This is a genomic window from Atlantibacter hermannii (assembly GCF_009907385.1).
Classification (GTDB): Bacteria; Pseudomonadota; Gammaproteobacteria; order Enterobacterales; family Enterobacteriaceae; genus Atlantibacter; species Atlantibacter hermannii_A.
On sequence record NZ_JAAATR010000084.1, the window covers coordinates 1 to 57,671 of the forward strand.

Genomic DNA, 57,671 nt, shown 5'->3' on the forward strand with positions numbered 1-57,671 from the left:
ACCGCCACCTTATGGCGCTCGCCGAGGTCAAAGCCGGCCGGGCACACCAGGTTACCGACGTTTTCGATAAACAGAATGCCCCGCTCGTCCGGGGGCAGACGCTGCACGGCGTCGGCAATCATCTGCGCATCCAGATGGCAGCCCCTGCCGGTATTCACCTGGACTGCCGGGGTGCCGGTGGCGCGGATGCGCTCGGCATCGTTCGCCGTCTGCTGGTCGCCCTCGATAACGGCGCAGGGCACCGTGCCGTGCAGGCGCGTCAGGGTTTCGGTCAGCAGGGTGGTTTTACCGGAGCCGGGGCTGGACACCAGATTTAATACCAGCTGCGCGCGGGCGGCGAAGCGGGCGCGGTTGCGGGCGGCCAGCCGGTTGTTTTTATCCAGCACGTCGGTTTCGATTTCCACCATCCGCCGCTGGCTCATGCCCGGGGCGTGGGTGCCGGCCTCACCGTGGCCGTAATCCAGGTCGCCCTGCGCGCTTTCGGCGGGGCGGAAGCCCGGCGCACGGATGGCGCGGATGTGCAGCGCCGGACGGGCCGCAGGGGCAAAGGGCGCGCGGCGAAAGGCGGCGTGCGGGTTGCGCTCATCACCTTCGATATACAGGTTGCCGTCGGCGCAACCGCAAGTGGTACACATAATTCACTCCTGAGCGATTTCCATTCGTTTTATCTGCAGACCTTCGTCAGCAACGATGTTTAATTTATCGCAGCCGCAGTGCGGGCACTGGCGTACGCGGGATGAAAGCAACGTAACGTACTGCTCACACGTCGGGCACCAGCACTCCGCATCTTGCTGCTCAATATGCAGTTCGCAGCCTTCTGCCAGCGTGTCCCGGCAGACCAGATCAAAGCAAAACTCCAGCGCGCCCTGTTCTACGCATGAGAACGCGCCGATTTTTAGCCAGACTGCCGTCACTTTCCGGGCGTGATGCCGGGCGGCGTGCTGTTCGATTAATTCCAGGGCCCGCTGGCAAAGCGTGAGTTCATGCATGGCGTCTCCTGTCGACAAAAAGCATTCACCATGCGACTTAAGCAAATCCCATGCCAACGATTGATTTAAAAAGTGGTGTCATGTCACACGCCTTGTCTAAATTGCCAAAATGACATGTCAACTTCACAGAGCCCACAGGAGGAAATGACATAAAAATCAAATAAATCAACATGTTGTAAAACTGGCACGCTCTGTGCTTTAGCCGGAAGTCTTATCAACCAGAGTGACTTACCATGACTATTTCAGAGCTCAGCGTAAAAGCGGAATTTATCGCCGACCACCACCGTCGCTTACAGTCCCAGTGGCACACCTATTGTAATACCCTGGTCCAGGCCATCACCTTGTCTAAGTACAAACTTCATCACGCGATTAGCTGCGAACCGGAAGAAGGGCTGCGCTTTTATTTGTTCGATCACTTCATTATTCGCGTTGTTCAGGCGCCTGACTTTAACTGCCACACCATCCATTACCGTCTGGAAACCCGCGACGGAAAAGAGAGTGCGCTTATCGCCTCGGCTGAACTCGACCATAAGGGAATGCTGGATGGTCAGATCGCTAACCAGGATCGCCCGGCCGTGCTGGAACACTACCTGTCAAAAATCGGCAAGGTCTACGACTGCCTGTACGAGGCGATTGAAAAGGATCGGCCGCTGGAAATTGCTGACATCGCCCCTGACTGCGCAGGTCTGGCGCTGGCCTGAATAGCGGTGTCAAAAATGTCAAAAGTGACAATTTCGACACCATTTCGTCAAAAATGACAATCACCCGAGGAAGCCTGGTGAATCGTTTTGTAATCGCTGATGCCAAAGTCTGCATTGGCTGCCGCACCTGTGAAGCCGCCTGCTCAGAGATACACCGTCAGCACGGTCTGCAATCCATGCCGCGTCTGAAAGTGATGCGCAGCGCTAAAGAATCCGCTCCGCAACTGTGCCACCACTGTGAAGATGCGCCCTGCGCTCAGGTGTGCCCGGTAAATGCCATTGTGCGCGATGACGGCGCGGTTCAGTTGAATGAGAGCCTGTGCGTCAGTTGCAAGCTATGCGGCATCGTCTGCCCCTTCGGCGCCATTGAATTTTCCGGTAGCCGCCCGCTGGATATCCCTGCTAACGCCAACAGCCCGAAAGCCCCCGCCGCGCCCCCCGCCTCCCCGCGGGTCAGTTCGTTTCTGGACTGGGTGCCGGGAGTACGGGCTGTCGCAGTGAAATGCGATTTATGCAGCTTTGATGAGCAGGGGCCGGCCTGCGTGCGTACCTGCCCGACCCACGCCCTTCGCGTGGTCAATAACCAGGATATCGCCCAGGCCAGCAAACGCAAACGCGCGCTGACCATCAATCTTGACTACGGCGATCTGTCGCTGTTTAGCGCGGGTGGCGAGGGAGAACAATGAATTACTCTGATCTGATTAACGGCGCGCTGTGGGCATTCAGCGGCAGCGCCCTGATCGCGGCGCTGCTGGCTTTTCACAAACCGCTTAGCGCTGTGATCGCCGGTCTGGGCGGCGCGCTGGGCAGCGCGCTGGCAACGCTCGCCGGCGCGCTGGCGTTAACCCACGGCGATGCCGCGCTGCGGTTCACCGTTGCGGCACTCCATTTTCAGGCGCAGCTTTCCGCGCTAAACGCCGTATGGCTTCTCACCCTTGGCCTGCCCGGCCTGTTTATTAGCCTGTTCGCCATTCCACTTCATCGCCAGCGCCCGCTTAAGGCCGACGGATGGATAATGAACCTGCTGCTGGCGGCGGCGCTGATGGCGGTGGTGAGCGCCAACCTCGGCATACTGGTATTGATGACGGAGATTCTGGCGCTGTGCGCGATGTTCCTGACCGGCTGCGCCCAGTCCGGCAAACTGTGGTTTGCGCTGGGCCGCCTCGGGACGCTGCTGTTGGCCGTCGCTTGCGCGCTGCTCTGGGAGCAGTACGGCACGCTGGATCTCACCCTGATGTCGCAAATGATGGCTGGCCAACCGCTGAGCCTCCCGATCTGGGTAGCCGGTGTTATCGGGTTCGGTCTACTGGCAGGCATTATTCCGCTGCACGGCTGGGTGCCTTCAGCGCATGCACAGGCCAGCGGCCCGGCGGCGGCGCTGTTTTCCGCCGTGGTGCTGAAAGTCGGCGTTTACGGCCTGCTCACTTTCTCACTGCTGAATGTGTTGCCGCTGTGGTGCGGCGTGATGGTGGCGCTGCTGGGCGCGATCACCGCTTTCGTCGGCGGGCTGTACGCGCTGATGGAGCACAACATCAATCGTCTGCTGGCTTACCATTCGCTGGAAAATATCGGGATTATCCTGCTCGGTCTCGGCGTCGGGCTGATGGGCATCAGTCTCCAGGCGCCGCTGCTGGTCGCGCTCGGCCTGACGGGTGGGCTGTACCACCTGTTCAATCACAGCCTGTTCAAAACCACGCTGTTTCTGGGCGCCGGGGCGGTGTGGTTCAGTACCGGGCAGCACGATATTGAGAAACTCGGCGGCCTCGGTAAGCGTATGCCGCTGATTTCCGTGGCGATGCTGGTTGGCCTGATGGCGATGGCCGCGCTGCCGCCGCTCAATGGCTTTGCCGGCGAGTGGGTGATTTATCAGTCTTTCTTCCATCTTGGCAATCAGCCGCAGTTTATCGCCCGCCTGCTGGGCCCGCTGCTGGCGGCAGGCCTGGCCATTACCGGCGCGCTGGCGGTGATGTGTATGGCTAAAGTCTACGGCGTCACTTTTCTCGGCGCGCCGCGCACCCCGGCCGCACAACATGCCTGCGCTGTTCCGTTGCTGATGACGTTGAGCGTCGCCGTTCTGGCCTTGTGCTGCGTGGCGGGCGGTGTTGGCGCGCCGTGGCTGCTGCCGCTGCTGGGTCATGCCGTGCCGCTGCCGTTGGCGACGCCGGGCACGGAAGTCTCTCAACCGATGATCACCTTGCTGCTGATCGCGACGCTGCTGCTGCCGCTGGCGATGATGGCGCTGTTCAGGGGCGATCGGCTGCAAAACCGTACCCGCGGTTCGGCCTGGGTATGTGGCTACCAGCATGAACCGGAGATGGTGATCACCGCCCACGGTTTCGCCCATCCGCTAAAAGCGGCGTTCGCGCCGGTGCTGGCGCTGCGCAAGCGTCTGAACCCGGTTGCGCTTTTCCCCGGCTGGCACGGTGAACGAACCGGTCGGCTATGCCGTCGGATGGCGTTTATCGAACTGGCCGTTCTGCTGGTTGTCGTGATTTCTCAGGGAGCCTGATATGACCCATCTGCTTTTGCCCGTCATCCAGATGCTGGCGCTGTTTGCCGTTGCGCCGCTGTTGTCTGGCATTACCCGGGCCGCCCGCGCCCGGCTGCATAACCGCCGCGGCCCCGGAATACTTCAGGAATACCGGGATCTGGTCAAATTACTTGGTCGCCAGAGCGTTGCCCCCGCCGCTTCCGGTTGGGTATTCCGCCTGATGCCGCTGGTGATGGTGGGCGTGATGCTGACCATCGCCTGCGCGCTGCCGGTGGTGACGCTGTACTCGCCGCTGCCTGATCTGGGCGATCTGATCACGCTGATCTACCTGTTCGCCATTGCCCGTTTCTTTTTCGCTATTGCCGGGCTGGACACCGGTAGCCCGTTTACCGGCATCGGCGCCAGCCGCGAGGCGATGCTCGGCGTGCTGGTTGAGCCGATTCTGCTGCTCGGCCTGTGGGTGGCGGCACAGGTGGCAGGCGCAACCCATATCAGCAGTATTACCCTGACGATCTATCACTGGCCCGTGCGCGCTACCCTGCCGCTCGGGCTGGCGCTGCTGGCCTGCGCGTTCGCTACGTTCATTGAAATGGGCAAGCTGCCGTTCGATCTGGCCGAAGCGGAACAGGAGTTGCAGGAAGGGCCGCTCAGCGAATACAGCGGCAGCGGTTTTGCCCTGCTGAAGTGGGGCATCAGCCTGAAACAGCTGGTGGTGCTGCAAATGTTTCTCGGCGTGTTTATCCCCTGGGGCCAGATGAGCGCGTTCTCCTGGTCGGGGCTGATCCTCGCCGTGCTGATAGCGGTGATAAAGCTGGCGGCGGCGGTGCTGCTGATCGCCCTGGCGGAGAACAGCATGGCGCGTCTGCGTTTTGTTGAGACGTCCCGTGTTACCTGGGCCGGTTTCGGCTTTGCCTTTTTAGCCTTCGTCTCCTTGCTGGCGGCGTGATAAGAGAATTTATGATGTCTGAAGAAAAAGTGGGTCAACACTATCTTGCTGCGCTGCACCAGGCGTTTCCTGGGGTGGTGCTTGATGAGGCCTGGCAAACCCGCGACCAGATCACCCTGACCGTCAAACTGAATTATTTGCCGGAAGTCGTGGAGTACCTGTATTACCAACAGGGCGGCTGGCTGTCGGTGCTGTTCGGCAACGATGAGCGCAAACTGTGCGGCCATTTCGCGGTGTATTACGTACTGTCGATGGAACAAGGCACCAAATGCTGGATCACGGTGCGGGTGGAAGTCGACCCTGACCGGCCGGAATTCCCGTCCGTCACGCCGCGCGTGCCTGCCGCCGTGTGGGGCGAGCGCGAAGTACGCGATATGTACGGTTTGATTGCGGTGGGGTTGCCCGATGAGCGCCGTCTGGTGCTGCCGGATGACTGGCCTGACGATCTCTATCCGCTGCGTAAAGACAGCATGGACTACCGCCAGCGTCCGGCACCGACCACCGACAGCGAAACCTATGAATTCATCAACGAGCTGGGTAACAAGAAAAACAATGTGGTGCCCATTGGCCCACTGCACGTTACCTCGGACGAGCCGGGCCACTTCCGTCTGTTTGTCGATGGCGAAAATATTATCGACGCCGATTACCGCCTGTTTTACGTCCATCGCGGTATGGAAAAGCTGGCGGAAACCCGCATGGGTTATAACGAAGTCACTTTCCTGTCCGATCGGGTCTGCGGGATCTGCGGCTTCGCCCACAGTACCGCCTACACCACTTCGGTAGAGAATGCGATGGGCATCGTGGTGCCGGAACGCGCCCAAATGATCCGCGCGATCCTGCTCGAAGTGGAGCGCCTGCACAGCCATCTGCTTAATCTTGGCCTTGCCTGCCACTTCGTCGGTTTCGACTCCGGCTTTATGCAGTTTTTCAAAGTGCGCGAAGCCTCTATGAAAATGGCCGAGATCCTCACCGGCGCGCGTAAAACCTACGGCCTGAATCTGATCGGCGGCATTCGTCGCGACTTGCTGAAAGACGACATGATCCAGACCCGCCAGCTCGCGCAGCAAATGCGCCGCGACGTGCAGGATCTGGTCGATATCCTGCTGAGTACCCCCAATATTGAACAGCGCACTGTCGGCATTGGCCGTCTCGACCCGCAGATCGCGCGCGACTTCAGCAACGTGGGCCCGATGGTGCGCGCCAGCGGCCACGCCCGCGATACCCGCGCCGACCATCCGTTTGTCGGCTATGGCCTGTTGCCGATGGAAGTCCACACCCTGAACGGCTGTGACGTGCTGTCGCGCCTGAAAGTGCGTATCAACGAAGTCTTCACCGCGCTGAATATGATCGATTTTGGCCTTGATAACCTGCCGGGCGGCCCGCTGGCGGTGGAAGGGTTTACCTATATTCCGCACCGCTTTGCGCTGGGCTTTTCGGAAGCGCCGCGCGGCGACGATATCCACTGGAGCATGACCGGCGATAACCAGAAACTCTACCGCTGGCGCTGCCGGGCGGCGACCTACGCCAACTGGCCGACGCTGCGCTATATGCTGCGCGGGAATACCGTTTCGGATGCGCCGCTGATCATCGGCAGCCTCGACCCTTGCTACTCCTGCACCGACCGTATGACGGTGGTGGATGTCCGTAAGAAGAAAAGCCAGGTAGTGCCGTACAAAGAGCTTGAGCGCTACAGCATCGAGCGCGTCAATTCACCGCTGAAATAGTCCGGGGAGAGTATGTTTACTTTTATCAAAAAAGCCCTCAAAGGCGGCGTGGCGACGTCAACCTGGCCGCTACAGCCGTATGACGTGGATAAAAATTACCGCGGCAAGCCGCAGCATAATCCGCAGCAGTGTATTGGCTGTGCCGCCTGCGTTAACGCCTGCCCGTCAAACGCCTTAACGGTCGGGATCGATCAGGTTAAGCAGCAACTGGCCTGGCAGTTCGATCTCGGACGCTGCATTTTCTGCGGGCGCTGTGAGGAAGTCTGCCCCACGGCGGCGATCGCGCTGACGCGTGAGTATGAGCTGGCGGTGTGGCGAAAAGCGGATTTTTTGCAGCAGGCGCGGTTCGATTACTGCCACTGCCGGGTATGCGGCTCGCCTTACGCGGTGCAAAAAGAGATTGATTACGCTATCGCCCTGTTAGCCCATCACGGCGATAGCCGTGCTGAGCAACGCCGGGAGAGTCTCGAAACCTGCCCGGACTGCAAACGCCAGCAAGGCCTGGCCCCGTCTGAACGTATCGACTTTACCCGTGAGATGAAGGAGGCGGTGTAATGAGCCAGCTTTTAGGTCCGCGCGACGCTCAGGGCATACCGGTGCCGATGACGGTGGATGAATCCATTGCCGCCATGAAAACCGCGCTGCTAAAGAAAATCAAACGCTCGGCCTATGTTTATCGGGTCGACTGCGGCGGCTGCAACGGTTGTGAAATCGAAATTTTCGCCACCCTGTCGCCGCTGTTTGATGCCGAACGCTTCGGCATCAAAGTGGTGCCGTCACCCCGCCATGCCGACATTTTACTGTTTACCGGCGCGGTGACCCGCGCCATGCGCTCCCCTGCCCTGCGCGCCTGGGAATCGTCACCGGATCCGAAGATCTGCATCTCCTACGGCGCCTGCGGCAATACCGGCGGGATTTTCCACGATCTTTACTGCGTCTGGGGCGGTACCGATAAAATTGTCCCGGTTGACGTGTATATCCCCGGTTGCCCGCCGACCCCCGCCTCGACGCTGTATGGCTTCGCGCTGGCGCTGGGACTGCTGGAACAAAAAATCCATGCGCGCGAACCGGGCGAACTGGATGCCGCGCCCGCGGAAATCCTTCATCCGCAAATGGTGCAACCGTTGCGGGTGCGTGTGGAGCGGACCGCGCGCCGCCTGGCGGGCTATCGCTATGGGCGTCAGATCGCCGATGACTATATGCGCCATCTGGTGCAGGGCGACGACCACGTGCGGCGCTGGCTGGAGCAGGAAAACGATCCGCGCCTAAACGAAATCGTCACCAGCCTGCACAGCGTCGTGGAACAGGAGCGGGTGTGATGAACGAGTCGGTGGTGTTCAGCGTATTAAGCCGTAAATTTATTGACCACAGCGAGGCGACTCCCCCGAAAGCGCAACAGGTGATCTATTACAGCCTGGCGATTGGCCATCATCTTGGCGTGATTGACTGCCTGTCGGCGGCGCTGACCTGCAACCTGGCTGACTATCGCGCCTGGATAGCCACCCTCGCCGACGGTAGCGAGGCGCGGCGCAAAATGGAAGGCGTGCCGCGCTATGGCGAGATTGTCATCGACCACAGCCATGTGACGATGCTGGCGCGCGCGTTTGATAGCGCGCTTGCCGTGCAGACCGATGAGCAACAGGCGTGGAGCCAGGCCATGCTTGGCTGGCTGGCGGCCATTCAGCAAGAAAGCGCGGTCTATATCATGGTGAGGAGGCAATATGACTGACGTATTACTGTGCGTGGGCAATAGCATGATGGGTGATGACGGCGCCGGTCCGCTGCTGGCTGAACGCTGTCATTCGGCGCCCCAGGGGGCATGGCAGGTCATTGACGGCGGCAGCGCGCCGGAAAACGATATTGTGGCGATCCGCGAACTGCGTCCCGATCGGCTGTTGATCGTCGATGCCACCGATATGGGGCTGCAGCCCGGCGAGATCCGCATTATCGACCCGGATGATATCGCCGGGATGTTTATGATGACCACCCATAATATGCCGCTCAACTACCTGGTGGAACAGCTGAGGCCCGACGTGGGTGAGGTGATCTTCGTCGGCATACAACCGGATATTGTGGGGTTTTATTATCCCATGACCGGGGCGGTGAAACAGGCGGTTGAGACGGTTTATCAGCGTCTTGGCGACTGGCGCGATAACGGCGGTTTCGCGGCGCTGTAGCGCGGGGTTCCCGCGTTACTATCTTCCTGCCGGGGCGTCACTGACAGTGTCACAAATGGCAATGACAGTGACGCCTCATCAAGAAATCTTATAAAACCCAATATTTTCAATAAATTGAAACCTGGCACGGTTAATGCTTAGGGTGAGCGTTACTTATTAACCGGAGAAATTGATGAACCGCTTCATCATTGCTGATGCCAGCAAATGTATTGGGTGCCGCACATGCGAAGTCGCCTGCGTGGTTTCTCACCAGCAGGACCAGGACTGCTCAGCCCTGACGGCGAAAACCTTTCTGCCCCGGGTACATGTTATCAAAGGGGTGAATGTCTCTACCGCGACGATGTGCCGCCAGTGTGAAGACGCGCCCTGCGCTAACGTCTGCCCGAACGGCGCGATCCGCCGCGACCAGGGGTTTGTTCACGTTCAGCAGGAACGCTGCATCGGCTGTAAAACCTGCGTGGTTGCCTGCCCGTACGGTGCAATGGAAGTGGTGGTTCGCCCGGTGGTGCGTAATAGCGGCGCGGGCTTAAACGTGATGGCGGAAAAAGCCGAAGCCAATAAGTGCGACCTGTGCCATCACCGCGCAGAAGGCCCCGCCTGTATTGAGGCGTGCCCGACCAACGCCATTGTCTGTGTCGATCGCGCCCGCCTGACGCAACTGAGCGCGGAAAAACGCCGCCGCGCGGCGCTGGATAGCATCCCGGCGCTGACCTTTTAACCCGCACTTCTCTGGCGCTTTCAACCTTAACAGGTCTGTTAATGCTGATTCCGCGCCTGCATCGGCCGATGTTCGCTACCAAAAGGGGGAAAACTGACGCCGGAGAGAGAGCAAAGCCGCTTACGGCCCGCGCGCCATGATGACCACGATTGAGGATCAACACTGGCGCAGTATGCACCACTGACCGATATCATGATGAAAGCCCGGCAGCGCGAGGCAGTTGAGGGATAAGAAGGAGAACAGAGCCGGAGTGGGCGTTAAGACGCTCTGGCTTTTATCATTGTCGCTTTAGCCGTACTTCATAAAGCAAAAGGGGTCGTCTTTCGACGACCCCTTCACTAATATGGCGGAAGCGCAGAGATTCGAACTCTGGGACCCTTTCGAGTCGCCGGTTTTCAAGACCGGTGCCTTCAACCGCTCGGCCACACTTCCAATGAGGCGAACTATAAACATCCCCTTTCCTCCTGTAAAGCCCGGAACCGTTCGTTTGCCGCAAAAACAAGCAAATTGCGATTAATCGCCTGAAATATCGACGTTATGTACACAAAGACAGCAAAAAAAGCGCTCAGGCTCGGACACATTCCTTAATCTTAATTAGCCGCCTGGTGATTGTTTTCGCTTGATAAATCAGCGTAAAGATGGGTAAAAGCACTTTCCCGCTTCCTTATGGCGCACTATTCTCTGACGCTAACCACCTGTAATGAGAGAACAACTCATGGATCGCATAGTTTATTCCTCACGCGATATGAATTCGCTGCTTAGCACGCATAAAGTGCTGCGTAATACCTATTTCCTGTTGAGCCTGACGCTGGCGTTTTCGGCGATGACCGCCACCGCCAGTACCGTACTGGGCCTGCCGTCTCCGGGGATTATCCTGACGCTGGTGGGGATGTACGGCCTGATGTTCCTGACCTATAAAACCGCCAACTCGCCGGCAGGGATTGTCTCTGCGTTCGCGTTCACCGGTTTCCTGGGTTATATCCTTGGCCCGATCCTGAATGCTTATCTGTCTGCCGGGATGGGCGACGTGATCGGCATGGCGCTGGGCGGCACCGCGTTAGTGTTCTTCTGCTGCTCCGCCTACGTGCTGACCACTCGTAAAGACATGTCCTTTATGGGCGGTATGCTGATGGCGGGTATCGTGGTGGTGCTGATTGGCATGGTGGCGAACATCTTCCTGCAACTGCCTGCCCTGCACCTGGCAATCAGTGCCGTGTTTATTCTGATCTCCTCTGGCGCAATCCTGTATGAGACCAGCAATATCATTCACGGCGGCGAAACAAACTATATCCGCGCGACAGTAAGCCTGTACGTCTCGCTGTATAACATCTTCGTCAGCCTGCTGAGCATCCTGGGCTTCGCCAGCCGCGATTAATCAGCCTCATGTTTACCCGGCCCCGCCACTGTGCGGGGCTTTGTTTTTTTCAGCCCCCAATATTTGCTACACTGCGACCCCGTTTCACGGTGGTAAGAGCATTATGTTGACCTTTAACGATAAACAATTTGAAACCGATAACGACGGTTATCTGAAAGACGCCAGCGCCTGGAGCGAAGGCCTCGCAGAGGTGATTGCTGAACAGGAAGGCATCGCGCTGACGCCTGAACACTGGGAAGTGGTGCGCTTCGTGCGTGCGTTTTATCTGGAATTTAATACCTCGCCCGCCATCCGAATGTTAGTCAAGGCGATGGCGAAGGCGTATGGCGAAGAGAAAGGCAACAGCCGCTATCTGTTCCGACTGTTTCCGAAAGGCCCGGCGAAGCAGGCCACTAAAATCGCGGGTCTGCCTAAGCCGGTAAAATGCCTTTAATGGCGAATGCCGAAGTTGGTCCATTCGCGCTCGGGTCGGTGCGGCTCATGAAGCACTTTTTCCACCCGGGCGCTACGCGGCCCGCCCGCTTTTAGCCAGGCCAGCAGCTGTTCCACCCGCTCATTTTCGCCGCAGGCGACCACTTCCACGCTGCCATCGTCTAAATTTCGGGCATACCCGGTAAGCCCCAGTCGGTTAGCTTCATGCTGGGTGCTGTAACGAAACCCTACGCCCTGAACCATGCCGTGCACCCAGGCGATTACGCATACATTTGACATTACCGTGCTCCTTTATGCCGGGCGCGTTGCATTTCGCCGCTGAACTCGGGAAAATGGCGCCCATTTTCTCTGACATCAGCATAGCAAATTATGAGCGTACGTTTAGTGTTAGCCAAAGGGCGCGAGAAATCGTTATTGCGCCGCCATCCGTGGGTATTTTCCGGCGCCGTTGCGCGTCTGGAAGGAAAAGCCAGTCTGGGTGAAACCATTGATATCGTCGACCACCAGGGCAAGTGGCTGGCGCGCGGCGCGTATTCTCCCGCTTCGCAGATCCGCGCCCGCGTCTGGACTTTTGATCGCGATGAATCCATCGATATCGACTTTTTCACTCAACGTCTGCAACAGGCGCAGCAGTGGCGCAACTGGCTGGCAGCGCGCGACGGGCTCGACAGTTATCGCTTAATTGCCGGTGAGTCAGATGGATTGCCGGGCGTCACTATCGATCGCTTCGGTGATTTCCTGGTGCTGCAACTGCTGTCGGCTGGCGCGGAGTATCAACGCCCCGCCCTGCTTAGCGCGCTGCACGCGCTCTATCCTGAATGCGCTATTTACGATCGTTCCGATGTCGCCGTGCGTAAGAAAGAGGGCATGGAACTGACGCAGGGTCCGGTGAGCGGCGAATTGCCCCCTGATCTGCTGGCGATTGAAGAGCACGGCATGAAGCTGCTGGTGGATATCAAAGGCGGCCACAAGACCGGTTACTACCTCGATCAGCGCGACAGCCGCTTCGCGACTCGCGGTTATGTGAAGGATAAGCGCGTGCTGAACTGCTTCTCCTACACCGGCGGGTTCGCGGTTTCCGCGCTGATAGGCGGATGCCAGCAGGTGATCAGCGTCGATACGTCGCAGGACGCGCTGGACGTAGCAAAACAAAACGTAGAGCTGAACGGTCTGGATCTCAGCAAGGCGGAATTTGTCCGTGATGACGTGTTCAAGCTGCTGCGTAAATATCGCGATCAGGGTGAGAAATTCGATGTCATCGTGATGGACCCGCCGAAGTTTGTGGAAAATAAAAATCAGCTGATGGGGGCCTGCCGCGGCTATAAAGATATCAATATGCTGGCGATCCAGCTGCTCAACCCGGGCGGCGTACTGCTGACTTTCTCCTGCTCCGGGCTGATGGCCAGCGATTTATTTCAGAAAATCATTGCCGATGCCGCTGTAGATGCCGGGCGTGATGTACAATTTATAGAGCAGTTCCGTCAGGCAGCCGATCACCCGGTGATAGCGAGCTACCCGGAAGGGCTTTATTTGAAAGGATTTGCCTGCCGCATCATGTAACTTGAATAATGGGAAACCGCCCGCATATCTGATGCAGAGCTAAGTTTCCCCGGGAGGTGACGATGATTGCCAGCAAATTTGGTATTGGCCAACAGGTCCGCCACTCATTGCTGGGTTATCTGGGCGTAGTGGTCGATATCGATCCTGAATACGCGCTGGATGAACCTGACGCAGACGAGCTGGCGGTAAATGCAGAATTGCGCGCCGCCCCCTGGTATCACGTGGTTATGGAAGATGACGACGGCCATCCGGTTCATACCTATCTGGCCGAGGCCCAGTTGAGCGGCGAGCTTCAGGACGAACATCCGGAGCAGCCCTCTATGGACGAACTGGCGCAGACTATCCGTAAACAGCTTCAGGCACCGCGCTTAAACAACTAAAAATAAACCCGGCATTGCCGGGTTTATCGCTTATTTGGCCAGCCCCAGCCGGGGAATTTCAATCGCGGGGCACCGATCCATGACGACTTTCATTCCCGCATCCCGCGCCAGCACCGCCGCCTGCTCATTGATCACACCAAGCTGTAACCACAGCGTTTTCGCGCCAATCGCAATGGCTTCCTGCGCCACACCCCATGCGGCTTCAGAGTTGCGGAACACGTCCACCATATCGATGGGTTCCGGGATTTCGCTCAGCGATCCGTAGCCTTTCTGGCCCAGCAGCGTTTTCCCCGCCACTTTCGGCGAAACGGGGATCACGTGATAACCCTGGTTCAACAGATAAGCCATCACGCGATAGCTTGGCCGTTCGGGCTTGTCACTGGCACCCACCAGCGCGATGGTGCGCGTTGTCTTCAGGATGCCAGCAATGTCAGATTCATTCATAGTCGCTCCTCCAGCAGTGGTTTTTCAGTGTATGCCAAACCTTCATGTCTCACCATCATTCCCATACGGATGCATGAGAGCCAAACAGATTAATCTGGATATATGTTAATGAATATTATTCGTGCAAAATTTTGATACATTCTCAGGCTGAGATGCGGGGATGATGGAGACCTTAATGAAAGGCTTATTCGCCACAGCAATGCTGCTGGCGCTGATACCGGTAACGGCAGCGGCCACCACGCTACATCTTTCCGGAGATATCGATTTACTGGTTCTTGATGGTAAAAAGGTCTCCGGCTCGTTTCTGCGCGGCGCGGATAGCATTGAATTAGATAACGGTCCCCATCAACTGGTGTTTCGGGTGGAAAAAAATCTGATCACCGCCAGCCGGGACAGATGGCTGTACATCTCTCCGCCGTTGATCATGACCTTTGACACCCGCAATATCACCCAGGTGAATATCTCCCTACCGCGTATTGAAACTGAAAAAGAGAGCGAACAGTTTAATGCCGCGCCGCGCGTACAGTTGCTGGACGGCAGCGCCGCGCCAATACCGGCCAGGCTCGATGTGCTGGCGGTGGCTAACAACCCGAAAGGGATTGATTATGAATGGGAAACCGAGCGTTATAATAAGGCTAATAACAAGGCTTCCGCACCCGAATTTGTCACCCTGATCGCCGATGACAGCGCCCTGCTTTCCGGGCCCTCGGAACTGGACAGGCCGGTGGCCCATTCGCAAACCCTGACCGAGCAACGGCTTAAGCACTGGTATTTACAGGCCGACAATGACACCCGTACCCGCTTTCTGGAATGGGTGAAGCAGCAACCCTCTTCCTGACCCGCATCAACCCCGGTTTTTTTAATCGCTTCGCTTGCGGCATCAATCACTTCCGGTAAGCTGTATCCAAATTTCTTTCCTGGATACTGATATGGAACTGACTACCCGTACTCTTGGCGCACAAAAACATATCGCGCTGGTCGCCCACGATCACTGCAAAGAGATGCTGTTGAAATGGACTGAGCGCCATCAAACGCTGCTGTCGCAACACGTACTTTACGCCACCGGTACCACCGGCAACCTGATTCAACGCGCCAGCGGGCTGGAAGTGAAAGCCATGCTGAGCGGCCCGATGGGCGGCGACCAGCAGGTAGGCGCGTTGATATCGGAAGGCAAAATCGATGTGCTGATCTTCCTGTGGGACCCGCTTAACGCCGTGCCTCACGATCCCGATGTCAAAGCGCTACTGCGCCTGGCCACCGTCTGGAACATTCCTGTTGCCACCAATATTTCTACTGCCGACTTCATTATCCAGTCGCCGCACTTTAACGATAACATTGATATTCTAATTCCAGACTACCAACGTTATCTGGCCGACCGGCTGAAGTAATTACGGCTTTTTCGCCACCGGCACACCGAGCGCTTCCAGGATCGGCACAAAACGGGAAGGGTTCGGTTTGTTATACAGCAACCATATCCGATGCCGGGCGCGCGTTAGCGCCACATAGAGCAAGCGCCGCTCCTCGGCATCCGGGAAATCTTCCGGCTGCGGCAACAATCCCTGCTCAATCACCGATTCTCGCGCCGGTGCCGGAAACCCTTCTTTGCCATCCTGTAATCCAACAATAATGACATAGTCCGCCTGCTGGCCTTTGCTGGCATGAATGGTCATAAAATCGATGTTCAGCTTTGGCCAGCGGGTCCCGGATTTTTCCAGCGCCGCCGGACGCAGATGATGATAGCGAGCCAGCACCAGAATGCGCTCATCGGGACGGGCGTATCCGCTGAGTTTATCCAGCAGCGCCTCAAGCTGGTCTTCAGGCAGCAACGTGACCGCTTTTTTGTCCCCTGCTGTCAGACTGTTCAGCGGCTTAGCCAGCTGATGCGGGTTCTGCTGCACAAACGCGTTGGCGATGTGACCAATACGATCGTTAAAGCGATAGGTCGTATCCAGCGCGCATTGATCTCCTTCGCCGAAGTGATGGGTAAAAGACGTGGTCAGCAGCAGCTCCGCGCCGCTAAAGCGATAAATCGCCTGCCAGTCATCCCCTACGGCATACAGGGCGGTATGGGAATTTTGCCGCCGCAGCGCCGCCAGCAGCGCCGCGCGTTGGGGAGAGATATCCTGAAACTCATCCACCAGAATATGCTTCCACGGGCTGATAAAACGACCGTTTTCCAGCACATTGACCGCCTGGTGAATCAGCCCGGAGAAATCCACCGCGCCTTCCGCTTTCAGGGCGCTCTTCCAGGCTTTAACCAGCGGGGCCATCAGCCTGACGCGTTTCTGAAACAGATCGCGCATCTCTTCCGGCACGCTGGCGATCATGTCTGCCTGGGAGCCACCATGGGTACGGATAATCCCCAGCCATCTTTCCAGCCGGGGAGCAAGACGGCGCGCGAGTTTGTCATCCTGCCAGTAGTTGCCCTCGTCAATTTCCCAGTCGAGCTCTTCGGTCAGCCATTGCCGCCAGCCCTTCGCCTGGGCCTTTTTCTCCTGGCACTGCTCACGCCATGCGGTAATCAACAGCTTATGGCGTGCCCCGGTATCGCTTTCCAGTTTGCTGATTTGCGGCGCTTTCTTACTGCCCTGTTGAATAATATGCAATGCCAGCGAATGGAAGGTGCGCGCGCTGATTTGATCGGTATGCAGCCGTTCCTGTATCCGCTGATCCATTTCCTGCGCCGCTTTGCGTCCAAACGCCAGCAGCAAAATTTGATCGGCGGACGCTTCTCCGCGCGCCATTAACCACCCCGCGCGCGCCACCAGCACCGAGGTTTTACCGCTGCCTGCTCCGGCAAGCACCAGCACCGACTCTTCGCCATTAACCACCGCCCGCGCCTGGCTTGGGTTGAGCGGAGACGATTCAATCTGCTGAAAGAATTCGGCGTACTGGCTCAGCATCTGCTCCGTGAATTTTTGGTTGGCCTGCTGGCGGCGTTTTTCAACGTTGCTCAGCCAGCTATTGCACTCAAGGTAAGCGTCACGGCAGTTATCAAACTCCGTTAAGCGCGACAACGGCAGCGGCAAAGCGCTAAACGCCGCGCGGATAGCCTGCTGGATGCCATCAATATCCTGGTGCTTTAACCATTTATTGCGTTGGGTCAGCGCCGCAATGCGCTGGCATTGCTCGTGGAGTACCGATGCGGCGATCTCGCTCATCTCCTGGCTCCAGCGCGTCCAGAGCCCTGTAAGATGCTGATAAAAACGCTGAGTTTCGCCCCATTCCGTGCCGTGCAGACGCACCACCTGATTATTCGGCACCACAAATTCCAGCTCGCCCCATACCATGCCGCGTTTGCAGCTCATCGCCAGCAGTTGGTTAAAGGGGATGATATATTCGTGATTATCGCCCGACACTTTTACGCCAGCGGTCAGGATCTCCACGCGATCGTAAGGATGTTGCGCGAGCCTTTTTCCAATTGAAGTTGCTTTCAGTTCCATCACGTAACCAGGGTTAATCGTCATCGGTTAAGTTTAACCGCCCTGTATATGCCGCTCCAGAGTAAAAACGCGTTACAATTGCTGAGGTTAATGTTTTAGCTCAGCAATCACAGGAAGAGATTCAATGCGCACGGTTCTTAATATTCTTAATTTTGTTCTCGGCGGCTTCGCCACCACCCTTTCCTGGCTGTTGGCAACGGTGCTAAGCATCGTTTTTATAATTACCCTGCCGTTAACGCGCTCCTGCTGGGAAATCACTAAACTTTCGCTAGTGCCTTACGGTAATGAAGCTGTTCATGTCGACGAGCTGGAGCCGCAAAGCAAGAGCGCGATACTCAATACCGGCGGCACGCTATTGAATATGGTGTGGCTGGTGCTGTTTGGCTGGTGGTTGTGCCTGATGCATATCGCGGCCGGGATTATGCAGTGCGTCTCAATTATCGGCATCCCGGTGGGCATCGCGAATTTTAAAATTGCCGCCATTGCGCTTTGGCCGGTCGGACGCCGGGTCGTTTCAGTGGAAGTGGCGCAAGCGGCACGTGAAGCCAACGCCCGTCGCCGTTTTCAGTAATGGGAAAACGCAACAGTATGTTTAGCCCCCTGCTCAGGCGATATGCCTGGAACAGCACCTGGCTGTATAACGTGCGCATTTTTATCGCCTTGTGCGGCAGTGCGGCGCTGCCCTGGTGGCTTGGCGAAGTCAAACTGACTATTCCGCTGACGTTAGGCGTGGTTGCCGCCGCGCTGACCGATCTGGACGATCGGCTGGCGGGGCGGCTGCGTAATCTGATCATCACCCTGATCTGCTTTTTTATTGCCTCCGCCTCGGTGGAACTGCTGTTTCCATGGCCGTGGCTGTTTGCCGTTGGGCTGATGATTTCTACCTGCGGTTTTATCCTGCTCGGCGGCCTGGGGCAGCGTTACGCCACTATCGCGTTTGGCGCATTATTGATAGCCGTGTATACCATGCTGGGCGTCTCGCTGTACGAACACTGGTATCAACAGCCGTTGCTACTGCTGGCGGGCGCGGTGTGGTACAACCTGCTGACGCTGATCGGCTATCTGATTTTCCCCGTCAGGGCCTTACAGGACAGCCTGGCGCGCAGCTATGAGCAGCTCGCCTGGTACCTCGAAATGAAATCACGGCTGTTCGATCCCGACATTGAAGAGGAGCGACAGGCACCGATGATGGAACTGGCGCTGGCCAACAGTCAGCTCATCTCCACGCTGAATCAGACCAAAGCGCTGTTGCTGACCCGCCTGCGCGGCGATCGCGGGCAGCGCGGCACCCGCCGGACACTGCACTATTACTTTGTCGCCCAGGATATTCATGAGCGAGCCAGTTCCGCCCATATTCAGTACCATGAACTGCGCCAAAAGCTGCGCTATAGCGATGTGATGTTCCGCTTCCAGCGGCTGCTGTCTATGCAGGGGCAGGCCTGTCAGGCGCTGGCGCGCTCCATTTTGTTACGAATCCCCTACCAGCACGACCCGCGTTTTGAACGCGCGTTCGTTCATCTCGACGCCGCGATTTCGCGTATTCGCCCGGATGCGATGTCGGATGCGGAAAAGAAAGCCATCGGATTTCTCATCAACAATCTGCGTGATGTCGATGCTCAGTTAGCCAGTATTGAATCTGAGCAGGCCCTGGCTGAACCGCGTAGCGATGAGAACCAGCTTGCCGACGACAGTCTGCATGGCGTCAACGATATCTGGCTGCGGCTGAGCCGCCATTTAACGCCTGAATCAGCACTGTTTCGCCATGCGGTGAGAATGTCGGTAGTGCTGTGTATCGGCTATGCGTTTATCCAGATTACTGGCCTACAGCACGGCTACTGGATCCTGCTGACCAGCCTGTTTGTCTGCCAGCCCAATTATAATGCTACGCGCCACCGCCTGGCGTTGAGGGTGATCGGCACCTTAATCGGCGTGGCTATCGGTATCCCGGTGCTGTGGTTCGTGCCCTCGCTTGAAGGTCAATTGATCCTAATCGTTATCACTGGCGTACTGTTCTTTATGTTCCGCACCGTGCAGTACGCACATGCCACGATGTTTATTACCCTGCTGGTGCTGCTGTGCTTCAATCTGTTAGGCGAAGGCTTCGAAGTGGCGCTGCCGCGCGTGATTGATACCTTAATAGGCTGCGCGATTGCCTGGGCAGCGGTGAGTTTTATCTGGCCTGACTGGCGTTTTCGTCGGCTCGATTTGGTGCTTGAGCGGGCGCTGAATGCTAACTGCCGTTATCTCGACGCGATTCTTGAGCAATACCATCAGGGCCGCGACAACCGTCTCGCCTACCGAATCGCCCGGCGTGACGCCCATAATCGCGATGCGGAACTGGCGTCAGTGGTGTCGAATATGTCGACGGAGCCCCATGTCAGCGATGACATACGTGAAACCGCCTTTCGGTTGCTGTGCCTGAACCATTCATTAACAGGCTATATTTCCGCCCTTGGCGCACACCGCGAAAAAGTCGTGAATAGCGACATCCTCGCTATCCTGGATGACGCCGTTTGCTATGTCGACGATGCGTTGCACCATCTTCCTGCGGACGAAAGTAAAGTTCAGATGGCATTATCCGGACTGACACAACGAATCCGGGAAATCGAGCCTCGCCAGATGAGTAAAGAAGCACTGGTTCTACAGCAAATAGGGTTAATTGCGGGGCTGCTTCCGGAACTGAGTAAATTGCAGAATCAGGTGTCATCCCTCACTCAGTGAGCAGGACTGTTGCATAAACCATTCATACAGCTCCCGGCGAGTGTCCGCCGGGAGCGCCGCCTCATGCAACCCTACAATGGCGCCTTCAAGCGCATATAAAGTTTTAACCCCACAATTTTTTTTAATGGTGCGCAACTTCAGCCAACACGCTTTCGAACCATACGCTTTAAGAGTGGGCACATCGCCAATCCCTGCTTCCCAGAGCCATATCTCATATTGCAAAGAGAGATTCGGTAAATCTTTAACACGCAATGCTTGCTGGCGGTGGGCAATATCCTCATTGGCACTGGTAATAGAATCTGCCGCTAACCGCACCAGTAAATTCGGGTTATCCCACAGTTCGTTATCAACCTGATAATAATTCAGGTAAACCGCTCTACCCCGGCGTGTGAACTTCAGCTTCGATAATTTACGTTCAGTAAAATAGACGGCACTTTGTTCATTTGCACGTAAAAAAAACTCCCCCTCAACAAGCATGCCAAATGCGGCTTTATCAATGGTCAGACTGTATCCGCCGAACAGAGAACGACAACGCACTTCGCCCAGGGTTTTTAATAAATCCTCAACACGCGCAAGCGTTTCAATAGTCGTTGGTTTCATTATAACTCCTTTATTATCAATAGATAACAGGAATGTATCCGTTATTAATTCCTGTAAAAGGAACATATTCAACTTGGCGAATCTCGGCAATAGTAATTTTCAGCGCAGGAGGATTTTGATGAGAGAATTGCGAGGCACTTTCAGAAAATAAGGTTGATCTTTGCGCTGCTCGCAGTTACTGTATAAACATACAGTACACACTGGAGTTGAACTCATCATGAACATCACTGCTCATTCAAATCACTCAGTTACACCCTTGCATATGGCAAAACCGCATCCGGAATACTCTGCGGCCCCGGAGATGAAAGGTATGGTCAGTGAAATTGTTTATCAGGAAGATCAGCCCTGGATGACACAGTGTGTTTTATTACCATTACTCCAGCAGCTTGGTCAGCAATCGCGTTGGCTGTTATGGCTTTCGCCAAATCAACGCCTCAGCCGTTCATGGCTTCAGGCGTCTGGCCTACCGCTGACCAAAGTGATGCAGGCTAACCCAACCAATTCTTATACTACCGTTGATGCGATGCTGCGTGCATTGCGTACCGGAAACTACAGCGTGGTGATCGGTTGGTTATCGTATGAGATGAGTGACGAAGAACACCAGGCGCTTTCAGAAGCCGCGGAAATGGGTAATGCCCTTTGCTTCATTATGCGGCCTTCACGTGGCGCTATTAACGGTACGAGACCACGTTCTGCGCTAAAAATTCACTCTGGTTTGTATCATTAAGTAAATTTAAGACAAATCCTGGACTTATTTTTAAATATTTACAGGCCGTTGTTCATACGCGAAATTTAGGCGGAATACGCGGCTTCCGCCACCACTGCCCCATCATCGCTGTCTAGAATTGCAGCAAAAATGTTAACAAATATGTACGCAAGTCGTTTTTTTTCATATGCCTGACGGACTTCACACTTGTAAGTTTTCAACTACGTTGTAGACTTTACATCGCCAGGGTTGCTCATTAATAAACCGTACAGACGGTAGAGTTACAAGTTGAGCTATAACCCCGGTGAAGGATTTAACCGTGAGCACTTTTTAGAGGCGCTCATGGCCTTTTGGATGATAACGAGGCGCAAAAAATGAAAAAGACAGCTATCGCGATTGCAGTGGCACTGGCTGGCTTCGCTACCGTAGCGCAAGCCGCACCGAAAGATAACACCTGGTATGCAGGTGGTAAGCTGGGCTGGTCCCAGTACCACGATACCGGTTTCTACGGTAATGGTTATGACGACCGCATCGGTAACGGCCCGACTCATGCAGATCAACTCGGCGCTGGTGCTTTCGGTGGTTACCAGGTTAACCCGTACGTTGGTTTTGAAATGGGTTACGACTGGTTAGGTCGTATGCCGTACAAAGGCGACACCGACAACGGCGCTTTCAAAGCTCAGGGCGTTCAGCTGACCGCTAAACTGGGTTACCCGGTAACTGACGATCTGGATATCTATACCCGTCTGGGTGGTATGGTATGGCGTGCTGACTCTAAAGCCGCATACAACAACGGTGCTGGTGGTCGTCTGAAAGATCACGACACTGGTGTTTCTCCAGTATTCGCTGGTGGTGTTGAATGGGCTGTTACCCGCGACATCGCTACCCGTCTGGAATACCAGTGGGTTAACAACATCGGTGACGCAGGTACTGTAGGTACTCGTCCTGATAACGGCATGCTGAGCGTTGGTGTTTCTTACCGTTTCGGCCAGTATGACGCTCCGGCACCGGTTGTAGCGCCGGCTCCGGCTCCGGCTCCGGAAGTACAGACCAAGCACTTCACTCTGAAGTCTGACGTTCTGTTCAACTTCAACAAAGCCACGCTGAAACCGGAAGGCCAGCAGGCTCTGGATCAGATGTATACCCAGCTGAGCAACCTGGATCCGAAAGACGGTTCCGTCGTGGTTCTGGGCTTCACTGACCGTATCGGTTCTGACGCTTACAACCAGGGCCTGTCTGAGAAACGTGCTCAGTCCGTTGTTGACTACCTGATCTCTAAAGGTATCCCGTCTGACAAGATCTCTGCACGTGGCATGGGCGAATCTAACCCGGTTACTGGTAGCACTTGTGACAACGTTAAACCGCGCGCTGCTCTGATCGACTGCCTGGCACCGGATCGTCGCGTAGAAATCGAAGTTAAAGGTATCAAAGACGTTGTAACTCAGCCGCAGGCGTAAGTTACCGTTATGAAAAAACCCCGCAATGCGGGGTTTTTTTATCTTCTGTTTTCAACGCATCGCAGGCGTTGTGATAAAAAACACGCTAGTCGCCTTTACCCAGCAATGCTTCGATATCCTGTTTCAGTGTAGACATCTGGCTGGCGTACTTTTCCTTACGCTCAGCATCTTCAATAAGTTGCACAATGGTTTCGGAAAGCGTAATGCCCCTACGCTGCGCAAGCCCGGCTAACCGCTGCCATACCATATATTCCAGATCGATAGACTTTTTGCGGGTGTGCTGATGCTCCGCATTGAAGTGACGCTTGCGACGAGCCCGGATCGTCTGCTTCATGCGGTTAATTAATTCAGGATTAATGTGCGCGTCTATCCAGTCGGCAACCTGGACGGGTTCATTTTCCATGTTGAGTAAGAGGTCAACTGCCTCTTTGGCCGCACTGGCTTCAATATAACGCGTGATCAGCTCGCCTTCGCGATGCTTCTTCACCAGATATTTCCATTTCCAGCCGCTTTCGAGATTTTCCAATTGTTGGTATTTCATTGTGATCTCAGGGTGACCGTATAACTCACTTCAGAATAACAGTTTTTTGCCATTTAGCTGAATTGAAATCGTAGCCTGTGATTCTCGAATCTATTCTCCCGGTCAATTGCTTGATTACGAGTGTGTCCTGTTTGCCATTACGCTATAATCGCGCCTTTAACCTCTACCTTAAAAAAGCGACTTTGACCATTAACAAACTTTCATGGCGTGCTCTGGTCACCGACACCGATCGGTACCTTGAACTGTTTACGCAGCCACAAACGGACCCCGATTCGCCGCTCGACATTCAAGCCATCCAGCCCCGTTTATGCTTTGGCCTTGAACAGTTGATTCACCCTTATTCCTCTTCGGCGTTTATGCTCATCAGAGCGCCGGAAGAAAAAGATTATCTCGATACCGTCGCTGGCTATTTACAGGCAAATAGCCCTGCAGCTGACCAACTGTTTGGCGGCCGTTACTCCATTGAAAACCAGAGCGTTACGCTGCATCCCGCCGTTAGCGCTGAGGATCCTTTTACCAGCGCAGGTGAGATTGTTTCAGCCGATTGGGTCGAAACGGAACAGCTGTTCGGGTGCGTACGCCAACTGGGCGAGAAAGTCAGCTTACAGGCAGGCCTTATTCACCAGGCTAACGGCGGTGTGCTGATCCTCTCTCTTCGTGCTCTGCTTTCCCAGCCGCTGCTGTGGCTGCGTTTAAAACATATGGTTGAACGCAACCGCTTCGACTGGTTCTCACAGGACGAAACGCGTCCATTACCGGTTTCGGTGCCCTCTTTACCGCTGCAGTTGAAAGTCATATTGGTCGGCGATCGAGAATCACTGGCAGATTTCCAGGAGATGGAGCCCGAGCTGAGCTCGCTCGCGATTTATAGCGAATTCGAGGACAACCTTCAGATTGTTGACGAAGAAGCAATGAGCCTGTGGCAGCAGTGGGTGCTACATATTGCGGCGAGTCATCAACTGCCTGCGCCTGATGCCAGCGCCTGGCCTATCCTGATCCGCGAAGCGACGCGTTATACTCAGGATCAGGAAACGCTGCCGCTGTACCCTTCCTGGATTTTGCGCCAGCTGCGGGAAGTGTCGCCGCTTTGCGATGGCGAAACGTTTAATGCCGAACAACTTGCCTCTATGCTTGAACAACGGGCGTGGCGTGAAGGTTTTCTCGCAGAACGAATGCAGGAAGAAATCCTGCTTGACCAAATTCTGGTTGAAACCGAAGGCGACCGCATTGGCCAAATCAACGCGCTCTCGGTGATTGAGTTTCCCGGCCATCCGCGCGCGTTCGGAGAGCCTTCGCGCATTAGCTGCGTGGTGCATATTGGCGATGGCGAGTTTATCGATATTGAGCGTAAAGCCGAACTGGGCGGAAACATTCATGCTAAAGGCATGATGATCATGCAGGCGTTTCTGATGTCAGAGCTTCAGCTTGAACAGCAGATCCCCTTCTCGGCCTCGCTGACCTTCGAACAGTCTTACAGCGAAGTCGATGGAGACAGTGCTTCCATGGCAGAACTTTGCGCGTTAATCAGCGCGCTCGCCGATGTGCCAGTGCACCAAAATATCGCCATTACCGGTTCGGTCGACCAGTTTGGCCGGGCGCAACCCGTTGGCGGGCTTAACGAAAAAATCGAAGGTTTTTTTGAGATTTGCCAGAGCCGGGAATTAACGGGCAATCAGGGCGTGATTATTCCATCGGCTAATGTGCGGCATCTTTCGCTATCGCAGCCTTTACTGGATGCGGTAGAGAATGAACGCTTCTTTATCTGGGCCGTGGACGACGTAATGGATGCTTTGCCACTGCTGACCGGCCTGCCCTGGGATGGCGAAGGGCAAACGACCTTGATTCACACTATTCAGGAACGCATCGCACAGGCCACGCAACAGGAAGGAAGAAACCGTTATCCCTGGCCTCTGGGCTGGCTTAACTGGTTCAACCACAACTGATCGGACTTGTTCAGCGTACACGTGTTAGCTAACCTGCGTGCTTCACTAAAATAAGGCTTACTGAGAACATGGTAGATAAACGCGAATCCTATACGAAAGAAGACCTTCTTGCTTCCAGCCGTGGCGAACTGTTTGGCGCTAAAGGCCCGCAGTTGCCCGCACCGAACATGTTGATGATGGACCGCGTCGTCAAGATGACCGAAACCGGCGGCAATTTCGATAAAGGTTATGTCGAAGCAGAACTGGATATCAATCCGGACCTGTGGTTCTTCGGTTGCCATTTTATCGGCGATCCGGTAATGCCTGGTTGCCTGGGCCTTGATGCGATGTGGCAGCTGGTTGGGTTCTACCTGGGCTGGCTGGGCGGCGAAGGCAAAGGCCGTGCGCTGGGCGTGGGTGAAGTGAAATTTACCGGTCAGGTTCTGCCATCAGCGAAAAAAGTGACCTATCGCATCCACTTTAAACGCGTGGTAAACCGTCGTTTGATTATGGGTCTGGCCGATGGCGAAGTGCTGGTTGATGGTCGCGTAATCTATACCGCCAACGATCTGAAAGTGGGCCTGTTTACTGATACTTCTGCTTTCTAAAACCTTGCTCCGGTAAGGCGAAACCTCCGCGCTGCGGAGGTTTCTATGTCTAAAGAGACAGTGTTATGCGATTAACACTTTGACGTCCATGGCTTCTCGCCAGCCTCCAAGCCAATAAGATCTCTGATTAACTGCCTGATAGGGACACATTTCTTTTGGTCGTCCGGTCATACCTGCTTGATAACCGCGTTGATGTGCCCGTTCCAGGCGATCTCGTTTTTGTCTCTTCATGCCTCGTTTCCCTCATCTTTTTTCTGCTGGAAATGAAAACAGTGATGAGCAAGTGCTCAATCACGACTAACGAATAACGCGAAACAAACTTCCCGTCAACGCGCAAAATTCACGCCAATGTCATATTTGTGAGCTATACGAAGGCAAAAAATTACAAATTGATTTAAATGCAATTTTTATCTTATTGGTATCAAAAGAAAAGCCGCTGCAGGCCTGTACAGACTTACAGCGGCTAAAATTTACACAAAAGTTTTTAGCGAAGTCGTTTAATTTCTGCGGCTATACTCTGCGCTTCCTGCTGCCAGGCCTGCCCTAACGTTTTCACCATCGCGTCGTAGCCGTCCTGCTGTTGTTTCAGTTCGATATTAAATGGACGCTTAATCAGCTCGCCCTGGCTGTTGAGCAGCCACTCGCCGCTGACGATCACCCGGCCATCGTAACGGCCATGAAATCCGGTGACATTGACGTTCAGCACCTGCTGCTCGCTACCCAGCGGCGTAGAAGACACCACCCAGCCTGGCAACTGGCTGCTCAGGTTGGCCACCAGCGTATTACGCAACTGCTGATCCAACGGGCTGGCCCACAGGTTGCTGTTGGCGATAGTAAACTGCACGTCGGTAGTTTGATAAACCACCCCGTTACCTGCCAGGTAATCCGGGATCGTCACCTGCTCGACCCACAGAAGCTGCCGCCCCTGACTGGTGGTCTGGCTACTCAGCGCCTGCGGCCCGGCGGGCAGTTGGTAATACGTTTTTCCCTCATCGCTGCTGCTGCAGGCGCTTAGCAGCGCCGCAATCAGTACCGGAAGCCACTTTCTCATTCTTTCGCCCTCTTCGGCTGTGGATCTTTTTTATCCTTCGCTTCAAACACCAGCGCGTTGCTCTTATCGTTCAGGGTGCGCAACACCGGCTGTAGCTCACGCAAGACCTGATCGAGACGCTGCATATCCGCCACCATCTTGTTATAGGCCGCCGAACCCGGCTGGAAGCCCTGCATACTGCGGTTCAGTTCGCGCAACGTGCCCTGCATATCCGCAGGCAACTGCTGCATTGATTTACTGGCGGTCAGTTGGTTCAGGTTGTTCAACGTCTGCTGCAACCGCTGCATGGTGCGCTGGCTCTCGTTAAGCGTATTGGTGGCCTGCTCAATCATCGGGTTAAGCGGCAGATTATTAATCTTGTCAAGAGTTTCCAGCAGCCGCTGTTGGATTTGCGCCAGCCCGCCGCTCACTGAAGGGATAATCGAATAGCCACCGAAGCTGCGCATACCCGACATCGCCGGCGCTTTCGGATAGAAATCGAGATCCATATACAGCGCGCCGGTCACCAGGTTGCCGGTTTTCAGCGAGGCGCGTAAGCCGCGCGATACCAGATCTTGCAAATGCGCGCCGATATCCGGGCTTTCGCCCAACTGGTTTTCCAGACGCTCAGGCTCAATACGAATCAGCACCGGGATACGGTAATCGGTACTCAGCGCCTGGCGCAGTCCGGGCACAAAATACGGCGCCTGCGCCACGGTCCCCAGGCGGATCCCGCGGAATTCAACCGGTGCGCCCGGCTGTAATCCGCGAATCGAATCGTTGAAGAACACTAAGTAATCAATATGTTTGGTGTATAACGAATCCTGAATACTTTTCTGATCGTCATACAGTTTGAATGCGGTTTTCTCAGTAATGGGCTGCCCAAGCTCCCAGCCGTCAGGGATATCAAAGCTCACCCCGCCGCTGAACAAGGTGGTCAGGGAGCCCATTTCCACGCGCATACCCGCCGAGGTGAGATCCACGGCAATCCCGCTATCTTTCCAGAAGCGAACATTGCTGGTGACCAGCCTGTCATAGGGCGCATTGACAAACAGCTGATAGCTGATGGTGCGCTTTTGGGTGTCAAAAGTGCTGGTTTCCACCGACCCTACGCGATAGCCACGGAACAAGACCGGATCGCCGGGCGATAGCTGGCCTGCTTTATTACTGTCGAGTACTACGCGGATCCCTTTAGCATCAGGCGGCGCCAGCGGCGGTGAATCCAGCAGCTGATAGTTATCCGGCACCGATCCTTTAGTGCCCGGTTTCAGTTCAATGTACGCGCCGGAAAACAGGGTATTCAGTCCACTCACCCCTTCCCTGCCAATCTGCGGTTTAACAACCCAAAATACCGAATCCTTATGCAACAGTTTTTCCATGCCGGCATTTAAGCGCGCCTTGATCTCAACGTGCAGAAGATCGTCGGAAAGCACTGCGCTCTCTACTACACCCACGTCCACGCTACGGCTTTTGATGGTGGTTTTCCCACCTTCAATGCCTTCGGCGTTGGTGGTGATCAGCGTGACTTCGGGCCCCTGATGACTGTAGTGATAAAACAGGATCCATGCGCCAATGAGAGCCGTGACGATCGGGAATATCCAGACCGGCGACCAGTTTCTGACCTTGCGCACCTGCGCTTCCCCGTTAGGCTTTTCCATGTTCCGATGACTCCTTATGACTCAATTCCGGCTCGCGATCCCAGGACAAACGTGGGTCAAAGGTCATCGCAGCGAACATTGTAATAATGACGACCAGCGCGAACATCACTGCGCCGATAGCGGGATAAATGCTCATTAAAGCCCCCATACGCACCAACGCGGAAAGTACGGCAATAACAAACACATCAATCATTGACCAGCGCCCAACAAACTCCACCACTTCATAAATCAGGTGCATACGTTCGCTGTCACGCGGTCCGTGGCCTTTGGCATCCCAACACAGCCAGGCGATGGCGATCATCTTTAACGTCGGGACCAGAATACTGGCGATAAAAATCACCAGCGCCACCGGGTACGACCCTTCGCTCCAGAGCAAAATTACGCCGGCAAGGATGGTCGACGGCATTTTATCGCCGAGCAAATCGGTGATCATGATCGGCAAAATATTGGCGGGCAGATAAAGAATGATGGCGGTAAACAGCAGCGCCAGCGTCCATTGCAGGCTGTTTTTGCGGCGCACGTGGCCGCGCGTTTCACAGCGCGGACAGCGCGTGGTATCAGCGGGCAAAATGGCGGTGCAGCACGGGCATGAGCGTAGGCCCTGACGGATACCCGGCACACCGACGCGCGGCGGCGTGGCCAGCGCAGGCATCGGCGCTAAGTCATCCCACAGCCAGCGGCGGTCCACGCACTGGAATGCCCGCAGTTGCAGTAAGCAAAACAGACACCAGGGAATAAAACTGCTGCCAACGCCGATATCGCCGTAGGCCATCAGTTTAACGAAGCTTACCAGCACCCCGGCGAGGAAAATCTCCGCCATTCCCCAGGTTTTCAGGTTAAACAGAATCCGCGCCATGGCCCGCTTCAGGCTCTCAGGCAAGGCGGCGCGATTCACCAGCAGCAGGATCGTCACCAGGCAAAACGCCGGCACCAGTTGGACGAACAGCATAAAAAGCGAGCCCAGGCTGGCGTAATCTTCAGAAAACATGACGCCCGGGATTTCCAGCAGCGTCACTTCGCTGGTGATACCCGCAACCTTCATATTAACGAAGGGGAACAGATTGGAGAGCAGCAGCATAAACAGCGCCGCCAGCGCATAGGCGGTCGGTCGCTGACGCGGCGCGGCCCACTGTGTTGTTAAGGTCGTGCCGCAACGTGGGCAGTTGGCCTTATGGCCCTCTTCCAGCTTTGGCAATAACACCAGCATGTCGCATTGCGAACACAGAATATGTTTCGCCGCATGGTGCTGTTCACACATGCCGCCCTCCCTTTGGCTATCCACCGTTTTTTAACGATTCAAGGTATTCCCAACGTTCGAAAGCCGCCTCAAGCTCCTGCTCTGCGCTAGCCAGTTTTTCCAGCACGCTTTGCGTGACGTCATGAGGTTGGTTAAAGAAGGATGCGTCGCTTACCTGCGATTGCAGGCTTTCCACTGCGGCTTCTAACTCTTCCATGCGCTGCGGCATCTGATCTAATTCGCGCTGCATGTTATAGCTTAGTTTGCCGCTGGCTCGTTTGACAGTTTCTGCTTTCGCAACCGCAACTTCGGGCTCTTTTTTAGCAACCGGCGCACGGGCAAGCGCAGAGGAGGCCTGCTGCCCACGCGCATCGTGATAGCCACCGACGTACTGCCCGATACGCCCTTCACCTTCGAAGATCCAGCATTCCGTCACGGTGTTATCGACAAATTCACGGTCGTGGCTCACCAGCAGCACGGTTCCCTGATAGCTGTCGATTAACTCCTCAAGGAGCTCCAGGGTTTCGACATCCAGATCGTTGGTCGGTTCGTCGAGGATCAGCAGGTTGCTGGGTTTCAGAAACAGACGCGCCAGCAGCAGCCGGTTGCGCTCCCCGCCCGACAGCGCGCGGACCGGCGTCATGGCGCGTTTTGGATGAAACAAAAAGTCCTGCAGATAACCCAGCACATGGCGCGGCTTGCCGTTGACCATGACTTCCTGTTTGCCTTCCGCGAGGTTATCCATCACGGTGCGCTCCGGGTCCAGCTCGGCGCGGTGCTGATCGAAATAGGCGATTTCGAGTTTAGTGCCTACATGAACGCGCCCGCTGTCAGCATTAAGCTGACCGAGCATCAGTTTCAGCAGCGTGGTCTTGCCGCAGCCGTTAGGCCCTACCAGCGCGATTTTATCGCCGCGTTGCACCTGGGCGCTGAAGTTACGCACCAGGGTTTTACCCTGGATACCGTAATTCACCTCCTCAAGCTCAAAGACAATTTTGCCGGAGCGAGAGGCTTCTTCCACCTGCATTTTGGCGCTGCCCATCACTTCGCGACGCTCGCTGCGTTCGCGGCGCAGGCTTTTTAACGCCCGCACACGGCCTTCATTGCGGGTGCGGCGCGCTTTGATGCCCTGACGGATCCAGACTTCTTCCTGGGCCAGTTTCTTATCAAATTCGGCATTTTGCAGTTCTTCAACGCGCAGCGCCTCTTCTTTCTCCAGCAGGTAAGTGTCGTAATCACCCGGATAAGAAACCAGCTTGCCGCGATCGAGATCGACGATTCGCGTCGCCATATTGCGAATAAAGGACCGGTCGTGAGAGATAAAAATAATGCAGCCCTGGAACGATTTTAAAAACCCTTCCAGCCAGTCGATGGTTTCAATATCCAGGTGGTTAGTGGGCTCGTCGAGCAACAGCACGCGCGGCCCGCTGACCAGCGCGCGGCCAAGCGCCGCTTTACGCAACCAGCCGCCGGACAGTGCCGCCAGCTCCATATCCGCATTCAGGCCAAGCTGCATCAGCACTTCGTTGATGCGGTTTTCCAGTTGCCATAAGCCGTGGTGATCGAGCATTTCCTGCACCCGCGCCAGTTCGGCCAAGTTTTTATCACTCGGGTCCTGCATCACCAGATGGGAAACATCGTGGTAGCGCTTGAGGTACTCGGCCTGCTCTTCAATGCCTTCGGCAACAAAATCATACACGCTGCCGGTAACGTTGCGCGGTGGATCCTGTTGCAGGCGCGAAACCACCAGATCCTGTTCGAAAATCAGACGTCCATCGTCCAGACCGACTTCACGGTTAAGGATCTTCATCAGAGTCGATTTCCCGGCCCCGTTACGCCCAACCAGACAAACCCGTTCGTTGTCTTCAATGTGCAGTTCGGCGTTATCAAGAAGCGGTGCGTCGCTATAGGAGAGCCACGCGCCATGCATACTGATTAATGACATAAATAATTATTTCCCGGTCTCGTGAGTAACCAGCCAGCAGTTATGGATTTGGCGATTACGGGCAAAATCTTGCGACAGCGTTTTCTCGGTAATTTCCTGCGCCTTGAGGCCCAGGTCCGCCAGGCCAGGCAGATCCATTTTGAAGCCGCGTTTGTTGTTGGAGAACATGATGGTGCCTCCCGGCTTCAACAGGCGCTTGAGATCTTTCATTAACGCCAGATGATCGCGCTGAACGTCAAACGACGCCTCCATGCGTTTTGAATTCGAGAACGTCGGCGGATCGATGAAGATCACATCAAAACGTTCCGTCGACTCCGCCAGCCATCCCAGGCAGTCCGCCTGGATCAGGCGGTGGTTGCGTCCCGTCAGGCCATTGAGGCGCAGGTTGCGCTCCGCCCATTCGAGATAGGTACGCGACATATCCACCGTGGTGGTGCTTTTCGCCCCGCCCAGCCCGGCATGAACGCTGGCGCTGCCGGTGTAGGCGAACAGGTTGAGGAAGTCTTTATCTTTGCTCATCTGGCCCAGCATACGGCGCGCGATACGGTGATCGAGGAACAGGCCGGTATCGAGGTAATCAGTCAGATTGACCCAGAAGCGCGCATTGTATTCACGCACTTCCATGAACTCTTCTTTCTGGGCCACTTTCTGATACTGGCTGGTGCCTTTCTGGCGCTCACGGGTTTTCAGTACCAGCTTATTCGGGGCAATTTCCAGCACCTGAATCGTTGCGGCGATCACGTCAAACAGACGCTGACGCGCTTTATTAGCATCCACGGTTTTCGGCGGCGCGTACTCCTGAATCACCACCCAGTCGGCGTAGCGATCGACTGCCACGTTATAATCTGGCAGGTCAGCATCATAGAGGCGATAGCATTCAACCCCTTCCTGTTTTGCCCACTTATCCAGCTTTTTCAGATTCTTGCGTAAACGGTTGGCGTAATCTTCCGCGATACGCCCCTGCCCGCCTTCGCTGCTGCCGGCGGCCAGATGGTAATTTTTCTGCACACAGTCCAGCGGGCCGTTTTTGGCTTTGAACTGGCGGTCGGCGCGCAGTTGCAGGCAGCTCAACAGCTCCGGCGAGGCGCTGAACAGCGACAGATTCCAGCCGCCAAACTGCTGCTTCATGGCGCGGCCCAGCAGACTGTGCAGGGCAATCAGCGCCGGTTCGCTTTCCAGACGCTCGCCGTAAGGCGGGTTGCTGATCACGGTGCCGAGCGGACCTTTTGGCAGCGGGTTGGTCAGTTGCGCCACGTCGCTGACGCTAAAAGAGATGATGTCGGCCAGGCCCGCGCGACGGGCGTTGCTGCGTGCCCGCTCGATGACGCGCGAGTCGTTATCAGAGCCGTAAAAACGCGATTGGTACTCGCTCAGGCCACGGCGCGCCCGCACCTGGGCATCCGTTTTCACGCTTTTCCAGATTTCATCGTCATGTTTTGCCCAACCGGTGAAACCCCAGCGGGTGCGGTGCAGGCCCGGCGCACGATCGGTTGCGATCATCGCCGCTTCAATCAGCAGCGTGCCGGAGCCGCACATCGGATCGATCAACGGGGTGCCCGGCTGCCAGCCGGAGCGCTGAACGATTGCCGCCGCCAGGGTCTCTTTGATCGGCGCCTGGCCGGTAGCGTCACGGTAGCCGCGTTGGTGCAGGCCATCGCCGCTGAGATCGAGCGCAATGCTGGCGGTTTCTTTATTCAGCCAGACATTAATGCGCAGGTCCGGCTGATCTTTATCAACATTCGGACGCGGCAGATTTTTACGGGTAAAGGCGTCGACAATCGCGTCTTTAACCTTCAGCGCGCCGTACTGGCTGTTGCGAATGGTGTCATTTAAGCCGCTGAAATGGACGGCGAACGTCGCTCCCGGCGCGAACATCGCGGTCCAGTCGATCGCCTGCACGCCGAGATACAAATCAAGATCGCTGTAGACGTTGCACTCGCTAAGCGGCAGCAGAATGCGCGATGCCAGGCGGCTCCACATCAGGCTTGAATAGAGCAGATGCGCGTCGCCTTCAAAGTGCACGCCGCCCTGAACCACCTGAGCGTTTTGCGCCCCCAGGTTTTCCAGTTCAGTTTTTAACAGTTCTTCCAGGCCGCGCGCCGTACTGGCAAATAAAGCATTCATATCGTCACTTATCACTTAAGAAAATTGTTGCGCATTATAGCCAATCCGCCCCGCATGTCATAAAGTTGCCCTTCTATTTCTTCATCTTCTATGACTTTCCAGGGAGTGCGCAGTGGTCTTTTTATCTCGTCTTGCAGTTCATCCGGTTAAATCCATGCGCGGAATTCAACTCTCTCATGCACAGGTAAGTTTAAGCGGACTGGCGTTCGACCGCATTTTCATGGTGACAGAAACCGACGGCACCTTCATTACCGCGCGCCAGTATCCACAGATGGTGCTGTTTACGCCGGCAATTATGCATGATGGTTTGCATCTGCGCGCGCCGGACGGCAGCAGCGCAATGGTGCGTTATAGCGACTTTGCCGCCGCCGCCGAACCGACAGAAGTGTGGGGCAATCACTTCACGGCACTGGTCGCCCCGCAGGCGATCAACCAGTGGCTGAGCGGATTTTTCTCCCGCGATGTGCAGTTGCGCTGGGTAGGACCGGAACTGTCCCGCCGGGTGAAACGCCATGAAGCGGTGCCGCTTTCTTTCGCTGACGGTTATCCGTTTCTTCTGGCGAATGAATCCTCGCTGCGCGATTTGCAGCAGCGCTGTCCGGCCAGCGTCAAAATGACCCAGTTCAGACCGAATATTGTGGTGTCCGGCGCGCAGGCATGGGAAGAAGATACCTGGGAAGTGATCCGCATTGGCGGCGTGACGTTTGATGTTGCCAAACCCTGTAGCCGCTGCATTTTTACCACCGTCAGCCCGGAGCGCGGCATGAAACACCCTTCCGGAGAACCGCTGGCGACGCTGCAATCGTTCCGCACTGCGCAGGACGATAGCGGCGACGTGGATTTTGGCCAGAATTTGATCGCCCGCGAGAGCGGTATTATTCATGTGGGCGATGAAGTGGACATCCTGAAAACCAAACCGGCACGGGTATACGGTCCTGGAGAGGGGGTGGAAGCGATTGAAGTAGAAACCGCGCCGCAAAGCGCCGTGGCGATCACCTGGCAGGGGGCGACATTCAAAGGCAATAATCAGCAAATCCTGCTGGAACAACTGGAGCAGCAAGGTATCCGCGTACCTTATTCGTGCCGGGCCGGTATTTGCGGAAGCTGCCGGATTCGGTTAGTTGACGGAGAAGTCAAAGCGTTGAAGCAGAGCGCGGTCGGCGACGATGGCACCATTCTGTGCTGCAGCTGTATTCCGGTTGGGGCCGTCACGCTGGATCGCTAAACGGCCTGGTCGAGGCTCAGGCTCTGCGCCACTGGCTGCGGCCTGAGTCTGTCGTTCATGATTTTAATCGCATCACCTAACTGCATGGTGCGCCCGGCAAGGGTTAATCCCGGTTGCGCCAGCAGGCATAGCGCCGCATTGTCTCCCGGCTCCACCACCAGCAGGCTCACGCTCTCCTGGGTATCGCTTAAATAGACGCAGGCCGGGTCGCCGCACAGGGGTTGCCAGTCATCGTTATGAGAAAGAAAATGCCAGCTTTTCGGCATCTGCGGTTTCAGAAAGCGAATCGCTACCAGCGCGTTCAATACCAGTTCGGCACGCTGATCTTTAGATAATTGCAAATCCCGACATTTTTCTTCAAAGGTGAAATAAAGCGCTGCGTCATCAACACAAAAGCCGCTGGAGGCAAAGGCGTCTGGGGTAAGCATTTTACGGGCGAAGCGCGAACGGAATAGCATGCCATTAGCCAGATCGAGCATCATTCTGTCGTGCTCGTCATCAAAATACCAATGCCAGTTATCGTCCGGTTTAAAGCGCATCATTTTCCCCCACCTCTGCCAGCGACGAAATAACATCCTTTTTGCCGCTTCGTTTATAACCCTAATAAAGAAAAGACTAAAATGTCTAAATTAGCAACTGCGCCCGAATATAAAACAACCAGGGCTCAAAATAAAGCCCTGGTTGTCTGTAAGTCAAAAAGCTTAGAGATGGGTTACGATTTCTTTAATCAGCGGCGGGCCTTTAAAAATAAAACCGGAATAAATTTGAATCAGCGTTGCGCCCGCCGCTATCTTCTCGCGCGCCGCCATCAGGGAATCAATCCCGCCGACGCCTATAATCGGCAGCCGACCATTTAATTCCTGAGACAGCAGACGAATAATTTCGGTACTTTTTAATTGCAATGGACGGCCGCTTAGCCCACCCATTTCCTGGCTGTGTTTCATTCCTTCGACCAGCGATCTGTCGAGTGTGGTATTGGTGGCGATAACCCCATCAATATTATGGCGAACCAGGCTGTCAGCGACCTGGATCAATTCTTCCAGAGAAAGATCCGGCGCGATCTTCACCGCCACAGGAACATATTTATGATGTTGTTTTTGCAGTTCTTGTTGCTTATTTTTTATCGCGCTTAAAAGATCGTCCAGCGCTTCGCCATATTGCAGCGAACGTAAACCCGGGGTATTCGGCGAGGAGATATTGATCGCGATATATCCGGCATACGGATACACTTTATCCATACAGATCAAATAGTCTTCTTTCCCCTGCTCTACCGGGGTGTCTTTATTTTTACCAATATTAATCCCCAGCACCCCGTCAAAATGGGCTTTCTTCACGTTCTCAACCAGGTTGTCGACGCCCAGATTGTTAAAGCCCATGCGGTTGATCAACCCTTCGGCTTCTACCAGCCGGAAGATCCTCGGCTTGTCGTTGCCCGGCTGCGGGCGGGGCGTCACGGTGCCGATCTCGATCGATCCAAATCCCATCGCGCCCAACGCGTCGATGCATTCGCCGTTTTTATCCAGACCTGCCGCCAGACCCAGCGGGTTTTTAAATGTCAGCCCCATGCAGGAGACCGGTTTTTCCGGAACGCGCTGGCGCACCAGGCGCTCAAACGGCGTGCCGGTAATGCGGCGCAGTTGCTGGAATGTCATTTCATGAGCGCGCTCTGGATCGAGCTGGAAAAGGGCTTTACGAACGAAGGGGTAGTACATGAACTCTCCTGGATTCCCGGTATGCAGACCGGGGCGCTATTATCCGTGAATGCGCTCACAAAGTGAATTGACTTATGGCAAAAAAGCAACCGTTTCCGGTCATTAAGGGGATTTATGCGAAATTCGGCATTGCTCCGACGGAAAAATCAGTTAGCGCGCGACGGCGACTCTGCGACACTGACGCTAATTGTTATTAATGTTACCAACTTGAAAATCATTAGTTATAAGGAGCTGTCATGCGCATTATCACCCTGGCCGGTAGCCCTCGCTTTCCTTCCCGTTCCAGCGCGCTGTTAGAATATGCCCGCGACCGGCTTAGCGCGCAGGATGTTGAGGTCTATCACTGGCATCTGCAAAACTTCGCGCCAGAAGACCTTATCTATGCCCGCTTCGACAGCCCGGCGTTAAAAACGTTTAGTGCGCAGCTGGAGCAAGCGGATGGGCTGATCGTGGCGACACCGGTTTACAAAGCCTCGTTCGCGGGCGCGTTAAAGACGCTGCTGGATTTATTGCCCGAACGGGCGCTGGAAAAAAAAGTGGTTTTACCGCTGGCGACAGGCGGCAGTGTAGCGCATCTGCTGGCGGTCGATTACGCTCTCAAACCCGTATTAAACGCATTAAAAGCGCAGGAGATCCTGCACGGCGTTTATGCCGATGACAGTCAGGTGCTGGATTATCAGCACAAGCCGGTGTTTAGCGCGAATTTGCAGCATCGTCTCGACGACGCGCTGGATACGTTCTGGCAGGCGTTACACCGTCACAACACTTCTCACCTGGCGCTAACATGGCCGGAGAACTCGCTATCGGTATAACGAAAAACGCCCTTCCGGCAGGAAGGGCGTTTTGTTATCAGGCAAGCGCCTTGTTGATTTTCTCGAACAAATCGCCGGAGAGATTGGGCAGCGCTTTAAGCTGCTCCAGCGCCGTACGCATCAGCTGCTGGCGATTTTCATCGTAGCGCTTCAGGCGAATCAGCGGTTCGATCAGGCGTGACGCTACCTGCGGGTTACGACTGTTCAGCTCGGTGAGCATTTCCACCATAAACTGGTAACCGCTGCCGTCCGCCGCATGGAATGCCAGCGGGTTATGCATAGCGAATGCGCCAATCAGGGCGCGGATACGGTTGGGGTTACTCATGCTGAACGAGCGGTGATTGAGCAGCGATCGCACCGTTGAAAGGACGTCCTGAGCCGGGCTGATAGCCTGCAGCATCAGCCACTTATCCATCACCAGCCCGTCCTGATGCCACTTCTCGTCATACTCCGTCAGCAGCGCTTCACGGCACGGCAGTTGCGCCGCCACCGCTGCCGACAGCGCGGCAATCGCGTCGGTCATATTGTCCGCCTGATGATACTGAGCGGCGATCAATTTATCGGCCAGTTCCGCATCGCCAAAGGCCAGATAATGCAGGCAGGTATTACGCAGCGCACGTTTGCCGATATCGGCATGTTCGATGCGATAACCGTCGAGTTTATTGGCGTTGTACACGGCCAGGAACTCGTCTGCCAGCTCCGTTGCCAGAGTGCGGGTTAACGCGCCATGCACGGCGGCAATCGCCAGTGGATCGATAACATCAAACAGCTCGGCAATCTCGTTTTGCGATGGCAGGGTAAGAATTTCCGCCGCCAGCGCCGGATCGATCTGCGCATCCAGCAGGATAGCGCGGAAGGCATCCGCCACATGTAACGGCAGCGACAGCGGCTGGCCCTGCTGCTGGCGGGCGACGTTCAGTTTGATGTGGGTCGCCAGCAAACTTTGCGCGGCATCCCAACGGGAGAAGTCATTGCGGGCGTGGCGCATCAGGAACGTGAGCTGCTGATCGCTCCACTTATACTCCAGTTTCACCGGCGCGGAGAATTCACGCAGCAACGACGGCACCGGCTGAAAGTAAACATGATCAAACACGAATGTCTGCTCAGACTGGGTCAGATTCAGTACGTGATGCACCGGATGGCCGTTGTATTGCAACGGGATCACCTTGCCTTCGTTATCGTACAGCTCGATATCAAACGGAATATGCAGCGGATGCTTTTCGGTTTGCTCCGCGGTGGGCGGCGTTCTCTGGCTGATAGTCAGGGTATATTGCTCGGTTTCAGGGTTGTAATCGTCCTGAACGCTCACCACCGGCGTACCGGCCTGGCTGTACCAGCGACGGAAATGAGACAAATCAACGTTGGACGCATCTTCCATCGCCTGCACAAAGTCATCGCAGGTTGCCGCGCTGCCATCATGGCGCTCGAAATAAAGTTGCATCCCCTTCTGGAAGTTCTCTTCGCCCAGCAGGGTGTGCAGCATGCGGATCACTTCCGATCCTTTCTCGTACACCGTCAGGGTATAGAAGTTATTCATCTCAATAACTTTATCCGGACGGATCGGGTGCGCCATCGGGCTGGCATCTTCCGCAAACTGCATGGCGCGCATGGTGCGCACGTTATTGATGCGGTTGACCGCGCGGGAACCTAAATCGGAGCTGAATTCCTGATCGCGGAACACTGTCAGCCCCTCTTTCAGGCTGAGCTGGAACCAGTCGCGGCAGGTCACGCGGTTGCCGGTCCAGTTGTGGAAATACTCATGGCCGATAACGCGTTCAATATTGAGATAATCTTTATCCGTGGCGGTTTCGGCGCGCGCCAGCACGAATTTGGAGTTAAAGACATTAAGACCTTTGTTCTCCATCGCGCCCATGTTGAAGAAATCAACGGCAACGATCATGTAGATATCTAAGTCATATTCCAGGCCGAAGCGCGTTTCATCCCACTTCATGGAGTTTATCAACGACGTCATCGCCCAGGATGCGCGATCGACATTGCCGCGATCCACATACAGCTCCAGCGCCACGTCACGCCCGGAGCGGGTAGTGAACGTATCGCGCAACACGTCGAAATCCCCCGCCACCAGCGCAAACAGATAGCACGGTTTCGGGAACGGATCCTGCCACTCGACCCAATGACGTCCGTTTTCCAGCTCGCCCTGGCCTGTGCGGTTACCGTTGGAAAGCAGATAAGGATATTTGGTTTTATCAGCGATAATTTTGGTGGTGAAGCGCGCCAGAACGTCCGGGCGATCAAGATACCAGGTAATATGGCGGAAGCCCTCCGCCTCGCACTGAGTACACAGCGCTTCACCCGACTGATAAAGCCCCTCCAGCGCGCTGTTCGCCGCCGGGCTGATTTCATTGACGATTTTCAGGGTAAAGCGGGCAGGCAGTTGCTCAATAATCAGGGCGCTGTCTTCTAAGCGATAATGGGGCCACGCCTCATCATTCACTTCAAGAGAAATAAGCGTTAAAGATTCGCCATCCAGGCGCAGCGGCGCATCCGACGCCTGCGGGCGATTCACCTGACTCATCGCCGTAACGCGCGTTTTTTGCGCATCCAGCTCAAAGGTTAAATCGATGTCGCTGATGAAATAATCCGGCGCACGATAATCGTGCCGGTATTTGGCTTGTGGCAATTGAGTCATAGAAACCTTATCCATCGTCCGTAGAGTATCGAGCTTCAGTCTATTCTCGTTGCGAAAATGTTGCTATGCAGAATCTTTATCTTTTCTGGCGGTGTAACGCCTTTTACTACATTTATATAACATGCGGCACGAAATGCGCTCGACCAGCCTGGTATGTTATGGTGTGATCCTGCTTCAATAAACGGATAATCAGGGTATACTCCTGCGTCTTTATCTGCTTTCGCTACCCCAGGAAACGCGCCTGTTAGAGGATGCCAGTTACGCGCCATGACACAATATGCTTCCCCTATTCTGCACTCGTTGCTGGATACCGACGCCTATAAGCTGCATATGCAGCAGGCCGTATTCCATCATTATCAGGGCGTGCATGTCGCCGCAGAGTTTCGCTGCCGCGGTGACGATCTGTTAGGTATTTATGCGCAAGCTATTCGCGAGCAGGTGGATGCGATGCAGCATCTGGCGCTGAGTGATGATGAGTATGCCTGGCTCGCGAAACTGCCGTTCTTCAAAGCGGATTATCTGGCGTGGCTGAAGAATTTCCGCTACGACCCGTCGCAGGTGGCGATCGTGAACGATAACGGCAAGCTGGATATTCGTCTTTCCGGCCCGTGGTTGGAAGTGATTATGTGGGAAGTGCCGCTACTGGCCGTGATTAGCGAGCTGGTTCACCGCTTCCGTACGCCAGACATCACCGTCGACAATGCCCTTCAGCATCTCGAAAGCAAGCTGGTAGAGTTTAAGGCGCTGACCGCAGACCTGACGCTCAATCGCTTTTATCTGATGGATTTCGGCACCCGCCGCCGTTATTCCCGCGAAGTCCAGCAAGCCATTGTTGAACGCCTCCAGCAGGAATCCTGGTTTGTCGGCACCAGCAACTACGATTTAGCCCGCCGCCTGAATCTGACGCCGATGGGCACCCAGGCGCACGAGTGGTTCCAGGCGCATCAGCAAATCAGCCCGGTGTTGGCCAACAGTCAACGCGCGGCGCTTCAGGCCTGGCTGGATGAATATCCCCAACAGCTTGGTATCGCCCTGACGGACTGCATTACCATGGACGCGTTTTTGCGTGATTTTGGACCGGAGTTCGCTACCCGCTATCAGGGGCTGCGCCATGATTCCGGGGATCCGGTTCAGTGGGGTGAGAAGGCCATCGCCCATTATGAAAAATTGCAGATCGATCCGCTCACTAAAACTTTGGTGTTTTCCGATAATCTCGATCTCACTAAAGCGCTCGATTTATACCGTCATTTCGGGTCGCGGGTAAAACTCGGCTTTGGTATTGGCACGCGCCTGACCTGCGATATTCCTGGCGTTCAGCCGTTAAACATCGTGATTAAGCTGGTGGAGTGCAACGGTAAACCGGTCGCGAAGCTTTCGGACAGCCCCGGTAAAACCATCTGCCACGATAAAGCCTTTGTGCGCGCCCTGCGTAAAGCTTTTGATTTACCGCAGGTCAAAAAAGCCAGCTAATCCCCGGTTCAGGGAGTTTTTCGGCTCCCTGAACCCCATCGTTTTGTGTTTTCTTTATTTCCCGACACGAATTCTGCTTGCCCGCCAGCGCCCGCCAGGTAACATAGATAACCCTCCCCCGTTGGGTGGATAAGCGATTTTTGTTATTGACTACTAACCAGAGAGATAATTATGAGCGTTGTGCCTGTAGCCGACGTACTCCAGGGCCGCGTTGCCGTTGACCAGGAAGTCACCGTGCGCGGATGGGTGCGTACCCGTCGAGATTCAAAAGCTGGCATCTCCTTCCTCGCCGTCTATGACGGTTCCTGCTTTGATCCTATACAGGCTGTCATTAATCATTCTCTGCCCAATTACAATGATGACGTTCTGCGCCTGACTACCGGCTGCTCGGTTGTTGTGACCGGCACCGTGGTGGAATCCCCGGGCCAGGGCCAGAGCTATGAGCTGCAGGCGACCAACGTTGAAGTGACCGGCTGGGTTGAAGATCCGGACACCTATCCCATGGCTGCCAAACGCCACAGCATTGAATACCTGCGCGAAGTGGCGCACCTGCGTCCGCGTACCAATATGATTGGCGCGGTTGCCCGCGTTCGCCATACTCTGGCGCAGGCGCTGCACCGTTATTTTGACGAGCAGGGCTTCTTCTGGGTATCTACGCCGCTGATCACCGCCTCCGACACCGAAGGCGCGGGCGAAATGTTCCGTGTCTCCACGCTGGATCTGGAAAACCTGCCGCGTAACGATCAGGGCAAAGTCGATTTCGATAAAGACTTCTTCGGTAAAGAAGCCTTTCTGACTGTTTCCGGCCAGCTCAACGGCGAAACCTATGCCTGTGCCCTGTCAAAAATCTACACCTTTGGCCCGACCTTCCGCGCGGAAAACTCCAACACCAGCCGCCATCTGGCGGAGTTCTGGATGCTGGAGCCGGAAGTGGCATTTGCCACGCTGGACGATGTCGCTGCGTTAGCCGAAGGCATGCTGAAATACGTATTCAAAGCGGTGCTTGACGAACGTATGGACGACATGAAGTTCTTCGCCGAGCGTGTGGATAAAGACGCTATTGGCCGTCTGGAGCGTTTCATCTCCGCTGACTTCGCCCAGGTGGATTACACCGAGGCGGTAAAAATCCTTGAAACCTGCGGCGAGAAATTCGAGAACCCGGTTTTCTGGGGTGTCGATCTGGCTTCCGAGCACGAGCGTTATTTGGCTGAAAAACATTTTAAAGCGCCGGTTGTTGTCAAAAACTATCCGAAAGATATTAAAGCGTTTTACATGCGTCAGAACGAAGACGGCAAGACCGTGGCGGCGATGGACGTGCTGGCACCGGGCATCGGTGAGATCATCGGCGGCTCGCAGCGTGAAGAACGCCTTGACGTACTTGATGTGCGTCTCGAAGAAATGGGCCTCAATAAAGAGGATTACTGGTGGTACCGCGATCTGCGCCGTTACGGCACCGTTCCGCACTCCGGTTTTGGGCTCGGTTTTGAGCGTTTAATCGCTTATGTGACCGGCGTTCAAAACGTACGCGACGTAATTCCTTTCCCACGTACGCCGCGCAACGCCAGTTTCTGAGTTAAAAAAGCCGGGTTTTCCCGGCTTTTTTTCGTCCTGCTGCGTCAGTTTTCGTCTACATAAATTCAACATTTGTTCGCTTCAACCCCCTCTTCCCCCTCTAACGTAACCGGGTATTAACTGGTAATAATTTTCGATAAAAATTATCCCTGCTTTTCTTGCACCCTTTTTTAAGTGATGCGCATAGCACAATTGGCTAAATATCACACAGACATCCAGCCATCTGAATCGACGCTTCATAAAAGTGAGAATAATTGTCGTTAAGGCGAGGAAAATCTGTTTATCATAATTAAATATAAGGTTTTCATATATATAGAATAGGAACGTCTTAAAATTGTTCAGCTAAGTGATTTATTTTGATGTGGTTCACAAAGTTCCCAAAAATACACAATTAGTTACACATTATTGCTTTTGGTTACTGTGTTTGCATATTTGTAGCACTTTCACTGTAGCTAATCCTTAATATGAATGGAAAGATGCCTCCAGACACAGAAAGACACCAAACTCTCATCAATAGTTCCGTACAGAATTATTGACGGCAGTGGCAGGTGTTCAAAAAAACCAATGAGGGTAATAAATAATGATGAAGCGCAATATTCTGGCAGTGGTTATCCCTGCTCTGCTGGTAGCTGGTGCAGCTAACGCTGCAGAAATCTATAACAAAAACGGCAACAAACTGGACCTGTACGGAAAAGTAGTTGGTGAGCACGGTTTCGTGACTTCTGGTGACAACACCACCAACGGCGACTCTTCTTACGCTCAGATCGGCTTCAAAGGCGAAACTCAGGTTACCGATCAAGTGACCGGTTACGGCCAGTGGGAATACCGTGCTAAAGCCAGCAAAGAAGAAGGCAACCAGGACAACGTAACGCGTCTGGCGTTCGCGGGTATCAAAATTGCTGACGTAGGTTCTCTGGATTACGGCCGTAACTACGGTATCGTATACGACGTAGAATCATACACCGACGTGTCCCCGTCTTTCTCTGGCGAAACCTGGGCGGGCAGCACTGACAACTACATGAACAACCGTTCTACTGGCCTGCTGACCTACCGTAACAGCGATTTCTTCGGTCTGGCTGACGGCCTGAACTTTGGTATCCAGTACCAGGGTAAAAACGACCGTGCTAACCTGAAAGCGGCTAACGGCGACGGCGTGGGTTACTCTCTGGGTTACAACTTCGCTGAAGGCTTCAGCGTAATCGGTGCCTACAGCAACTCTAACCGTACCACCAACCCGGCTGGCGGTCAGAAAGCTGACGGTCGTGGCGAGCGCGCTGAAGCATGGTCTGTTGGTACTAAGTACGACGCCAACAACATCTACCTGGCGGCTATCTATGCAGAAACCCGTAACCAGACTGCAACTGGCCGTTCTATCTATGACATCGCTAACAAAACTCAGAACGTTGAAGTGGTAGCTCAATACCAGTTCGACTTCGGTCTGCGTCCGTCCGTATCTTACGTTTACACCAAAGGTAAAGACCTGGTTGATCCGGTTACCGGTTCTTCTTACGACCGCGACCTGGCTGAATACTTCACCGTAGGTACTTACTACTACTTCAACAAGAACTTCAACGTATACGCTGACTACCGCATCAACATGCTGGACAACGACGACGCTTCAACCGCACTGGTTGGCGTTGACGACCAGGTTACCCTGGGCGTAACTTACCAGTTCTAATCGGTATAACCTCGTTATCGATAAGACAAAAACAGGGCTTCGGCCCTGTTTTTTTATGCCCGAAAGTGGAAAACACCAGATTTACCAAACAGGGAATCTTTTACAGGCAAACGGTTGGCATTTGGTAAAACTCCCGTTAACCTGATAGCGAATTTCCCTTCTGATATCACAATGGAACCTCGTCATGTTTGAGAACATTACTGCCGCCCCTGCCGACCCAATTCTTGGTCTGGCGGACCTGTTTCGCGCCGATGAACGTCCGACTAAAATCAACCTGGGTATTGGTGTTTATAAAGATGAAACCGGTAAAACCCCGGTTCTCACCAGCGTGAAAAAAGCCGAACAATATTTGCTGGAAAACGAAACCACCAAAAACTACCTGGGCATTGATGGTATTCCTGAATTTGGCCGCTGCACCCAGGAGCTGCTGTTTGGCAAAGGTAACGCGCTGATCGCCGATAAACGTGCCCGCACCGCCCAGACCCCTGGCGGCACTGGCGCACTGCGTGTGGCAGCGGATTTCCTCGCAAAAAACACTGACGTAAAACGCGTCTGGGTCAGCAATCCGAGCTGGCCGAACCACAAAAGCGTGTTCAACTCTGCCGGTCTGGAAGTGCGTGAATACGCCTATTACGACGCACAGAACCATACCCTGGACTTCGACGGCCTGCTGAATAGCCTGGCGGATGCTCAGGCAGGCGACGTGGTGTTGTTCCACGGCTGCTGCCACAACCCAACCGGTATCGATCCGACGCTGGACCAGTGGCAACAGCTGGCACAGCTGTCGCTGGATAAAGGCTGGCTGCCGCTGTTCGACTTCGCCTATCAGGGCTTCGCCCGTGGTCTGGAAGAAGACGCAGAAGGTCTGCGCGCGTTTGCTGCGCTGCATAAAGAGCTGATCGTCGCCAGCTCCTATTCCAAAAACTTTGGTCTGTATAACGAGCGCGTAGGTGCCTGTACGCTGGTTGCCAGCGATGCGGATACCGTCGATCGCGCCTTCAGCCAGATGAAATCCTGCATCCGCGCTAACTACTCCAACCCGCCGGCGCACGGTGCCTCTGTGGTAGCGACCATTCTGAGCAATGACGCGCTGCGCACCATCTGGGAACAAGAGCTGACCGATATGCGTCAACGCATCCAGCGCATGCGTCTGCTGTTTGTGAGCACCCTGCAGGAGAAAGGCGCGAACCGTGATTTCAGCTTTATCATTCAGCAGAACGGCATGTTCTCGTTCAGCGGCCTGACCAAAGAACAGGTACTGCGTCTGCGCGAAGAGTTTGGCGTTTACGCTGTCGCTTCTGGCCGCGTTAACGTGGCGGGCATGACGCCGGATAACATGGCGCCGCTGTGTGAAGCGATTGTCGCCGTGCTGTAACCCGCGCGAAGAAACAACAAGGGCCGCATTCGCGGCCCTTTTTATTACCAGACAGGCATCTCGTCCTGTAAGAAAGGATTGTGCAATCGCTCGTTACCGAGGGTAGACAGCGGGCCATGGCCGGGAATAAAGGTCACGTCATCGCCAAGCGGCAGCAGTTTACTTTTGATGGAATCAATCAGCGTGGCGTGGTTGCCGCGCGGGAAGTCGCTGCGCCCTACTCCGCCTTTAAAAATCACGTCGCCGGAGATTAACAACCGCGCGCGCTCGTCAAAAAATACGATATGACCCGGCGTATGACCAGGACAGTGCAGCACCTGCAGGGCTACTTTGCCTACCGTTACGCTGTCGCCTTCATGTAACCAGCGATCCGGCGTTAGCGGCTGGCACTCTTCCAGCCCAAACATCTGGCTCTGCGCCGGTAATCCCTGCAACCAGAATTCATCTTCTTTTTCAGGCCCGATAATCGGCACGCCGTAATGGGCCGCCAACTCCGCCGCCGCGCCAACATGGTCAAGATGCCCGTGAGTCAGCAGGACAGACTGGATAGTCACGCCCTGCGCCGCCACGGCCTGCTGAATGCGCGGCGCGTCGCCGCCTGGATCAACAATGGCCGCCAGACGCGTCTCTTCACACCAGATTAATGAGCAGTTCTGTGAGAACGCCGTGACCGGAATAATTTGGTAATTCATACCGCTCCTTTTATCCGGTAGTGACCGGATTCGTTCTACCAGTGCCTGAGAGGACCGGTATCAATATGCACAAAGTTACTACGCGGGTAGTATCCTACACCACCTGCGCGCAGAGACAACGCGGCTTTGCGAACATTGCTCAGAGAGATGCCTTCGATATGAAAATCCATGGCCTGGCCTTTGGTGTGATAGCTCTGTTTGGCTACACCACGGCTTCTGGCGCGTAATTCATTATTGGTATCGAGAGAGCGATAGCCGGAAATAAGCTGAACCGGCTTGCGGGTTCCCAATAACCCTTGCAGACGGTAAAGCTGATCGAACAGTTTCGGATCGATGCTTTTGATTTTATTGGCGCGATAATCCCGGAAGAAATGGTTCAATTTTGCTAATTCATCCTGAATATAGTCTTTGCCGTCGAAAAACTCCGCTTTGATGCTCTCTCCGGTATTGAGATTGTTCAGCGTAAGAATACGAGGACGGGGCGTGGAAAGCGTTGCAAATGCCGGTACAGGCAAGATGGCGGCGCCGAGCGTCACGCCACCAAGCGCCAGCAATTTGCGGCGGTTAGCGTCAAATTTATCCATGATGTTCAGGTCTACAGTCAGTGTTGTGATTATATGCACTTCTGGCGCACGCAAGGCACCTTAACCGCCAAATCTCGACACGTCAAGGCTTCAAAACCCAGTAAAAACGGGGCTTGCAGCGAAGCAAGCCCGTTTTTTAACCGTTATTTTGACAGCTTATTTGTTAGAAATTCTGTAGTTACCTGATGAGTTGTTCTGCTTTTGGCAAGATTTGTGCGCCCGATCGCGCAGGGGAATCATAATTGTAAATATCCGATCTGAATTGCGGTTTTCCATCTGCGCCGACGAACGCCGTCATATAGTAAAGATTCACCGGGATCGTCTGGGGAATGTTGACGTAACGGGTATCGCCCTGCTTCAGCGCATCGGAAATGCGCGTATCGTTCCATCCCGCATCCTGCAACAGCATATTCGCCAGTTCCGAGGCTTTATTGACGCGCACGCAGCCTGAGCTGAGCGCCCGCGCCTCTTTCTGGAACAGATTGTGGTTCGGCGTGTCATGCAGATAAATCGCATCCGAGCTGGGCATATTGAATTTATAGCGGCCCAGCGAGTTGTGCGCGCCCGGCGCCTGCTGGAAGCGGAACGGTAAATTCGATGCGGTAATCGTTCCCCAATCCACGTTCCAGGGATCAATCACTTCAGCTTTACCACTCCAGCCACGCAGTACCGTATAGTTATGCCGCTCCAGATAGCCCGGATCGTTCCACACTTTCGGCAGGATATCTTTGCGCGCCAGCGTCGGCGGCACATTCCACGGCGGGTTTACCACCACGTTATTCAGCGCGCTGCTCATCAGCGGCGTCTTACGATCGGGGCGCCCGACAATGACGCGGGAATCCAGCACCTGGCTACCGTTCTGGTAATAGACCAGCGAATAGGCCGGGATATTCACCATAATGCCGGTGGTGAGCTTCTGAGGCAGCAGGCGCAGGCGCTGGATATTTAATGCCACCACGGCGGCGCGTTGTTCGGGTGACATGTTCAGTAAGTCGCGGGTGGACTGACCAATCACGCCATCCGTGCCGAGCCCCTGCGAGGCCTGGAAGCGTTTCACGCCTTCCACCAGCGTCTTGTCATAGACGCCGCGCGCCGCGTTTTTTTTCTGCACCGGCGCGGATTCAGTCACGGCCGCAGAAGGGCTTACCACGGCGTTTTTAGCGGGCGGATCCCCCGGCAGTACGATGTTTGGGGCGTTATCCAGCATACCGTTGCGCTGGAGAATTTCACGCAGCGCGCCGACATCGTTACTCCACTGCCCTGGGCGCAGTGAGGCGGTGGACGTCAGCTGCGGCCACGGGCGCGAATCGGCTGCCAGACTCAACAGAAATTGATGCATCACCTGATACTGTGGATGCTGCGGCGCAAGGCTTTGCACAAAAGCGATCAGCGAGCCGTTGTCGAGCGCCACTTGCCACTGGTTCACCACCGACAGCGGCGCGATTTCGGCTTTATAAGGTTTATCGCTATACAGCCAGCGATTGCCTTTTAGCGGAATGCCGGAGAGGTAATAAAGGTAACCCATCATGGCGTCTGACAGCACCACGTCACGCGCCATACCGTTCACGTCCGGATTAGTCAGCAGTTCGACCCAGGTGGTGAACTGCGGCTGAAAACCGGCGATGGCGACTTCGGCCAGCTGCTGCTGGAATGCCTGTACCGCTTCGCGGTTTTCCCACATTGGTTTGGCGTCGCGGGCGGTATACAGCGCGGCCAGCGCATCCATATAAACGGGTGTGTATCCCTGAGGAAGCTGGGACTGAAGCGCGCTCCGCGTTTGGGCGATACGCTCACCGTCAATCTGCGGCCCGATACCGGCCATCAGCGCCGTAGCGGGAGATTGCGCCTGCGGAAGCAGCATTGAGCCAGGCTGATCGATAACGGCCGCCGAGCCATCAGACGGCACCAGATCGGGCTCTTCAGCGAAGGCATTGGTCAACGGCGCTAAACTGAGCGCCAGACACAACTGAATCGCGGACCACCGATAACGTTGAGCTTTTATAAGCAACATCCCTTGCCTCCTTTTCATTTTTTACATCATTCCCGTAAGCTCGGCTTCAGGATTACCTTCAGTATATAAAGAGAAAAAACCATTTGCCTCGCCAAATGTAAAGAAGTTTAAAGAAAAGAAAGTCTGAAAAAAAAGTCGGCAGACCGGGCGTTCAGGTGCTAAGCGGCTCGGCAGGAGGTTGCGCAACACGAACCTGAAAACACAGCTCGCATTGCTTTACAGAATAGAACGCCCGGACAGTGACTGTCCGGGCGCGTCACTGGCGCGATCAGGAGGCGTCGGCAGTGCCTGGCAGCGCCTCGGTTTGCGCAGCCGCAAAGCCGCGCAGCCCCACCACGTGTACGTGTTCGTGGTTCTGCACCACTTTACGCACCAGTTTATAGGTGGTGCCTTTTTCCGGGCTGATGTTTTCCGGGGCGGCGATGATTAACTGCATCTCCAGACGGTCGCACAGCTCGAACAGTGTGGCGATGGAACGGGCATCCAGACGCGCCGCCTCATCAAGGAACAACAGACGGCACGGCGAAATATCTTTGCCGCGCAGACGACGCGCTTCGTCTTCCCAGCTCTGAACCACCATCACCAGAATCGACATCCCGGTGCCGATCGCTTCACCGGTCGACAACGCGCCGCTCTCGGCACGCAGCCAGCCGTCGGAGCCGCGGTTGACTTCCACTTCCATCTCAAGATAGTTACGGTAATCCAGCAACTCTTCCCCGATGGTTTGCGGAGTGCGCTGGCCCATATCGATCTGCGGATTGAGGCGCTGGTACAGTTTCGCTAACGCTTCCGAGAAGGTCAGTCGATTGCTGTTAAACAAATCCTGATGCCGCTCGTGCTGTTCCGACAGCACATCCAGCAGCATGGCGTGGGTTTCGCGCACGTTGACGTTCAGCCGCACGCTGTTCACCTGGCCAAACGACACGCTTTGCAGCCCCTGGTTGAGCATCCGGATACGGTTCTGCTCGCGCTGAATGGTCTTACGGATAATGTTCGCCACGCTGCGGGAGCTGATTGCCAGCTTCTGCTCGCGAGAGGTCAGCTCTTCCGTCAGACGCCCCAGCTCGATTTCCATCTGCTCGATGGCCTCGACCGGGTCATCGGTGCGGATAATATCCTGGCGGATACGCTCGCGCAGATGCTGGTAAACCGCCACAAAGAACTGGATTTTACGTTCAGGACGCTTCGGATCTTCCGAGCCGCGCAGCACGTCGCGCAGGTGTTCGTTATCCGCCACCGCCAGACGCAGCGCGCCTAACGCCTTATCCGACATAGAACGCAGCTCATCGGCGGAGAGATAGGCCAGCTCGCGGCGGTGCAGGCGGCGTTCGACGCCATTGTCTTTCACCATGCGCATCACCGCGCACCAGCCCGCTTTGGCGCTCACCACCTGCTCGCGCATTTCGTGGTAATCGCGCTCCAGGCGGCGCAGTTTGCGGGTCAGGTTGTCCATTTCCGCTTCGCAGAAGGTCAGCTGTTTTTCCAGCTGGCTGCGGCGCGAACGGTTGTTGCTGAGCTGGGTATGCAGCTCATCACGGCGCTGACGCGCCCGCTCCTCCGCACCCGCATCGGCGCGCACGCCGATATCTTTCAGCTCTTTGTTGAGATCGTTAAGCAGCTCTTTCTTGGTATCGTAGGAGCTTTTCAGTGACGCCAGCACCTGATGATACTGGCTAACCTGCGCCGCATGGGTGCGCAGCGCTTCACGCGCCCGGGTACGCTCAAGCTCCGCCTGCTCAAGACGCCGGCGCAGTTTCTCGTTCAGATCGCTGTTGCCGCTGAGCATATCGGCGGAGTCGGAATAGCCAAAGTGCGCGCGGCGCGATACCACTTCCGTCAGGGCAAACGCCTGTTGGCGCGCATCGCGCTGCTGCTGCTGCGCGTAGGCATAGTCTTCTTTCAGCTGATCGTACTGTTCCGGATCGCTTTGCAGTACCGACGCCATCGGCTCCAGCTTCGCCAGCAGGTTGCCAAACTGGTTGATGAAATGCGCCGCTTCCTGGGCTTCGTCCAGCCGCTCGCGGATTTCATCCACACGGTCGGACAGCGTCTCATCTTCCAGCAGCGCCAGGCGCGGCAGCAGCCGGTTAAGTTGGGCTACGCCCTCTTTGGCCTGGTCGAACTGGGCGCGCTGCTGCTGGTTGTCATTTTCGTGGGTGCTTAACGCCCGCTCCAGTTCGTTACGGCGGGTGTTGAGCTGGCGGATTTCCGCTTCAGGATCGGAGTCGAACGCCACCGCCAGGTGGCTGCCGATAAAGCGGCTAAACGCCTGGTGCAAACGCTGGGTTTTCTGCACGTCAAATGACAGGGTTGCGAAACGTTCGGACAGCGTTTCACGCTCCTGATGCATGCTTTCAATACGGCTTTCACGGGCTGCACGGCCAAACAGCGGCAGCGTCGGGAAGCGCGAGTAACGCCACTGGCGATCGGCGATTTTCACCACCACCGCCTTTTCCAGCTCTTCGGTGCTGAACACGCTGTCGTCGAAGGACTGCGGGTCACCTTCAATCAGATACAGATCTTCCGGGGTATCTTCCAGCCCTTCCAGCTGCTCGCGCACCAGTGACAGATCCGGCACCACGATCGCATGGCGCGACGGACCGTACAGCGCCGAGAAGTACGGCGCGTCTTCGAGGCTGACGTCGTCATAAATTTCCGACAGCAGTACGCCGCCGAAACGCTCGGCCAGGGCGTTAAGACGCGCGTCTTCCGCGCCCCCCGGCTGGCTGAGGCGTTCAATTTCTTCATCGACCGTCCGCTTGCGCGCGCCGACTTCATCGCGCTCAACCACCGCCTCACGCTCGCGCTCCAGCAGCTGCTGCAGGTATTCGGTCACCTGCTGGCTGGACTCAAAGCTCTCGCCGCACTGTTCGATAATCTGGTTGAGGCTGTTTTGCGCCGCCAGCCAGACAGGCGCGCGCTGGGTCAGGGTTTTGATACGGCTTTGCAGCTGCTCCAGCTCCTGGCGCAGCGTCATCCGCTGTTCCCCGGCCTGCGCCACGGTGTCTGACAGCGCGGCGATGCGCGCTTCCAGCTCCTGGTGCAACGCTTCGAGCTGTTCCGCCGAATAGCGTTTCCCCTGGCGTTTGCAGAAGTCAGAGAGCAGGCGCTCGGCGTCCTGCTGCTCGCGCAGGCGCTGTTCCAGTTCGGTCAAACGGGAACGCAGCGGGGTGACCTGCGCGGCAAGGTGGCGCTGGGTCGAAGCATCGCGCAACAAATCGCGCGCCACGTCCCAGGCGTCATCACGCGCCACCGGGCCGTTAATAGCGCAGACCAGCTGGAACGCCTGTTCAAACTGGCTGTGCGCCGCCTGGGCGACGCTCATTTTTTGCTCAAGGTTGAGCAGGCGACCGGTGGCTTCTTCCTCTTTGGCCTGGAATGTTTCCAGCCACTCTTCGGCAGATTCCGGCGAAAGATCCGGCAAATGGCACAACTCGCGGGCGCGTTCCAGCGCCGTCAGCGCCTGCTGATACTGAATTGCGCGGGTCTGCTGAACGTCCAGCGCCTGTTGGTAGTCCGCCAGCTGGTTTTTCAGCTCGTCCACTTCCAGCTCGGCGGCTTCGGCGCGGGCTTCGTTTTCTTCCTGCTGTTCCGCCGCTTCGGCCACGACTTCGTTTTGCTCTTCCAGCCGCACCTGCAATTCTTCTAAATCGGCATCATAGCGCTCAATTTTTTCCTGCTGGCGCAGCGCGGTTTGCACCAGGTTCAGATGATCGCTGGCTGCCTGATAATCGGTCTCCAGATCCCCTTCCGCCCCGGCATGCTCGGCAAGCTCCCGCGCCATGTCCACGTGCTTGTACTGTTCGGCAGCCAGCTGCTGGCGGCTGGTGAACAGATCGCGACGGTATTCAATGGCTTTGTCGAGGTGAATACGCCGCTCGTTGGCATGGCGCATATAGTCCGCCGCCACATAGTCGGTGGCCTCGGAAATCAGGTGTTTGAACAGATCGCGGTCCGACTGGGTGACGCGAATCGCTTCCAGCGTCATGCGGTTTTCACGAAGCGCCGCTTCCATATCCTGGAACGCTTTACGCACGCCGCTGTTTTCCGGCAGCAGGTAATCACGCAGGGAGCGGGTGATAGCGCTGGAAATCCCGCCGTACAGCGAGGCTTCAATCAGGCGGTAATACTTGCTGCGATCGGAGGCGGAGCGCAGACGGCGCGCCACAATCCCCAGATCGAACATCAGGGAGTGGTAATCGGTAATCGAGTTAAAAGCTTTAAACTGCACCCCTTCGATTTGCTCAATTTTGTCTTTGAGTTCCTGAAGGGTTAATACGCGCGCCTGGCGCTCGTTCAGGGTTTCGGTCAGCAGCTGGGTCGGCTGGACAGACGTCGGCAGCCCCTGGATCGCAAAAGGTTTGATATCCACTTTGCGATCGCGACCGGCGATCTGCTGTAAACGCACCCCGACCACCACGCGCTGATGGCGCGAGTTCACCACGTCCAGCACTGAATAGCAGACGCCTGCTTTCAGTTTGCCGTGCAGGCCTTTATCGCGCGAGCCGCTGGTGGCCCCCGCTTCGGTGGTGTTACGGAAATGCAGCAGCGTCAAATCCGGGATCAAAGCCGTGACGAAGGCCGCCATGGTGGTGGATTTGCCTGCCCCGTTCCCCCCGGACAGCGTGGTGACCAGTTCATCCAGATCGAAAGTCCGGGCAAAAAAGCCGTTCCAGTTAACCAGCGTTAGCGAGCGAAATTTACCGCGTTCAATCATTGTCTTCCTCCGCATTATCCGATTGCGCGTCTTCAGGCTCATCATTGAGTTGCAGGTGGTTTTCTACCGGCATCGCTTCGCCGTCGCGGATCATGCGCAGCTGTGCTTCGCGGGCGTCATCGCCGGCGCGCACATCGGCACCGAAGCGGAATACCGACTCCGTGATGCGGAATTTGCTGCTGTCATGCCCCATAAACCACACCATACCCAGGCGGCGCAGGCGGTTTAACGAGGAACGCACTTTTTCCTGAAGTTTCTGTTTATCAAGATCCGAACCGGTGGAACGGTTGTTGACCAGTTTGAGCAGTTTGCTTTCGTCCGCCAGCGTCAGCAGTTCGTCATACAGTTCCTGCTGGGTAAAAATGCCTTCGTTCGCCAGGCGCTCCGGGCTGAGATACAAGTAGCAGAGGATTTTGCCTACCATCATGTCCAGCTCAGACAACACCGAACGCGGGATCAGCGTGGTTGAGCGCGGGCGCAGGTAGAAAAAGCCTTCCGGCGCGCGGATCAATTCCACGTTATAGCGGGTGTAAAACTCTTCCAGCTCGGGCTGGAAATCCATCAAAAAGGCGTGGTTATCCAGTTCATCAAGCCCGATGTGGCGTCCTGAGCGCAACTGGCTATCCAGCGCGGGGAATAGCGGATTCGCCAGCGCCTGGGCCAGTTTAACCGGCATAAATTTTTCAATATTTGTCAATGACATGTGCCTGTACCTTGGCTCCGTAATCATTAATGGGCTGCCATTTTGCCGGCAACCCAGAGAAATCTGCTTCAGCGATACCGAGGCGCACGGCCTGGTCAACCACGATCCGCGCCACGTCGAAATGCCGGGCACGCGGATATTGCGCGAGATACTCACGCATCACCAGCCCCAGGTCTAGTGGTTGTTGTCTGTTTTTGAAGCCCGCCAGCTGGCCTTCGATCAATGCCGCCAGCTGTTCGCGGATCTCGTTAAACTCTTCATATTCCAGATCCGCCGGGAGCTCGCCGGTCACCTCTTCATCACGCAACGTCATTTCTTCGTCGCGCATATCCAGCAGGCGATCGGCGTTGGCATAGGTTAAAGCCCAGGGCGCGTCAAAATAGCTCTGCACCGACTGGCGCAGGCGCTGGGCAAAGACGCGGTTTTTATCCATATCGATCGCGGTACGGATGAATTTATGCACATGGCGGTCATAGCCGATCCACAGGTCAATGGCCTGCTGGCCCCAGCTGATAATGCGGTCCAGCTTGCTTTGCAGGTCGATCACCAGCCGGTCAATAAAGTGCAGATCGTGTTTATCGAGGATCGCGTCCTGGATCAGCAGTAAATTGGCCTGTAGCTTATCGCCCGCCGCTTCGAGGGTATCCTGCAGTTCACGCAACGTACCCGACGTCTCTGACAGCAAAAGTTCACAGCTTGAGATGGCTGCGCGCCAGTCTTTATTCAGCAGTTGCGCGATATCGTCTTTTACCAGTTGCTGTTGTTCGTCCATGATGCGCTGGGTCAGATCGATGCTGTCGAAAATCTCCGCCACCGAATATTTCAGCGGCGCATAGACGTTGCGATGCCAGTGGAATTCGTCCCCGCCTTCGCTGGCGGCATCGGCGGCGCGTTTCAGTTCGCCCGCCACGATGGAAAGCTGCATCGAGAGGCGCAGCGTGGAAAATTCCCGCTGGCGGATGTAATAGTCGGTAATGCCAATGCCCAACGGCGTTAAACGATAGATGGCGTTGCCTTCATTGATCTCGCTGGTAAAGCGGTTGAGCAGGCGCTGGCGCACCATATCGTTGATGGCGTTGTTGGCGCGCTGGGTTACCGTTTCGTGGGTCTGCTCAAACGCCTCGCTGACGTGGCGGAACGCATCCACCAGTTCGCCCTCGCTCATTTCACCGTCCATGCGCTCGCCGTTGAGCGTGGCGATGGCCAGCAAAAAAGCCAGCCTGTCTACCGGAAGCTGGATGGAAAAATCATTTTTCCTGGCCCAGGCAACCAGTTCGGGGACTGTCTGGGAAAAATCACTCATAGTTTATCCTTGGTTCTCCGGCTTGCGTGCGGTGACATGTATATAACGCCCCAGACTGATATACGGCTCCTGCCGGCAATAGCGTGTTTCCAGTTCTAACAGCACGTCGAATTCATCGCGCTGGCGATGCTTTTCGCGCAAATAATCATGAAAGACCCGCACGCCGGTTTTACCTGTAATGGTCCAGCCGATTTGTTCAAGCCAGCGATAGACATCGTCAGGGTTGCGCGGATGATCCGGCGACAGGGTGCGTTTTTTGCGCTTCGGCATGCCTTGCTGCACATAAGCGAAATTTCCGGCCACCATATTATGCATCAGCAATCCGTTTGCATTGTAAAACATCAGGGAAAGCGCCCCGCCGGGAGCCAACACTTCCCATAATGCTTTCAGCACGGCCTGCGGATCGCTGACCCATTCCAGCACCGCGTGAAACAATATCAGATCAACCGGGCTTTCTAAATGTTGCCCTACGTCCTGGGCGGCGCAGTGGATAAAGCGCATCGCGTCGCTAACCGCGTTTTGCTGGCTTGCCAGTTGCGCCCGCGCCAGCATTTCTGATGAGAGATCGCAGAGCGTAACCTGATGCCCGCGCTGCGCCATGCGGATGGCGGTTTGTCCCTCTCCGCCGCCGGCATCCAGTACCCGCAATGGCCGCTGCGGTAACGCATCAAGCAGTTGATCGAGATCCTGCCAGAGAATAGCCTGCCGCAGCTGGCCTTTTGTTGTCCCGTAAATGTTGCGCGCAAACTTTTCGGCAATATCATCAAAATTGCGATCCCGCATGGGTACAACTCCACCTTGTAAAGAAAGCATCTGGGCAAAGGCGCTATTTTGGCATAGCCGTAGGGATAAGGAACCCATCAGGTGTAAGATCCGCGCTTTGCGCCCGTTATATGGTTAAAAAGGACCCGGTTTTATGCTCTTTTTCCTGAAAAAGTTTATCGGCGGTCTGTTACTGCCCCTGCCGTTCCTGCTGATCGTCATCGGTGTAGCGATTTTGCTGCTGTGGTTTACCTGCTGGCAGAGGACGGCGAAAACGCTGTTGACTGCAGGCTGGCTTGCCCTGCTGCTGCTCAGCCTGCAACCGGTCGCCGATGGCCTGTTAAAACCCATTGAAGATCGCTACCCAACCTGGCAAGGCGAGCCGAAGGCGCAATATATCGTGATTTTAGGCGGCGGGTATACCTGGAACCCGCAATGGGCCCCCAGCTCGAATCTGATTAATAACAGCCTGCCGA

At 55.5% G+C, this 57,671-nt stretch carries 52 protein-coding genes and 1 tRNA gene (1 of these 53 running past the window's edge); 29 read left to right on the forward strand and 24 right to left on the reverse strand.

Annotated elements, in window-relative coordinates:
• Together hypB and hypA are read right to left on the reverse strand one after the other, a co-directional pair.
• A partial coding sequence (gene hypB, locus GV764_RS18660; protein WP_161661426.1) for a hydrogenase nickel incorporation protein HypB occupies positions 1 to 635 on the reverse strand: 635 nt, incomplete at its 3' end.
• A gap of 3 nt (positions 636 to 638) precedes the next feature.
• Positions 639 to 989 (reverse strand): hydrogenase maturation nickel metallochaperone HypA, encoded by a 351-nt coding sequence (gene hypA / locus GV764_RS18665; protein WP_161661427.1) that lies wholly within the window; start codon positions 987 to 989, stop codon positions 639 to 641.
• 233 nt (positions 990 to 1,222) lie between these two features.
• Between hypA and hycA the strand changes: the two genes are divergently transcribed.
• The 10 genes from hycA to hydN all read left to right on the forward strand — a co-directional run bounded on the left by hycA (position 1,223) and on the right by hydN (position 9,746).
• Entirely contained in the window at positions 1,223 to 1,690 is a 468-nt protein-coding gene (hycA, locus tag GV764_RS18670) for a formate hydrogenlyase regulator HycA (protein WP_161661428.1), read from the forward strand.
• Positions 1,691 to 1,767: 77 nt separating this feature from the next.
• A complete protein-coding gene (locus GV764_RS18675; protein WP_161661429.1) occupies positions 1,768 to 2,376 on the forward strand; it encodes a 4Fe-4S dicluster domain-containing protein in 609 nt (202 codons plus the stop codon).
• On the forward strand, positions 2,373 to 4,199 hold the full coding sequence (gene hycC / locus GV764_RS18680) for a formate hydrogenlyase subunit 3 (protein WP_161661430.1): 1,827 nt from the start codon (positions 2,373 to 2,375) through the stop codon (positions 4,197 to 4,199). The genes GV764_RS18675 and hycC overlap by 4 nt, the downstream gene beginning before the upstream one ends.
• 1 nt (position 4,200) lies before the next feature.
• On the forward strand, positions 4,201 to 5,127 hold the full coding sequence (locus GV764_RS18685; protein ID WP_161661431.1) for a respiratory chain complex I subunit 1 family protein: 927 nt from the start codon (positions 4,201 to 4,203) through the stop codon (positions 5,125 to 5,127).
• Positions 5,128 to 5,141: 14 nt separating this feature from the next.
• Positions 5,142 to 6,851 (forward strand): hydrogenase large subunit, encoded by a 1,710-nt coding sequence (locus tag GV764_RS18690; RefSeq protein ID WP_161661514.1) that lies wholly within the window; start codon positions 5,142 to 5,144, stop codon positions 6,849 to 6,851.
• 12 nt (positions 6,852 to 6,863) lie between these two features.
• On the forward strand, positions 6,864 to 7,406 hold the full coding sequence (locus GV764_RS18695; RefSeq protein WP_161661432.1) for a formate hydrogenlyase complex iron-sulfur subunit: 543 nt from the start codon (positions 6,864 to 6,866) through the stop codon (positions 7,404 to 7,406).
• Positions 7,406 to 8,170, forward strand: a complete 765-nt coding sequence (locus GV764_RS18700) for an NADH-quinone oxidoreductase subunit B family protein (protein ID WP_161661433.1) — start codon at positions 7,406 to 7,408, stop codon at positions 8,168 to 8,170. Before GV764_RS18695 ends, GV764_RS18700 begins: the two co-directional genes overlap by 1 nt.
• Entirely contained in the window at positions 8,170 to 8,580 is a 411-nt protein-coding gene (locus GV764_RS18705) for a formate hydrogenlyase maturation HycH family protein (protein ID WP_161661515.1), read from the forward strand. The genes GV764_RS18700 and GV764_RS18705 overlap by 1 nt, the downstream gene beginning before the upstream one ends.
• On the forward strand, positions 8,573 to 9,028 hold the full coding sequence (gene hycI, locus GV764_RS18710; protein WP_161661434.1) for a hydrogenase maturation peptidase HycI: 456 nt from the start codon (positions 8,573 to 8,575) through the stop codon (positions 9,026 to 9,028). The genes GV764_RS18705 and hycI overlap by 8 nt, the downstream gene beginning before the upstream one ends.
• A 172-nt stretch (positions 9,029 to 9,200) precedes the next feature.
• Positions 9,201 to 9,746 carry an electron transport protein HydN gene (gene hydN, locus GV764_RS18715; RefSeq protein WP_161661435.1) on the forward strand — a complete coding sequence of 182 codons (546 nt, stop codon included), beginning with the start codon at positions 9,201 to 9,203 and terminating at the stop codon, positions 9,744 to 9,746.
• 344 nt (positions 9,747 to 10,090) lie between these two features.
• Here the strand turns inward: hydN and GV764_RS18720 are convergent.
• Positions 10,091 to 10,178 (reverse strand) — tRNA-Ser (locus tag GV764_RS18720).
• A 283-nt stretch (positions 10,179 to 10,461) separates the two neighbouring features.
• Between GV764_RS18720 and yccA the strand changes: the two genes are divergently transcribed.
• Together yccA and tusE are read left to right on the forward strand one after the other, a co-directional pair.
• On the forward strand, positions 10,462 to 11,121 hold the full coding sequence (gene yccA / locus GV764_RS18725) for an FtsH protease modulator YccA (protein WP_125291833.1): 660 nt from the start codon (positions 10,462 to 10,464) through the stop codon (positions 11,119 to 11,121).
• 103 nt (positions 11,122 to 11,224) lie between these two features.
• The gene (tusE, locus tag GV764_RS18730) at positions 11,225 to 11,554 is read left to right on the forward strand and encodes a sulfurtransferase TusE (protein ID WP_161661436.1); all 330 of its coding nucleotides are present in this window, start codon (positions 11,225 to 11,227) and stop codon (positions 11,552 to 11,554) included.
• Here tusE and yccX read toward each other — a convergent pair.
• On the reverse strand, positions 11,551 to 11,832 hold the full coding sequence (gene yccX / locus GV764_RS18735) for an acylphosphatase (RefSeq protein ID WP_161661437.1): 282 nt from the start codon (positions 11,830 to 11,832) through the stop codon (positions 11,551 to 11,553). The genes tusE and yccX overlap by 4 nt on opposite strands.
• 90 nt (positions 11,833 to 11,922) lie before the next feature.
• Here yccX and rlmI point away from each other — a divergent pair, with 90 nt between their 5' ends.
• Complete coding sequence (rlmI, locus tag GV764_RS18740) at positions 11,923 to 13,113, forward strand: 23S rRNA (cytosine(1962)-C(5))-methyltransferase RlmI (protein WP_161661438.1); 1,191 nt, start codon at positions 11,923 to 11,925, stop codon at positions 13,111 to 13,113.
• Between the two features lie 62 nt (positions 13,114 to 13,175).
• Positions 13,176 to 13,493: a heat shock protein HspQ gene (gene hspQ / locus GV764_RS18745; protein WP_161661439.1), complete on the forward strand. Its 318-nt coding sequence runs from the start codon at positions 13,176 to 13,178 to the stop codon at positions 13,491 to 13,493.
• A gap of 30 nt (positions 13,494 to 13,523) precedes the next feature.
• Here the strand turns inward: hspQ and GV764_RS18750 are convergent, their stop codons facing one another.
• Positions 13,524 to 13,937 carry a CoA-binding protein gene (locus GV764_RS18750; RefSeq protein WP_161661440.1) on the reverse strand — a complete coding sequence of 138 codons (414 nt, stop codon included), beginning with the start codon at positions 13,935 to 13,937 and terminating at the stop codon, positions 13,524 to 13,526.
• A 175-nt stretch (positions 13,938 to 14,112) separates the two neighbouring features.
• Between GV764_RS18750 and csgI the strand changes: the two genes are divergently transcribed.
• Both csgI and mgsA read left to right on the forward strand, forming a co-directional pair.
• Positions 14,113 to 14,775, forward strand: coding sequence for a curli synthesis inhibitor (gene csgI, locus GV764_RS18755; RefSeq protein WP_161661441.1), 663 nt, complete (start codon positions 14,113 to 14,115; stop codon positions 14,773 to 14,775).
• Between the two features lie 91 nt (positions 14,776 to 14,866).
• Positions 14,867 to 15,325 (forward strand): methylglyoxal synthase, encoded by a 459-nt coding sequence (mgsA, locus tag GV764_RS18760; RefSeq protein ID WP_161661442.1) that lies wholly within the window; start codon positions 14,867 to 14,869, stop codon positions 15,323 to 15,325.
• Here the strand turns inward: mgsA and helD are convergent, their stop codons facing one another.
• Positions 15,326 to 17,380 (reverse strand): DNA helicase IV, encoded by a 2,055-nt coding sequence (gene helD, locus GV764_RS18765; RefSeq protein ID WP_161661443.1) that lies wholly within the window; start codon positions 17,378 to 17,380, stop codon positions 15,326 to 15,328.
• Positions 17,381 to 17,504: 124 nt separating this feature from the next.
• On the opposite strand from helD, the gene GV764_RS18770 reads away from it, so the two are divergent.
• Positions 17,505 to 17,951 carry a YccF domain-containing protein gene (locus GV764_RS18770; RefSeq protein WP_161661444.1) on the forward strand — a complete coding sequence of 149 codons (447 nt, stop codon included), beginning with the start codon at positions 17,505 to 17,507 and terminating at the stop codon, positions 17,949 to 17,951.
• Between the two features lie 17 nt (positions 17,952 to 17,968).
• On the forward strand, positions 17,969 to 20,101 hold the full coding sequence (gene yccS, locus GV764_RS18775; RefSeq protein WP_161661445.1) for a YccS family putative transporter: 2,133 nt from the start codon (positions 17,969 to 17,971) through the stop codon (positions 20,099 to 20,101).
• Here yccS and GV764_RS18780 read toward each other — a convergent pair.
• The gene (locus GV764_RS18780) at positions 20,084 to 20,701 is read right to left on the reverse strand and encodes a TfoX/Sxy family DNA transformation protein (RefSeq protein ID WP_161661446.1); all 618 of its coding nucleotides are present in this window, start codon (positions 20,699 to 20,701) and stop codon (positions 20,084 to 20,086) included. The two genes, yccS and GV764_RS18780, sit on opposite strands and share 18 nt — an antisense overlap.
• Positions 20,702 to 20,918: 217 nt before the next feature.
• Between GV764_RS18780 and sulA the strand changes: the two genes are divergently transcribed.
• The gene (gene sulA, locus GV764_RS18785) at positions 20,919 to 21,428 is read left to right on the forward strand and encodes an SOS-induced cell division inhibitor SulA (protein ID WP_161661447.1); all 510 of its coding nucleotides are present in this window, start codon (positions 20,919 to 20,921) and stop codon (positions 21,426 to 21,428) included.
• A gap of 353 nt (positions 21,429 to 21,781) precedes the next feature.
• Complete coding sequence (gene ompA / locus GV764_RS18790) at positions 21,782 to 22,864, forward strand: porin OmpA (RefSeq protein ID WP_161661448.1); 1,083 nt, start codon at positions 21,782 to 21,784, stop codon at positions 22,862 to 22,864.
• Between the two features lie 85 nt (positions 22,865 to 22,949).
• Here the strand turns inward: ompA and matP are convergent, their stop codons facing one another.
• Positions 22,950 to 23,405 carry a macrodomain Ter protein MatP gene (gene matP, locus GV764_RS18795; protein ID WP_125291816.1) on the reverse strand — a complete coding sequence of 152 codons (456 nt, stop codon included), beginning with the start codon at positions 23,403 to 23,405 and terminating at the stop codon, positions 22,950 to 22,952.
• A 182-nt stretch (positions 23,406 to 23,587) separates the two neighbouring features.
• Between matP and GV764_RS18800 the strand changes: the two genes are divergently transcribed.
• On the forward strand, positions 23,588 to 25,348 hold the full coding sequence (locus GV764_RS18800; RefSeq protein ID WP_161661449.1) for an AAA family ATPase: 1,761 nt from the start codon (positions 23,588 to 23,590) through the stop codon (positions 25,346 to 25,348).
• Between the two features lie 68 nt (positions 25,349 to 25,416).
• A complete protein-coding gene (fabA, locus tag GV764_RS18805) occupies positions 25,417 to 25,935 on the forward strand; it encodes a bifunctional 3-hydroxydecanoyl-ACP dehydratase/trans-2-decenoyl-ACP isomerase (protein WP_161661450.1) in 519 nt (172 codons plus the stop codon).
• 63 nt (positions 25,936 to 25,998) lie between these two features.
• Here the strand turns inward: fabA and rmf are convergent, their stop codons facing one another.
• From rmf to rlmKL, 6 genes are all read right to left on the reverse strand, one after another.
• Complete coding sequence (rmf, locus tag GV764_RS18810) at positions 25,999 to 26,166, reverse strand: ribosome modulation factor (RefSeq protein ID WP_002463017.1); 168 nt, start codon at positions 26,164 to 26,166, stop codon at positions 25,999 to 26,001.
• Between the two features lie 253 nt (positions 26,167 to 26,419).
• Positions 26,420 to 26,986 (reverse strand): membrane integrity-associated transporter subunit PqiC, encoded by a 567-nt coding sequence (gene pqiC / locus GV764_RS18815; RefSeq protein ID WP_161661451.1) that lies wholly within the window; start codon positions 26,984 to 26,986, stop codon positions 26,420 to 26,422.
• Entirely contained in the window at positions 26,983 to 28,623 is a 1,641-nt protein-coding gene (gene pqiB / locus GV764_RS18820) for an intermembrane transport protein PqiB (protein WP_161661452.1), read from the reverse strand. The genes pqiC and pqiB overlap by 4 nt, the downstream gene beginning before the upstream one ends.
• Positions 28,610 to 29,881 carry a membrane integrity-associated transporter subunit PqiA gene (gene pqiA, locus GV764_RS18825; RefSeq protein WP_161661453.1) on the reverse strand — a complete coding sequence of 424 codons (1,272 nt, stop codon included), beginning with the start codon at positions 29,879 to 29,881 and terminating at the stop codon, positions 28,610 to 28,612. The genes pqiB and pqiA overlap by 14 nt, the downstream gene beginning before the upstream one ends.
• Before the next feature lie 16 nt (positions 29,882 to 29,897).
• A complete protein-coding gene (locus GV764_RS18830) occupies positions 29,898 to 31,805 on the reverse strand; it encodes an ABC transporter ATP-binding protein (protein ID WP_161661454.1) in 1,908 nt (635 codons plus the stop codon).
• 6 nt (positions 31,806 to 31,811) lie between these two features.
• Complete coding sequence (gene rlmKL / locus GV764_RS18835; protein ID WP_161661455.1) at positions 31,812 to 33,929, reverse strand: bifunctional 23S rRNA (guanine(2069)-N(7))-methyltransferase RlmK/23S rRNA (guanine(2445)-N(2))-methyltransferase RlmL; 2,118 nt, start codon at positions 33,927 to 33,929, stop codon at positions 31,812 to 31,814.
• Between the two features lie 112 nt (positions 33,930 to 34,041).
• Here rlmKL and GV764_RS18840 point away from each other — a divergent pair, with 112 nt between their 5' ends.
• On the forward strand, positions 34,042 to 35,154 hold the full coding sequence (locus GV764_RS18840; RefSeq protein ID WP_161661456.1) for a YcbX family protein: 1,113 nt from the start codon (positions 34,042 to 34,044) through the stop codon (positions 35,152 to 35,154).
• On the opposite strand, the gene GV764_RS18845 is transcribed toward GV764_RS18840, so the two are convergent.
• Both GV764_RS18845 and pyrD read right to left on the reverse strand, forming a co-directional pair.
• Positions 35,151 to 35,693 carry a cell division protein ZapC gene (locus GV764_RS18845; RefSeq protein ID WP_201743263.1) on the reverse strand — a complete coding sequence of 181 codons (543 nt, stop codon included), beginning with the start codon at positions 35,691 to 35,693 and terminating at the stop codon, positions 35,151 to 35,153. The genes GV764_RS18840 and GV764_RS18845 overlap by 4 nt on opposite strands.
• Positions 35,694 to 35,855: 162 nt before the next feature.
• Entirely contained in the window at positions 35,856 to 36,866 is a 1,011-nt protein-coding gene (pyrD, locus tag GV764_RS18850; protein ID WP_161661458.1) for a quinone-dependent dihydroorotate dehydrogenase, read from the reverse strand.
• Positions 36,867 to 37,102: 236 nt separating this feature from the next.
• On the opposite strand from pyrD, the gene ssuE reads away from it, so the two are divergent.
• Entirely contained in the window at positions 37,103 to 37,678 is a 576-nt protein-coding gene (gene ssuE / locus GV764_RS18855; protein ID WP_161661459.1) for an NADPH-dependent FMN reductase, read from the forward strand.
• 37 nt (positions 37,679 to 37,715) lie between these two features.
• Here ssuE and pepN read toward each other — a convergent pair whose 3' ends face one another.
• Positions 37,716 to 40,328, reverse strand: coding sequence for an aminopeptidase N (pepN, locus tag GV764_RS18860; RefSeq protein ID WP_161661460.1), 2,613 nt, complete (start codon positions 40,326 to 40,328; stop codon positions 37,716 to 37,718).
• Between the two features lie 267 nt (positions 40,329 to 40,595).
• Here pepN and pncB point away from each other — a divergent pair, with 267 nt between their 5' ends.
• The 4 genes from pncB (at position 40,596) to aspC (ending at position 46,423) form a co-directional block, all read left to right on the forward strand.
• Positions 40,596 to 41,798 carry a nicotinate phosphoribosyltransferase gene (pncB, locus tag GV764_RS18865; RefSeq protein ID WP_161661461.1) on the forward strand — a complete coding sequence of 401 codons (1,203 nt, stop codon included), beginning with the start codon at positions 40,596 to 40,598 and terminating at the stop codon, positions 41,796 to 41,798.
• Between the two features lie 171 nt (positions 41,799 to 41,969).
• Entirely contained in the window at positions 41,970 to 43,370 is a 1,401-nt protein-coding gene (gene asnS, locus GV764_RS18870; protein ID WP_161661462.1) for an asparagine--tRNA ligase, read from the forward strand.
• A 580-nt stretch (positions 43,371 to 43,950) separates the two neighbouring features.
• Entirely contained in the window at positions 43,951 to 45,048 is a 1,098-nt protein-coding gene (locus tag GV764_RS18875; protein WP_328515189.1) for a porin, read from the forward strand.
• A 184-nt stretch (positions 45,049 to 45,232) separates the two neighbouring features.
• Entirely contained in the window at positions 45,233 to 46,423 is a 1,191-nt protein-coding gene (gene aspC / locus GV764_RS18880) for an aspartate transaminase (RefSeq protein ID WP_161661463.1), read from the forward strand.
• Between the two features lie 44 nt (positions 46,424 to 46,467).
• Here aspC and GV764_RS18885 read toward each other — a convergent pair whose 3' ends face one another.
• The 7 genes from GV764_RS18885 to cmoM all read right to left on the reverse strand — a co-directional run bounded on the left by GV764_RS18885 (position 46,468) and on the right by cmoM (position 57,216).
• Positions 46,468 to 47,115, reverse strand: coding sequence for an MBL fold metallo-hydrolase (locus GV764_RS18885; protein ID WP_161661464.1), 648 nt, complete (start codon positions 47,113 to 47,115; stop codon positions 46,468 to 46,470).
• 35 nt (positions 47,116 to 47,150) lie between these two features.
• Positions 47,151 to 47,699 carry a peptidoglycan L,D-endopeptidase MepK gene (gene mepK / locus GV764_RS18890; protein ID WP_161661465.1) on the reverse strand — a complete coding sequence of 183 codons (549 nt, stop codon included), beginning with the start codon at positions 47,697 to 47,699 and terminating at the stop codon, positions 47,151 to 47,153.
• 178 nt (positions 47,700 to 47,877) lie between these two features.
• Positions 47,878 to 49,710, reverse strand: coding sequence for a L,D-transpeptidase (gene ldtD, locus GV764_RS18895; protein WP_161661466.1), 1,833 nt, complete (start codon positions 49,708 to 49,710; stop codon positions 47,878 to 47,880).
• Positions 49,711 to 49,978: 268 nt separating this feature from the next.
• The gene (gene mukB, locus GV764_RS18900) at positions 49,979 to 54,427 is read right to left on the reverse strand and encodes a chromosome partition protein MukB (protein ID WP_161661467.1); all 4,449 of its coding nucleotides are present in this window, start codon (positions 54,425 to 54,427) and stop codon (positions 49,979 to 49,981) included.
• Entirely contained in the window at positions 54,420 to 55,130 is a 711-nt protein-coding gene (mukE, locus tag GV764_RS18905; RefSeq protein ID WP_161661468.1) for a chromosome partition protein MukE, read from the reverse strand. Before mukE ends, mukB begins: the two co-directional genes overlap by 8 nt.
• A complete protein-coding gene (gene mukF / locus GV764_RS18910; protein WP_161661469.1) occupies positions 55,111 to 56,433 on the reverse strand; it encodes a chromosome partition protein MukF in 1,323 nt (440 codons plus the stop codon). The genes mukE and mukF overlap by 20 nt, the downstream gene beginning before the upstream one ends.
• Positions 56,434 to 56,436: 3 nt before the next feature.
• Entirely contained in the window at positions 56,437 to 57,216 is a 780-nt protein-coding gene (gene cmoM, locus GV764_RS18915; RefSeq protein WP_161661470.1) for a tRNA uridine 5-oxyacetic acid(34) methyltransferase CmoM, read from the reverse strand.
• A gap of 133 nt (positions 57,217 to 57,349) precedes the next feature.
• On the opposite strand from cmoM, the gene elyC reads away from it, so the two are divergent.
• On the forward strand, positions 57,350 to 57,671 hold the 5' end (the start) of the coding sequence (gene elyC / locus GV764_RS18920) for an envelope biogenesis factor ElyC (protein ID WP_161661471.1). The gene runs 458 nt beyond the window's last position; 322 of the gene's 780 nt are visible here — the first part of the coding sequence; the start codon lies at positions 57,350 to 57,352; its stop codon lies off the right edge, out of view.

Excerpts from the sequence above, each read along its gene's own strand:
- hypA (WP_161661427.1), bottom strand. The coding sequence starts at position 989 with ATGCATGAACTCACGCTTTGCCAGCGGGCCCTGGAATTAATCGAACAG.
- hycA (WP_161661428.1), top strand. The coding sequence starts at position 1,223 with ATGACTATTTCAGAGCTCAGCGTAAAAGCGGAATTTATCGCCGACCAC.
- hycC (WP_161661430.1), top strand. The coding sequence starts at position 2,373 with ATGAATTACTCTGATCTGATTAACGGCGCGCTGTGGGCATTCAGCGGC.
- GV764_RS18685 (WP_161661431.1), top strand. The coding sequence starts at position 4,201 with ATGACCCATCTGCTTTTGCCCGTCATCCAGATGCTGGCGCTGTTTGCC.
- GV764_RS18690 (WP_161661514.1), top strand. The coding sequence starts at position 5,142 with ATGTCTGAAGAAAAAGTGGGTCAACACTATCTTGCTGCGCTGCACCAG.
- GV764_RS18695 (WP_161661432.1), top strand. The coding sequence starts at position 6,864 with ATGTTTACTTTTATCAAAAAAGCCCTCAAAGGCGGCGTGGCGACGTCA.
- GV764_RS18700 (WP_161661433.1), top strand. The coding sequence starts at position 7,406 with ATGAGCCAGCTTTTAGGTCCGCGCGACGCTCAGGGCATACCGGTGCCG.
- GV764_RS18705 (WP_161661515.1), top strand. The coding sequence starts at position 8,170 with ATGAACGAGTCGGTGGTGTTCAGCGTATTAAGCCGTAAATTTATTGAC.
- hycI (WP_161661434.1), top strand. The coding sequence starts at position 8,573 with ATGACTGACGTATTACTGTGCGTGGGCAATAGCATGATGGGTGATGAC.
- hydN (WP_161661435.1), top strand. The coding sequence starts at position 9,201 with ATGAACCGCTTCATCATTGCTGATGCCAGCAAATGTATTGGGTGCCGC.
- yccA (WP_125291833.1), top strand. The coding sequence starts at position 10,462 with ATGGATCGCATAGTTTATTCCTCACGCGATATGAATTCGCTGCTTAGC.
- tusE (WP_161661436.1), top strand. The coding sequence starts at position 11,225 with ATGTTGACCTTTAACGATAAACAATTTGAAACCGATAACGACGGTTAT.
- yccX (WP_161661437.1), bottom strand. The coding sequence starts at position 11,832 with ATGTCAAATGTATGCGTAATCGCCTGGGTGCACGGCATGGTTCAGGGC.
- rlmI (WP_161661438.1), top strand. The coding sequence starts at position 11,923 with ATGAGCGTACGTTTAGTGTTAGCCAAAGGGCGCGAGAAATCGTTATTG.
- hspQ (WP_161661439.1), top strand. The coding sequence starts at position 13,176 with ATGATTGCCAGCAAATTTGGTATTGGCCAACAGGTCCGCCACTCATTG.
- GV764_RS18750 (WP_161661440.1), bottom strand. The coding sequence starts at position 13,937 with ATGAATGAATCTGACATTGCTGGCATCCTGAAGACAACGCGCACCATC.
- csgI (WP_161661441.1), top strand. The coding sequence starts at position 14,113 with ATGAAAGGCTTATTCGCCACAGCAATGCTGCTGGCGCTGATACCGGTA.
- mgsA (WP_161661442.1), top strand. The coding sequence starts at position 14,867 with ATGGAACTGACTACCCGTACTCTTGGCGCACAAAAACATATCGCGCTG.
- helD (WP_161661443.1), bottom strand. The coding sequence starts at position 17,380 with ATGGAACTGAAAGCAACTTCAATTGGAAAAAGGCTCGCGCAACATCCT.
- GV764_RS18770 (WP_161661444.1), top strand. The coding sequence starts at position 17,505 with ATGCGCACGGTTCTTAATATTCTTAATTTTGTTCTCGGCGGCTTCGCC.
- yccS (WP_161661445.1), top strand. The coding sequence starts at position 17,969 with ATGTTTAGCCCCCTGCTCAGGCGATATGCCTGGAACAGCACCTGGCTG.
- GV764_RS18780 (WP_161661446.1), bottom strand. The coding sequence starts at position 20,701 with ATGAAACCAACGACTATTGAAACGCTTGCGCGTGTTGAGGATTTATTA.
- sulA (WP_161661447.1), top strand. The coding sequence starts at position 20,919 with ATGAACATCACTGCTCATTCAAATCACTCAGTTACACCCTTGCATATG.
- ompA (WP_161661448.1), top strand. The coding sequence starts at position 21,782 with ATGAAAAAGACAGCTATCGCGATTGCAGTGGCACTGGCTGGCTTCGCT.
- matP (WP_125291816.1), bottom strand. The coding sequence starts at position 23,405 with ATGAAATACCAACAATTGGAAAATCTCGAAAGCGGCTGGAAATGGAAA.
- fabA (WP_161661450.1), top strand. The coding sequence starts at position 25,417 with ATGGTAGATAAACGCGAATCCTATACGAAAGAAGACCTTCTTGCTTCC.
- rmf (WP_002463017.1), bottom strand. The coding sequence starts at position 26,166 with ATGAAGAGACAAAAACGAGATCGCCTGGAACGGGCACATCAACGCGGT.
- pqiC (WP_161661451.1), bottom strand. The coding sequence starts at position 26,986 with ATGAGAAAGTGGCTTCCGGTACTGATTGCGGCGCTGCTAAGCGCCTGC.
- pqiB (WP_161661452.1), bottom strand. The coding sequence starts at position 28,623 with ATGGAAAAGCCTAACGGGGAAGCGCAGGTGCGCAAGGTCAGAAACTGG.
- pqiA (WP_161661453.1), bottom strand. The coding sequence starts at position 29,881 with ATGTGTGAACAGCACCATGCGGCGAAACATATTCTGTGTTCGCAATGC.
- GV764_RS18830 (WP_161661454.1), bottom strand. The coding sequence starts at position 31,805 with ATGTCATTAATCAGTATGCATGGCGCGTGGCTCTCCTATAGCGACGCA.
- rlmKL (WP_161661455.1), bottom strand. The coding sequence starts at position 33,929 with ATGAATGCTTTATTTGCCAGTACGGCGCGCGGCCTGGAAGAACTGTTA.
- GV764_RS18845 (WP_201743263.1), bottom strand. The coding sequence starts at position 35,693 with ATGCGCTTTAAACCGGACGATAACTGGCATTGGTATTTTGATGACGAG.
- pyrD (WP_161661458.1), bottom strand. The coding sequence starts at position 36,866 with ATGTACTACCCCTTCGTTCGTAAAGCCCTTTTCCAGCTCGATCCAGAG.
- ssuE (WP_161661459.1), top strand. The coding sequence starts at position 37,103 with ATGCGCATTATCACCCTGGCCGGTAGCCCTCGCTTTCCTTCCCGTTCC.
- pepN (WP_161661460.1), bottom strand. The coding sequence starts at position 40,328 with ATGACTCAATTGCCACAAGCCAAATACCGGCACGATTATCGTGCGCCG.
- pncB (WP_161661461.1), top strand. The coding sequence starts at position 40,596 with ATGACACAATATGCTTCCCCTATTCTGCACTCGTTGCTGGATACCGAC.
- asnS (WP_161661462.1), top strand. The coding sequence starts at position 41,970 with ATGAGCGTTGTGCCTGTAGCCGACGTACTCCAGGGCCGCGTTGCCGTT.
- GV764_RS18875 (WP_328515189.1), top strand. The coding sequence starts at position 43,951 with ATGATGAAGCGCAATATTCTGGCAGTGGTTATCCCTGCTCTGCTGGTA.
- aspC (WP_161661463.1), top strand. The coding sequence starts at position 45,233 with ATGTTTGAGAACATTACTGCCGCCCCTGCCGACCCAATTCTTGGTCTG.
- GV764_RS18885 (WP_161661464.1), bottom strand. The coding sequence starts at position 47,115 with ATGAATTACCAAATTATTCCGGTCACGGCGTTCTCACAGAACTGCTCA.
- mepK (WP_161661465.1), bottom strand. The coding sequence starts at position 47,699 with ATGGATAAATTTGACGCTAACCGCCGCAAATTGCTGGCGCTTGGTGGC.
- ldtD (WP_161661466.1), bottom strand. The coding sequence starts at position 49,710 with ATGTTGCTTATAAAAGCTCAACGTTATCGGTGGTCCGCGATTCAGTTG.
- mukB (WP_161661467.1), bottom strand. The coding sequence starts at position 54,427 with ATGATTGAACGCGGTAAATTTCGCTCGCTAACGCTGGTTAACTGGAAC.
- mukE (WP_161661468.1), bottom strand. The coding sequence starts at position 55,130 with ATGTCATTGACAAATATTGAAAAATTTATGCCGGTTAAACTGGCCCAG.
- mukF (WP_161661469.1), bottom strand. The coding sequence starts at position 56,433 with ATGAGTGATTTTTCCCAGACAGTCCCCGAACTGGTTGCCTGGGCCAGG.
- cmoM (WP_161661470.1), bottom strand. The coding sequence starts at position 57,216 with ATGCGGGATCGCAATTTTGATGATATTGCCGAAAAGTTTGCGCGCAAC.